The organism is Phocaeicola sp. (assembly GCF_057861905.1).
In genome coordinates this window covers 1-57,671 of the sequence record NZ_DBMACV010000004.1, presented here as the reverse complement: position 1 = coordinate 57,671, position 57,671 = coordinate 1, and the positions used below count along the sequence as shown (strand labels likewise).

The 57,671-nt window shown below is 44.5% G+C and carries 41 protein-coding genes and 1 pseudogene (1 of these 42 running past the window's edge); 22 read left to right on the top strand and 20 right to left on the bottom strand.

The genetic code is table 11. The annotated features are described in order from the left end of the window. A protein-coding gene (gene lpxB / locus ACZM60_RS01595) for a lipid-A-disaccharide synthase (RefSeq protein ID WP_489520625.1) crosses the window boundary here: on the bottom strand, positions 1 to 917 show its 5' portion. The gene continues 226 nt to the left of window position 1, outside the view; only the first 917 of its 1,143 coding nucleotides appear in the window; the start codon lies at positions 915 to 917; its stop codon lies beyond the left edge, outside the window. Beyond that, positions 914 to 1,687, bottom strand: a complete 774-nt coding sequence (gene surE, locus ACZM60_RS01590; protein WP_340319144.1) for a 5'/3'-nucleotidase SurE — start codon at positions 1,685 to 1,687, stop codon at positions 914 to 916. Before surE ends, lpxB begins: the two co-directional genes overlap by 4 nt. A gap of 211 nt (positions 1,688 to 1,898) precedes the next feature. On the opposite strand from surE, the gene ACZM60_RS01585 reads away from it, so the two are divergent. The 5 genes from ACZM60_RS01585 to ACZM60_RS01565 all read left to right on the top strand — a co-directional run bounded on the left by ACZM60_RS01585 (position 1,899) and on the right by ACZM60_RS01565 (position 8,114). Beyond that, positions 1,899 to 2,660 (top strand): ParA family protein, encoded by a 762-nt coding sequence (locus ACZM60_RS01585; protein WP_340319145.1) that lies wholly within the window; start codon positions 1,899 to 1,901, stop codon positions 2,658 to 2,660. A gap of 31 nt (positions 2,661 to 2,691) precedes the next feature. Continuing rightward, positions 2,692 to 3,591 (top strand): ParB/RepB/Spo0J family partition protein, encoded by a 900-nt coding sequence (locus tag ACZM60_RS01580; RefSeq protein WP_340319146.1) that lies wholly within the window; start codon positions 2,692 to 2,694, stop codon positions 3,589 to 3,591. Positions 3,592 to 3,604: 13 nt separating this feature from the next. Then, positions 3,605 to 4,399: a DUF5683 domain-containing protein gene (locus ACZM60_RS01575; RefSeq protein WP_489520624.1), complete on the top strand. Its 795-nt coding sequence runs from the start codon at positions 3,605 to 3,607 to the stop codon at positions 4,397 to 4,399. Positions 4,400 to 4,402: 3 nt separating this feature from the next. Further along, positions 4,403 to 5,662 carry a lytic transglycosylase domain-containing protein gene (locus tag ACZM60_RS01570; RefSeq protein ID WP_489520623.1) on the top strand — a complete coding sequence of 420 codons (1,260 nt, stop codon included), beginning with the start codon at positions 4,403 to 4,405 and terminating at the stop codon, positions 5,660 to 5,662. A 178-nt stretch (positions 5,663 to 5,840) separates the two neighbouring features. Then, a complete protein-coding gene (locus tag ACZM60_RS01565; RefSeq protein ID WP_489520622.1) occupies positions 5,841 to 8,114 on the top strand; it encodes a RelA/SpoT family protein in 2,274 nt (757 codons plus the stop codon). A gap of 259 nt (positions 8,115 to 8,373) precedes the next feature. Here ACZM60_RS01565 and ACZM60_RS01560 read toward each other — a convergent pair whose 3' ends face one another. Then, entirely contained in the window at positions 8,374 to 8,721 is a 348-nt protein-coding gene (locus ACZM60_RS01560) for a MerR family transcriptional regulator (RefSeq protein WP_340319150.1), read from the bottom strand. Positions 8,722 to 8,746: 25 nt separating this feature from the next. Beyond that, on the bottom strand, positions 8,747 to 9,715 hold the full coding sequence (locus ACZM60_RS01555; RefSeq protein WP_340319151.1) for a M23 family metallopeptidase: 969 nt from the start codon (positions 9,713 to 9,715) through the stop codon (positions 8,747 to 8,749). Positions 9,716 to 9,849: 134 nt separating this feature from the next. Between ACZM60_RS01555 and alaS the strand changes: the two genes are divergently transcribed. Next, positions 9,850 to 12,468 (top strand): alanine--tRNA ligase, encoded by a 2,619-nt coding sequence (gene alaS / locus ACZM60_RS01550; RefSeq protein WP_340319152.1) that lies wholly within the window; start codon positions 9,850 to 9,852, stop codon positions 12,466 to 12,468. A gap of 322 nt (positions 12,469 to 12,790) precedes the next feature. Here alaS and ACZM60_RS01545 read toward each other — a convergent pair whose 3' ends face one another. From ACZM60_RS01545 to xseA, 11 genes are all read right to left on the bottom strand, one after another. Continuing rightward, on the bottom strand, positions 12,791 to 13,075 hold the full coding sequence (locus tag ACZM60_RS01545; protein WP_418587220.1) for a winged helix-turn-helix domain-containing protein: 285 nt from the start codon (positions 13,073 to 13,075) through the stop codon (positions 12,791 to 12,793). After that, positions 13,065 to 13,685: a hypothetical protein gene (locus ACZM60_RS01540; protein WP_021971221.1), complete on the bottom strand. Its 621-nt coding sequence runs from the start codon at positions 13,683 to 13,685 to the stop codon at positions 13,065 to 13,067. The genes ACZM60_RS01545 and ACZM60_RS01540 overlap by 11 nt, the downstream gene beginning before the upstream one ends. Before the next feature lie 430 nt (positions 13,686 to 14,115). Beyond that, positions 14,116 to 15,210, bottom strand: coding sequence for a methylmalonyl Co-A mutase-associated GTPase MeaB (meaB, locus tag ACZM60_RS01535; RefSeq protein ID WP_021971222.1), 1,095 nt, complete (start codon positions 15,208 to 15,210; stop codon positions 14,116 to 14,118). A 44-nt stretch (positions 15,211 to 15,254) separates the two neighbouring features. After that, positions 15,255 to 16,334, bottom strand: coding sequence for a DUF1573 domain-containing protein (locus ACZM60_RS01530; RefSeq protein ID WP_340319154.1), 1,080 nt, complete (start codon positions 16,332 to 16,334; stop codon positions 15,255 to 15,257). 173 nt (positions 16,335 to 16,507) lie between these two features. Further along, a complete protein-coding gene (locus tag ACZM60_RS01525) occupies positions 16,508 to 22,189 on the bottom strand; it encodes an alpha-2-macroglobulin family protein (protein WP_489520621.1) in 5,682 nt (1,893 codons plus the stop codon). A gap of 327 nt (positions 22,190 to 22,516) precedes the next feature. Next, positions 22,517 to 23,617: an Mrp/NBP35 family ATP-binding protein gene (locus ACZM60_RS01520; protein ID WP_021971226.1), complete on the bottom strand. Its 1,101-nt coding sequence runs from the start codon at positions 23,615 to 23,617 to the stop codon at positions 22,517 to 22,519. 18 nt (positions 23,618 to 23,635) lie between these two features. Continuing rightward, positions 23,636 to 24,394 carry a tRNA (guanosine(46)-N7)-methyltransferase TrmB gene (gene trmB / locus ACZM60_RS01515; protein ID WP_337420392.1) on the bottom strand — a complete coding sequence of 253 codons (759 nt, stop codon included), beginning with the start codon at positions 24,392 to 24,394 and terminating at the stop codon, positions 23,636 to 23,638. 143 nt (positions 24,395 to 24,537) lie between these two features. Then, positions 24,538 to 25,158: a DUF975 family protein gene (locus ACZM60_RS01510; RefSeq protein WP_021971228.1), complete on the bottom strand. Its 621-nt coding sequence runs from the start codon at positions 25,156 to 25,158 to the stop codon at positions 24,538 to 24,540. Positions 25,159 to 25,203: 45 nt separating this feature from the next. Then, on the bottom strand, positions 25,204 to 26,229 hold the full coding sequence (locus tag ACZM60_RS01505; protein ID WP_489520631.1) for a branched-chain amino acid aminotransferase: 1,026 nt from the start codon (positions 26,227 to 26,229) through the stop codon (positions 25,204 to 25,206). Positions 26,230 to 26,299: 70 nt separating this feature from the next. After that, positions 26,300 to 26,518 (bottom strand): exodeoxyribonuclease VII small subunit, encoded by a 219-nt coding sequence (gene xseB, locus ACZM60_RS01500; protein ID WP_340319159.1) that lies wholly within the window; start codon positions 26,516 to 26,518, stop codon positions 26,300 to 26,302. Between the two features lie 2 nt (positions 26,519 to 26,520). Further along, a complete protein-coding gene (gene xseA, locus ACZM60_RS01495) occupies positions 26,521 to 27,819 on the bottom strand; it encodes an exodeoxyribonuclease VII large subunit (RefSeq protein WP_489520620.1) in 1,299 nt (432 codons plus the stop codon). A gap of 98 nt (positions 27,820 to 27,917) precedes the next feature. Here xseA and ACZM60_RS01490 point away from each other — a divergent pair. After that, positions 27,918 to 29,280: pseudogene (locus ACZM60_RS01490) on the top strand (MATE family efflux transporter). Positions 29,281 to 29,387: 107 nt separating this feature from the next. Continuing rightward, positions 29,388 to 30,020, top strand: a complete 633-nt coding sequence (locus ACZM60_RS01485; RefSeq protein ID WP_021971233.1) for a cytidylate kinase-like family protein — start codon at positions 29,388 to 29,390, stop codon at positions 30,018 to 30,020. A gap of 592 nt (positions 30,021 to 30,612) precedes the next feature. On the opposite strand, the gene ACZM60_RS01480 is transcribed toward ACZM60_RS01485, so the two are convergent. After that, on the bottom strand, positions 30,613 to 32,667 hold the full coding sequence (locus tag ACZM60_RS01480) for an RNA degradosome polyphosphate kinase (RefSeq protein WP_489520619.1): 2,055 nt from the start codon (positions 32,665 to 32,667) through the stop codon (positions 30,613 to 30,615). A 60-nt stretch (positions 32,668 to 32,727) separates the two neighbouring features. On the opposite strand from ACZM60_RS01480, the gene ACZM60_RS01475 reads away from it, so the two are divergent. Further along, positions 32,728 to 33,219: a metallophosphoesterase family protein gene (locus ACZM60_RS01475; protein WP_340319162.1), complete on the top strand. Its 492-nt coding sequence runs from the start codon at positions 32,728 to 32,730 to the stop codon at positions 33,217 to 33,219. A gap of 60 nt (positions 33,220 to 33,279) precedes the next feature. Further along, positions 33,280 to 34,419, top strand: a complete 1,140-nt coding sequence (rfbB, locus tag ACZM60_RS01470; RefSeq protein WP_340319163.1) for a dTDP-glucose 4,6-dehydratase — start codon at positions 33,280 to 33,282, stop codon at positions 34,417 to 34,419. 336 nt (positions 34,420 to 34,755) lie between these two features. Here the strand turns inward: rfbB and thrC are convergent, their stop codons facing one another. From thrC to thrA, 3 genes are read right to left on the bottom strand one after another with little or no spacing between them, the layout of a single operon-like run. Beyond that, positions 34,756 to 36,057: a threonine synthase gene (thrC, locus tag ACZM60_RS01465; RefSeq protein WP_340319164.1), complete on the bottom strand. Its 1,302-nt coding sequence runs from the start codon at positions 36,055 to 36,057 to the stop codon at positions 34,756 to 34,758. Positions 36,058 to 36,063: 6 nt separating this feature from the next. Then, a complete protein-coding gene (locus tag ACZM60_RS01460; protein ID WP_489520618.1) occupies positions 36,064 to 37,278 on the bottom strand; it encodes a cofactor-independent phosphoglycerate mutase in 1,215 nt (404 codons plus the stop codon). A 4-nt stretch (positions 37,279 to 37,282) separates the two neighbouring features. Then, complete coding sequence (thrA, locus tag ACZM60_RS01455; protein WP_489520617.1) at positions 37,283 to 39,715, bottom strand: bifunctional aspartate kinase/homoserine dehydrogenase I; 2,433 nt, start codon at positions 39,713 to 39,715, stop codon at positions 37,283 to 37,285. A 565-nt stretch (positions 39,716 to 40,280) separates the two neighbouring features. Between thrA and frr the strand changes: the two genes are divergently transcribed. The 11 genes from frr (at position 40,281) to ACZM60_RS01400 (ending at position 53,491) form a co-directional block, all read left to right on the top strand. Beyond that, positions 40,281 to 40,841 carry a ribosome recycling factor gene (frr, locus tag ACZM60_RS01450; RefSeq protein WP_021969942.1) on the top strand — a complete coding sequence of 187 codons (561 nt, stop codon included), beginning with the start codon at positions 40,281 to 40,283 and terminating at the stop codon, positions 40,839 to 40,841. A 49-nt stretch (positions 40,842 to 40,890) separates the two neighbouring features. Further along, entirely contained in the window at positions 40,891 to 41,871 is a 981-nt protein-coding gene (gene rsgA, locus ACZM60_RS01445) for a ribosome small subunit-dependent GTPase A (RefSeq protein ID WP_489520630.1), read from the top strand. Between the two features lie 19 nt (positions 41,872 to 41,890). Further along, positions 41,891 to 42,913, top strand: coding sequence for a M20/M25/M40 family metallo-hydrolase (locus ACZM60_RS01440; protein WP_489520616.1), 1,023 nt, complete (start codon positions 41,891 to 41,893; stop codon positions 42,911 to 42,913). A 402-nt stretch (positions 42,914 to 43,315) separates the two neighbouring features. Next, a complete protein-coding gene (locus tag ACZM60_RS01435; RefSeq protein ID WP_489520615.1) occupies positions 43,316 to 44,980 on the top strand; it encodes an amino acid permease in 1,665 nt (554 codons plus the stop codon). A gap of 112 nt (positions 44,981 to 45,092) precedes the next feature. Further along, positions 45,093 to 45,905 carry a 3'(2'),5'-bisphosphate nucleotidase CysQ gene (cysQ, locus tag ACZM60_RS01430; protein ID WP_489520614.1) on the top strand — a complete coding sequence of 271 codons (813 nt, stop codon included), beginning with the start codon at positions 45,093 to 45,095 and terminating at the stop codon, positions 45,903 to 45,905. A gap of 7 nt (positions 45,906 to 45,912) precedes the next feature. Beyond that, the gene (locus ACZM60_RS01425) at positions 45,913 to 47,460 is read left to right on the top strand and encodes an SLC13 family permease (RefSeq protein WP_489520613.1); all 1,548 of its coding nucleotides are present in this window, start codon (positions 45,913 to 45,915) and stop codon (positions 47,458 to 47,460) included. Between the two features lie 16 nt (positions 47,461 to 47,476). Continuing rightward, positions 47,477 to 48,079: an adenylyl-sulfate kinase gene (gene cysC, locus ACZM60_RS01420; RefSeq protein ID WP_021969936.1), complete on the top strand. Its 603-nt coding sequence runs from the start codon at positions 47,477 to 47,479 to the stop codon at positions 48,077 to 48,079. A 185-nt stretch (positions 48,080 to 48,264) separates the two neighbouring features. Beyond that, the gene (cysD, locus tag ACZM60_RS01415) at positions 48,265 to 49,176 is read left to right on the top strand and encodes a sulfate adenylyltransferase subunit CysD (protein ID WP_340319168.1); all 912 of its coding nucleotides are present in this window, start codon (positions 48,265 to 48,267) and stop codon (positions 49,174 to 49,176) included. A gap of 14 nt (positions 49,177 to 49,190) precedes the next feature. Continuing rightward, entirely contained in the window at positions 49,191 to 50,696 is a 1,506-nt protein-coding gene (gene cysN, locus ACZM60_RS01410; protein ID WP_489520612.1) for a sulfate adenylyltransferase subunit CysN, read from the top strand. A gap of 32 nt (positions 50,697 to 50,728) precedes the next feature. Further along, on the top strand, positions 50,729 to 51,835 hold the full coding sequence (locus ACZM60_RS01405) for a cholesterol-responsive sulfotransferase (protein WP_340319169.1): 1,107 nt from the start codon (positions 50,729 to 50,731) through the stop codon (positions 51,833 to 51,835). Between the two features lie 198 nt (positions 51,836 to 52,033). Next, a complete protein-coding gene (locus ACZM60_RS01400; RefSeq protein ID WP_489520611.1) occupies positions 52,034 to 53,491 on the top strand; it encodes a Na+/H+ antiporter NhaC family protein in 1,458 nt (485 codons plus the stop codon). Between the two features lie 105 nt (positions 53,492 to 53,596). Here the strand turns inward: ACZM60_RS01400 and ACZM60_RS01395 are convergent, their stop codons facing one another. Further along, on the bottom strand, positions 53,597 to 54,805 hold the full coding sequence (locus ACZM60_RS01395; RefSeq protein ID WP_021970589.1) for an ROK family transcriptional regulator: 1,209 nt from the start codon (positions 54,803 to 54,805) through the stop codon (positions 53,597 to 53,599). 245 nt (positions 54,806 to 55,050) lie between these two features. On the opposite strand from ACZM60_RS01395, the gene ACZM60_RS01390 reads away from it, so the two are divergent. Continuing rightward, complete coding sequence (locus ACZM60_RS01390) at positions 55,051 to 57,393, top strand: glycoside hydrolase family 20 protein (protein WP_489520610.1); 2,343 nt, start codon at positions 55,051 to 55,053, stop codon at positions 57,391 to 57,393. Positions 57,394 to 57,671: the final 278 nt, after the last annotated feature.

Sequence of the window (57,671 nt, the reverse complement as noted above, 5' to 3'; positions counted from 1 at the left end):
AATGAAATATACTTCACCTTCAGGATATGCCTGCGAAGGAAAGAAACCAGTTTACCAGCCGATATGTAGTAGCACACCACCTGAGGCACACGGAACAAGGCCGTTTCGAGCGTAGCCGTTCCCGAAGTAACCAGTGCAGCCTCAGCCTGCTGCAACAAACGGTACGTCTGTCCGAATACGATTTTCGTACTGCTGTCGATATATCGCTTGTAAAAATCGGGCTCAATGCCGGGAGCTCCCGCCACCACAAACTGATATTGCGGGAAACTACGTGCCGCCTCAATCATGCGCGTCAGATTATCTTTGATTTCCTGCCGGCGACTTCCTGCCAGCAAAGCGATGATCGGCTTATCCTCCAGCCCGTTGGCTGTGATAAATTCACTGAAAGTTTCCTGTCCTTTCCTGCGAAAATCATCCACGGCATCCACACACGGGTTGCCCACATAATGTATCGGATACTGATGTTTCTTGAAGAAATCGACCTCGAAAGGCAGGATAGAAAACAATTCATCGACATCTCGCTTGATATTCTTGATACGATATTCCTTCCACGCCCAGATTTTCGGCGAAATATAATAGTAGACAGGTATCTGCGTGTGCCGCTTGATATATTCGGCTATCTTCAGGTTAAACCCCGGATAATCGACCAGAATCAAGACATCCGGCTGCCACGCTTCGACATCCTTCTTGCAAAAATCCATGTTACGGAAGATGGTACGCAAGTGAAGCAGCACAGGAATGAATCCCATATACGCCAGTTCGCGGTAATGCTTTACGCAAGTACCGCCCACCGCTTTCATCAAATCGCCCCCGAAAAAGCGTAATTCCGCCTGCGGATCTTCGTGCTGCAAGGCACGCATCAGGTTCGATGCATGCAAGTCGCCCGACGCCTCTCCTACTATCAGATAATACTTCATACGTTCCAGTTCCAGTGTTTCAAATCATCCATCAGCGAATACGCCGTAACGTCAATCTGTGTGGGAGTAATTGCCACATAATCATGCTCCAAAGCCCAGTGGTCGGTATCCTCGGCATCGGGCTCGTTGTTTTTGTATTCTCCCGTAAGCCAGTAGTAACAACCGCCACGCGGATGGTCGGCCTTGACAAACTCGTTTGTCCACACCCCGTTGGTCTGCCGACAGATTCGTACACCTTTCAGTTCATTCGTATCAGGGAAATTCACATTCAGACACTTACCCTCGGGAAGTCCCTTGGCAAGCACCTCCTCTACGATGCAGCGCACATAAGGCAGCGTTGCCGAGAAATCTGCATCCGCACTATGATTGCAAAGTGAGAATCCCACCGAAGGAATCCCCTTCAAGCAGCCTTCTATCACCACACCCATCGTACCGGAGTAATGCACATTTACCGACGAATTATCACCATGATTGATACCTCCTATCACCATATCGGGCTTACGGGGAACCAAAGCATGCAAAGCCAGCTTGACGCAATCGACAGGAGTTCCTGAACATTTATAGACAGTCAGCCCGGGTTCCTGACGCACCTTTGCACTACGGAGCGGATGTTCGGAAGTAATGGCTCCCGATGAACCCGAACGCGGCCCGTCGGGGGCAACAACAATCAGGTCGGCAACCGGGCGCAACGCCCCGATAAGTTCTCGTATTCCTTTGGCATTCACGCCATCATCGTTCGATAGTAATAAAAGAGGTCTTTCGTTTGTCATATATTTCACTATTAATAATTGTCCGTAAAGTTACAACAAATATTAATCTTCTCAAACCACGGCACATAATTACACAGAATTACGTATCTTTGCCTCGCCGAAGTTATTAACAAAAGCCGTGAGTTATCAACATTTTCAAGAAATGCAGACATTTGCTGATACATACTTTCGACGATTATTTGTTACTTCGCAATCAGATAAACTGATTAATATGGGAAAAATTATTGCTTTAGCCAACCAAAAAGGTGGCGTGGGTAAGACTACGACAACCATTAACCTGGCTGCATCATTAGCCACTCTCGAGAAGAAAGTGCTGGTAGTCGACGCTGATCCGCAGGCAAATGCTTCATCCGGTCTGGGGGTTGATTTAAAGGACATTGACTGTTCTATTTACGAATGCCTTATCAATCAGACAGATATCAGGGAAGCTATTTATACAACCGATATTGACGGATTAGACATTATTCCTTCTCACATCGACCTGGTGGGAGCAGAAATTGAAATGCTGAACCTGGAAAACCGTGAGAAGATTATGAAAAAGGCCCTGGAGCCGATGAAAAGTGAATACGATTATATCCTGATAGACTGTTCGCCGTCGTTGGGACTGATTACCATCAACGCCCTGACTGCAGCCGATTCAGTCATCATTCCGGTACAATGTGAATACTTTGCACTGGAAGGTATCAGCAAGCTGCTGAACACCATCAAGATAATCAAGACAAAACTGAACCCTTCGCTGGAAATAGAAGGTTTCCTGCTTACAATGTTCGACTCACGTCTGCGTCTGGCCAACCAGATATACGACGAAGTTAAACGTCACTTTCAGGAACTGGTATTCAAAACCATTATCCAGCGAAACGTCAAGCTGAGTGAAGCCCCCAGTCACGGAATACCTGCCATCTTGTACGATGCAGACTCTACGGGCGCCAAGAATCACCTGGCTCTGGCTAATGAAATTATAAACAAGAACTAAGAAGCATTTAAAGCTGAAAGAATAAACGAATATGGCCGTACAGAAAAAATTTGCACTGGGCAGAGGGCTCGACGCACTGATTTCTACGAACGACGAGGTAAAGACTTCAGGATCCTCTTCCATCAACGAAGTGGAACTGAGCAAAATATCCGTCAATCCTAACCAGCCGCGACGAGAGTTTGATCCGATTGCCCTGCAAGAACTTGCCGACTCAATTGCTGAAATCGGTATTATACAACCTATTACCTTACGCAAGCTGAACGAGGACTCATATCAGATTATAGCGGGAGAACGACGTTATCGTGCCTCCATTCTGGCAGGACTGACTACAATCCCTGCTTATATCCGTACTGCCGACGATGAGAATGTCATGGAAATGGCTCTGATAGAGAATATCCAGCGCGAAGACTTGAACTCGCTGGAAATAGCACTTGCCTATCAGCATCTTATCGAACAATACGAACTGACTCAGGAACGTCTGAGCGAACGGGTAGGAAAAAAGCGTACTACCATCGCCAACTACCTGCGACTGCTTAAACTTCCTGCTCAGATACAGGTTGCACTGAAGAATAAAGAAATAGACATGGGGCATGCACGTGCCTTGCTTGCACTGGATGACCCGAAAACACAGATACGTATTTTCAACGAAATAATTGCCCAAGGATATTCCGTACGCAAGGTAGAAGAGATCGTAAAGGCATTGTCTACGGGTGAAAGCGTAGAATCGGGAGGTAAGAAAATAGCTCCCAAAGGTGCCAAACTGTCCGAAGAATATACGATGTTGCAAAATCATCTGTGCTCTTTCTTCGGCACCAAAGTGCAGCTTTCGTGCAGCAACAAAGGAAAAGGTAAAATCAGTATCCCCTTCAATAACGAAGCCGATCTGGAAAGAATCATGGAGATACTGGACTCATTGAAACCCAAAGAATAAAAAAGAACAAGTCTTGAGACAACGACCGTTTACATACTTATTATATATCGTACTGCTTTTCTGCCTGATATGGGGAGGAAGCACGGAAGGATATGCACAACGTGCACTCAAGCACCGGAAAGGCATACTGACTGCCGACTCGATACGTGCACAAAACGTAGCCGACAGCCTTGCCTTACTCGATACGCTGAATATACGCCAGCAGCGCATCGAAGAACTGGAAGCTCCGGTGGATACTGCCATGCTCATGCGGCAGAGTGACTCTTTACAAAGCCAGAAACCTCAAGTCGTCAAGGAAAAGAAGAAGTGGCTTCCTGTACCGAACAACTCTATCTGGCTGTCGCTTGCCATACCCGGTGCAGGTCAGATATACAACCGGAAATATTGGAAACTGCCTATCGTCTACGGAGGATTCGTGGGATGTACCTATGCACTGACGTGGAACAGCAAGATGTACAAGGATTACACACAGGCATATCAGGATATCATGAGCGACAATCCGAATAACGATAGTTATATGGACTTCCTGCCAGCCGGATATACCAAGGAAGATGTACAAAACAGGCTGGATTATTACCAGGAACTGTTCCGCAAACGAAAGGATGTCTTCCGTCGCCAGCGAGATTTAAGTATAATCTCTTTTATCGCAGTATATCTGTTGTCGGTCATCGACGCGTATGTAGATGCCGAACTGTCGAACTTCGATATATCGAACGATTTGGGGATGACACTGGAACCTACAATATTTAACGATGCATACCGCAAGCTGCCGCAAGGAGTAGGCTTGCAATGCAGTATTAGATTTTAAAATATGAAGAAACTATGTATTGGCATACTTGCCTTCCTTAGCTTTTCAAGCCTCTTTGCCCAGAAAACGGAACAGAGCATTGTTGTTCGCTCAAGCTCCGGAGTAGAAGAGGCTATCGACTTGCCCGAAGGTATGCTTTCCGAAACAGACAGTCTGTATCTGGACTGGATTTCGAAAAACTATATCAATTTGGGAGAAAACTGTACCGCAACTTCCGCTAATCCGGAAGTCAGTGATTCTATTTATATCGACCGGTTGCAACGTATTCCGGCTATTATCGAAATGCCGTACAACGAAGTGGTACGAAAATTTATCGACATGTATGCTACCCGCTTACGCCAGAAGGTTGCATTCATGCTGAGTGCCAACAATTTTTATATGCCTATATTCGAAGAAGCACTCGATTTGTACGACCTTCCGCTGGAGCTGAAGTATCTTCCTGTCATCGAATCGGCACTGAATCCGATGGCAACTTCCCGTCAGGGAGCTGTGGGTTTATGGCAGTTTATGCTGGCAACGGGTAAAATCTACGGTCTGCAAGTTACCAGCCTGATAGACGAACGCCGCGACCCGATCAAGTCGACTCGCGCTGCCGCACGCTATCTGAAGGACTTATACGACATTTATCACGACTGGAATCTGGTGCTCGCTGCCTACAATTGCGGTCCGGGTACAATAAACAAAGCCATCCGTCGTGCTGGTGGAGAAAAAGATTTCTGGAAACTGTACAATTATCTTCCAAAAGAAACCAGAGGCTACGTACCGGCATTTATTGCTGCAAACTATATCATGACTTATTACTGTGAGCACAATATCAGCCCATTGGAGATGAAAATGCCGGAAGGAACTGATACCATTCACGTATCGCGTCCGCTGAATCTTCAGCAAATTGCCGCAGTATGCAACTCGAATATCGATGAACTCCGTGCGCTGAATCCGGAATTCAAAAAGGATATCATTCCGGGAAACGAAAAGCCTTACGCCTTACGACTCTCCAACAAAATGATGAGTTGCTTCATCGATAATGAAGATAGTATCTACAATTACAAACCGGAAGTCTACCAAACCCGACGCAGTAAGGTAGAAGTTGCGGAAGTCAAATCTTCATCCAAATCGGGAAAAGCAGTATATCACAGAATCAGAAACGGTGAAACACTGGGTGGTATCGCAGCCAAATACGGAGTAAGCGTAGCACAGTTACGCCGGTTGAACGGAATCAAAGGCAGTAACATCCGCGCCGGAAAATCATTGCGCATCCGATAAACCTCATTTTTACACCTATATCTTATAAAAGACTCTCGGCAGACTTTACCTGTTTGCCGAGAGTCTTTTTGGTTTTCCACCTCTTCTTTCCTTACAATCCGACAAGAAAAAACTTGAATCTACTTGTAAAATTCTTTATTTTCTTTATTTTTGCAATATAGATTAAGGGAGTAACACAATGACGGATGAAAAACTTACACAAGAGCAAGCTGATGAAAAGCAGATAAACGATGCCTTTCAAGAACTGTTAGATCGATACCTGGAAAGCAAGCACCGCAAAAAAGTAGAAATAATTACCAAAGCGTTCAATTTTGCCAAGCAAGCACATAAAGGGGTACGACGTCGCTCGGGCGAACCTTATATACTGCATCCTATTGCCGTAGCACGCATTGCGTGCGTAGAAATCGGTCTGGGATCGACATCTATCTGCTCGGCTTTACTGCACGACGTGGTAGAAGATACGGACTATACGGTAGAAGATATAGAAAATCTGTTCGGCCCGAAAATTGCACAAATCGTTGACGGACTGACTAAAATCTCAGGAGGTATCTTTGGCGACCGCGCTTCTGCACAGGCAGAAAACTTCAAGAAGCTCTTGCTTACGATGAACGATGATATCCGGGTCATCCTGATAAAAATAGCCGACCGCCTGCATAATATGCGTACTCTCGGCTCCATGCTACCCAGCAAGCAGTACAAGATTGCGGGAGAAACTCTTTACATCTATGCCCCTCTGGCCAATCGTTTGGGCTTGAACCGTATCAAGACCGAACTGGAAGATCTGAGCTTCAAATACGAGCATCCGGAAACTTACAAGGAAATACAAGATAAGTTGCAGGCTACTCAGGCTGAACGTGAAAGCGTTTTCACCGAGTTTACAGCTCCCATCCGTGCACAATTGGATAAAATGGGGATTCCTTATCGCATCCTGGCACGTGTAAAATCGCCTTATTCCATCTGGAACAAGATGCAGACCAAGCATATCACGTTCGAAGAGATTTATGATATTCTTGCCGTACGTATCATCTTTACTCCACGAAATGAGGAAGAAGAACTGAATGATTGCTTCGATATCTATGTGGCTATCTCGAAAATATACAAACCGCACCCCGACCGTCTGCGCGACTGGGTAAGTCATCCGAAAGCCAACGGCTATCAGGCACTGCACGTCACACTGATGAGCAACAAGGGACAATGGATTGAAGTGCAGATAAGAAGCGAACGTATGAACGATGTCGCCGAACAAGGATTTGCTGCTCACTGGAAATATAAGGAAGGCGGTGGCAGCGAAGATGAAGGTGAGCTGAGCAAATGGCTGAAAACCATCAAGGAAATTCTGGATGATCCACAGCCGGATGCACTCGACTTTCTCGATACCATCAAACTGAACCTGTTTGCATCCGAGATATTTGTCTTCACACCGAAAGGAGAAATCAAGACCATGCCGCAAAACTGTACAGCACTCGATTTCGCCTTTTCTATCCATACATTCCTGGGAAGCCATTGTATCGGAGCAAAAGTCAACCATAAACTGGTTCCGCTGAGCCACAAGCTGCAAAGCGGAGATCAGGTGGAAATTCTTACATCCAAGTCGCAAAAGGTACAGCCTTCGTGGATTAATTTTGCTACTACCGCCAAGGCTAAAGCTAAAATCCAAGCCATTCTGAAGCGTGAGAAGAGAGAAATGCAGCAGAAAGGTGAAGATATGCTTACCGACTTCTTCCATCAGGAGAACCTGCCGACGAACGATGAAAATATCAAAAAGCTCTGCACGCTGCATCACGTAAAGAATTATGAAGAACTGACTCTCAACATAGGTCAGGGAGTTTTCACGCTGGGCGAAGCCGACAAAAACGAACTGAAGGAAAAGCCATCGCCAACCAACTGGAAGAAATATATCAGCTTTGCATTTGGAGGGAACAATAAGAACAAACAGGAAGAGAAGCAGACAGAGCAACCTGCCCTGAACATCGACAAGAAGAAGATCATCAAGCTCACTCCCGATGCTATTCAAAAGAACTATATTCTTGCCGATTGCTGTAAACCAATCCCGGGCGATGATGTTCTTGGCTACATTGACGACAATAACCGTATCGTCATTCACAAACGCCAGTGTCCGATAGCTGCACAACTAAAGACCAGCTTCGGCAACCGGTTGCTCGCTGTGGAATGGGAAACGGGCAAGGCATTGAACTTCCCTGTCAACGTGTATATTAAAGGTATCGACGGTATCGGAGTGCTGAACCATGTGACTCAAATCATTTCACAACAACTCAATGTGAACATCCATAAGTTGTATATAGAATCGAACGACGGTATTTTCGAGGGACGTATACAGCTTTATGTACACGATGTAGACGATGTAAACACCATCTGTACCAATCTGAAAAAAATAGAACAGATAAAGAAAGTCACTCGTATCGAAAATTTTGAAGATACCATAGCCGACTAAAGAATATACAACATCGACAATTGGGTATAATCGACTGAAACAGCTAAAACCAGCATACAAAAAAATGGCATATAAAAGAGATATCTGACTTTCCTTTTATATGCCATTTTTAGCAATACACATTCGTTTGTATCAATCGGGAATAAGATTTCATTCAGATTCAGCCGGATAAGGTTTAAGCCAACAATAGCGAAAGGATTATTTGCGACTTACAAATAATATCCATCTTACAAACAAAAGCAACTCATACCGGCAGTTGTCAGGTAAGATAATCCAGCTCTTTCCGCATACTGAGCAAGTCCTCTCTGATACGACGCAAACGGTCAATAATCTCAGCCGTATCGCGAATACTTTCCTTATTCTGCTTCAAGCGCTGCTTGGCTCCGGCAAGCGTCATTTTCTTTTCTTTTACAAGGTGATATACCAGCCGAATATTTTCAATATCCTCTTTCGTATACTGACGGATATTTCCTCCTGCTTTCTTGGGAGCAATCATAGGAAACTCTTTCTCCCAATAGCGCAAAAGCGATTCGTTGACATCAAACATTTCCGCCACCTCGCGAATGGAATAATATAATTTCAGTTCCTTATCAGTCTTCAAAGCCATAATTCCGTTTTTTTCATCTGCAACATTAATCAAATACCTTACCGTGGTTGGCAGCAATCTGAATCATCTTATCATAATCATCCGCATCCAAATCCATGAAATAATAGTTCACCGGATTCATAATCTGCCCTTTCAGATGTACCTCGTAGTGCAAATGCGGTCCGGTACTCTTTCCCGTACTTCCCACTTTCCCAATCGTTTCGCCACGCACCACCTTCTGTCCCACCTTCACATCTATCTTGCTCAGGTGAGCATAACGGGTTACATAGCCAAAACCATGATTTATCACGATACAGTTGCCATACAGTCCTTCCCAGCCAGCCTTCTGCACCGTACCGTTTCCCGTGGCATACACCGGCGTACCTACGTTTGCCGAAAAGTCCATGCCCGCATGAAACTTCACCGTTTTATAAATAGGGTCGATACGATTTCCATATCCCGATGCCGTCTGCTTCAAATCTTTATTGGCAACCGGCTGAATGGCAGGAATACACGCCAGCATATCATCCTGTTTCTTGCACAAGTCTACCACCTCATCAAATGATTTCGACTGCATATATATCTGGCGTGAAAGCAAGTCCATCTTCTGAGTAGTATTCACAACCAACTTTGCATTCGCCATATCCATCAGGTCTTCGTAACGGTTCGTCTTGCCGTAACTGGCAGAGCGCAAGGCATCCGCTACGGGATCTGCCTGCATAATCACCCGATAAAGGTTATCATCGCGCTGCTGAAGCTGCTGCATTACGCCCAATGCCTCGTCCAGACGAGTTGACAAAATATGATATTGTGAAAGCAAACGCGAATTTTCCACACGAAGATCCTTTTCCGAAGGAGAACCAAAAATAAGCAACAAGATGATAAAGCACCCTGCCCCCAGTCCCATGCCCACAAACAAACGCCGCAGATAACTCATCGCCCGCTGGCGCATAGTGGGATAAATACGGTCGTATGTACGCGTTTTCGGATTATAAATATAATAGACTTTACGCATTCAAATCTTGTTTTGAAAAAATTTAAGACGCAACACATCAAGTTTTTGCATCAAACATACGGACAAAAATAATAAAACCGATTATCTTTGCAAATCAATTTTGAGAATATTAACTACAAGACATTATAAGCATTATGTTGACAGCAAACGAAATCCGCGACTCATTTGTAAAATTCTTTGAGTCGAAAGGACATCAGATCGTGCCTTCAGCACCGATGGTCATCAAAGACGACCCGACATTGATGTTCACCAATGCAGGTATGAACCAGTTTAAAGATATTATCCTGGGCAATCATCCTGCGAAATACAAACGTGTAACCGACTCACAGAAGTGCTTGCGTGTGAGTGGAAAACATAACGACCTGGAAGAAGTAGGTCACGATACATACCATCATACCATGTTCGAAATGCTAGGTAACTGGTCTTTCGGCGACTACTTCAAGAAAGAAGTTATCGGATGGGCATACGAATATCTGGTAAAGGTATTGAAACTCGATCCGAAAGATTTGTATGTAACCGTATTCGAAGGAAGCCCTGAGGAAGGACTTGCCCGCGACGATGAAGCTGCCGGATACTGGGCTCAGTATTTCCCCGAAGATCATATCATCAACGGCAACAAGCATGATAACTTCTGGGAAATGGGTGATACAGGTCCTTGCGGCCCGTGTTCTGAAATCCACATCGACTCGCGTTCGGCAGAAGAAAAGGCTGCTGTTCCGGGACGTGAACTGGTTAACAAAGATCATCCGCAGGTTATCGAAATCTGGAACCTGGTGTTCATGCAGTACAACCGCAAGGCTGACGGAACACTGGAACCACTTCCTGCAAAAGTAATCGATACCGGTATGGGATTCGAACGTCTGGTACGTACCTTGCAGGGCAAGACATCCAACTACGATACCGATGTTTTCCAGCCTATCATCAAGGCTATCGGCGATTTGTCGGGCAAGAAGTACGGTGAAGACGAAAAAGTAGACGTAGCTATGCGTGTAGTAGCCGACCACATCCGTACCATCGCCTTCTCTATCACCGACGGACAGCTGCCGTCGAATGCAAAGGCTGGTTACGTAATCCGCCGAATCCTGCGTCGTGCCGTCCGCTATGCTTATACCTTCCTGGGACAGAAGCAGGCCTTCATGTACAAGCTGGTTCCGGTACTGATCGAGAATATGGGCGGTGCTTATCCTGAACTGAAAGCTCAGCAGGCCTTGATTGAGAAAGTAATGAAGGAAGAAGAAGAATCATTCCTCCGCACACTGGAAACTGGTATCCGCCTGCTCGACAAGACAATGGCTGAAGCCAAAGCTGCCGGCAAGACTGAAATCAGCGGTGTAGACGCATTTACACTGTACGATACATTCGGATTCCCGTTCGACCTGACCGAACTGATTTTGCGTGAAAACGGTCTGACAGCCGATGTGAAAGGCTTCGAAGCTGAAATGCAGAAGCAGAAACAGCGTGCACGTAACGCTGCTGCCGTAGAAACAGGCGACTGGGTTACACTGAAGGAAGGCGAAACAAACTTCGTAGGTTACGACTATACCGAATACGAAACCAGCATTCTGCGTTACCGTCAGATTAAGCAAAAGAACCAGACTCTCTACCAGATTGTGCTGAGCGACACTCCGTTCTATGCAGAAAGTGGTGGTCAGGTAGGTGATACCGGCGTACTGGTAAGCGAATTCGAAACCATCGACATCATCGATACCAAGAAAGAAAACAATCTTCCTATCCACATTGCTAAGAAACTTCCGGAACACCTGGATGCTCCGATGATGGCATGTGTAGATACCGACAAGCGTGCAGCTTGTGCAGCCAACCACTCTTGTACACACTTGCTGGACGAAGCATTGCGTCAGGTACTGGGAACTCACGTAGAACAGAAGGGTTCTTTGGTTACTCCTGATTCATTGCGTTTCGACTTCTCTCACTTCCAGAAAGTAACTCCGGAACAGCTTCGCGAGGTAGAACATCTGGTAAATGCCAAGATCCGCGAAGATATTCCTTTGACAGAATACCGTAACCTGCCTATCGAAAAGGCAAAAGAACTGGGTGCAATTGCCTTGTTCGGCGAAAAGTACGGCGATGAAGTACGTGTCGTACAGTTCGGTTCGTCTATCGAATTCTGTGGTGGTACTCACGTATCGGCAACCGGAAAGATTGGTATGGTGAAGATTCTTTCTGAAAGCTCTGTAGCTGCCGGTGTACGCCGTATAGAAGCTGTTACAGGTGCCAAGGTAGAAGAAATGTTCGATACCGTACAAGATACATTCAACGACCTGAAAGCGTTGTTCAACAACGCTCCCGATCTGAAAGCTGCTATCTCGAAATACATCGAAGAAAATGCCGGCTTGAAGAAACAGGTAGAAGAATTCATGAAAGAAAAAGAAGCTACTGTAAAGAACAAGCTGATTGAAAGTGCAAAAGAAATCAACGGTGTGAAAGTCATCAAGAGCGTACTCCCGATGCCTGCCGATGCCGTGAAGAACATTGCCTTCCAGTTGAAGGGACAGTTCCCCGAAAACCTGTTCGTTGTAATCGGTAGCGTATTCGAAAACAAGCCGTTGCTTACCGTAACCATGAGCGACGATCAGGTTAAGGCCGGACTGAATGCCGGACAACTGGTTCGCGAAGCTGCCAAACTGATTCAGGGTGGCGGTGGCGGTCAGCCTCACTTTGCAACTGCCGGTGGTAAGAATCCGGACGGACTGAGCGCAGCTGTCGACAAGATTGTCAGCCTGGCTGGTTTCTAATAGCAGGTTACCGAAATAAATAGAAAAAGGTTCTATCATTTCCCACAATGGAGTGATAGAACCTTTTTTATTACAGATCAGGACGAGTTGGCTTATCAATCAATTATCGTAGTTTGGCAAGAATTTTTAATCTCCCCATAGAATAATGCTACACAACCAATTATCCATAAGTTTCAACGATATAGTTCCTCCATAAGAACAATCCCGACAAGCAAGTATTTATATAGGCTTATCGGACACTGATATAAACCAACAGTTTCTCTTTCTTGAATTTGAATTCCGACCTCTTCTTTACCTTTTTCCGTCACGTACTTCTCTTATCCTATAATTCCAGATAAGTCTTCAGTGCCTTCACATACGCTTCCATCGCCTTTCTTCCCGTTTCTGTCATCCGGCACGATGTACGAGTCTTCTTCCCTACAAACTCTTTCTCTACCTGAATATATCCCGCCTTGCTCAACTTGTCAAGTTGTACGCTGAGATTGCCGGCAGTAGATTCAGTCTTCTCTTTCAAGTACACAAAGTCAGCCTCATCTACCGAGAGCAGGATAGACATAATTGCCAGACGTAATTGCGAGTGTATCAACGGATCCAATTCAGCAAGCATAAGCAGCGGCTTTTTTATTCAACAAATGTCCCGGTATCACCATCATCAGCAAGAAAGAAAAACCGAAATAAAGATTCCATTCCGGAGCCACACTTCCACCGTTGGTCAGTATCATCAACATATAGACAGCAACCACAAAGGCGACAAGAGGTGAATATACCAAGGCCGGAACACGAACAATAAGACCGGTAATGGAAGTGCCTATACCCGCATACAACAAGCACAGCGGGAGCATCAGGCCAAAATGGCACGAACCAATCACCAGCCCTATCAGTATCATGACCCCAACAGTCAGTCCGAACAACGATCCTACGATGCACCAGGTATGAGTTATCATCTTATCCATGTGTGTTACTACAGAAGGTTTCTTACGGACCTGAAGTATTTTCATGACGATGCCGGGAACAAACATCAAAAACCACAAGACATTCCACAGCGGCTTGCCTGTGAGATGTACGGCTGCATATATCCCTACCGAAAGTACCACCGCGGCATATCCGTATACCAGAAAAACATTACCACTACCCCGTTCCAGATTTTCCTTCGTCACCTGAATCATCTGGGAAATCAATTCCAGACTTTCTTTTTCTGTAAACTTCTTTTCTTCCATACTCCTTACAATTTTAAAAAAGATAAAACAGTTTATTTTATAAACCACAATTACAAAAAAATAGAAATCCGCGCGTTTATTTCCATTCTTTTTGTTTCGCAAATATAAAGTAGTTTATTTTATAAACCAAATAATTCTTTGTTTTTTCTAAGAAAAGCGATTTTCCCTGCGAAAGGCGGTCCGATAACAGCCCATGTATCGGGTGCTTTCAACCAAAAGCATACGTAAAAAAAGAACTCTCTTCGGAGGCTTTTTCCATAGCCTCTGAAAAGAGTTCCGTATCTTGTCTGATTATCCTCAGTCAACTGACTGCATCTTCTACGAAAAACGTCTCGATGTTTTTTTATTTTTTGTACAAAAACTTTAGAAATTTGTACAAAAAATAACCGCAACCTGCCGACAAATCTTTCAGCCTGTCTGCAGGACGAAACTAAATATTCCGGAAATAAGTATCGAGTAACTTCTTTGCAGCCGAAAACGAAGTCGCCTTTCCCTGCAACACATCCTGCTCCTGAGCAGCAAGCATCGAAGCAATAGCCGGATTGTTGTAGAAACTGTCGCGCAGATGCTCGTTGATAGTTTCATACATCCAGTATTTTGCCTGTTCGTTGCGGCGGTAATCGAAGTATCCGTTCTTCTTCACAAAATCGATGTAACTGTACACCATGTCCCATATTTCTTTGATACCGATGCCATAGAAACCGGAATACGTGAGCACTTGCGGCGTCCATCCCGATTCCGGAGCCGGAAACAGATGCAACGCATTGCGGAAATGAGCCGCTGCCAGCTTTGCCTTTTCAATGTTGTTGCCGTCGGCTTTGTTGATAACAATACCGTCCGCCATTTCCATAATTCCACGCTTGATACCCTGCAGTTCATCGCCTGTTCCGGCAAGCTGTATCAGCAGGAAAAAGTCCACCATCGAATGGACAGCCGTTTCACTCTGCCCTACTCCCACTGTTTCGACAAAGATCTTATCGAAACCTGCCGCTTCACACAAGATAATCGTTTCACGGGTCTTGCGTGCTACGCCGCCCAGCGAACCCGCCGACGGGCTGGGACGAATAAAGGAATCGGGATGAACGGAGAGCTTTTCCATACGGGTCTTATCACCCAGAATACTGCCTTTCGAACGTTCACTGCTGGGGTCGATAGCCAGCACAGCAAGTTTGCCGCCACGTTCCAGCACATGCAGACCGAACACATCAATCGACGTACTTTTTCCGGCACCCGGAACACCACTGATACCTATGCGGATAGAATTGCCCGAATAAGGCAAACACTTTTCAATCACCTCCTGCGCCACCGCCTGATGCTCGGGCTTCACGCTTTCTACCAGCGTAACCGCCTGACTCAGTACAGTCACGTCACCTTTCACGATACCTTCCACGTATTCGCCTACGGTAAACTGACGGCGTTTGGGCTTCTTCCTTAATTTCAAATAAGGATTAATACTGGCGGGTTGTTCGATACCCTTGTTAACAGTCAATCCCTTATATTCTTCGCTGTTCTCAGGGTGTTCCATAGTTTTAGTATTTTAAGTTGATAATAAAGCCTCGACAGAAACTATCAGGGCTGCTTGATTTTCGCCTTGACCCGGATAGTTACAGAAGGCTTTTTCGGGTCGTTGGTAATCATCAGTACACGCGGAGTACCTTTCACACGTGGAAGATTCTCTGCCAGTACGGTAATCTTCAGTTTGGTAGACTCACCCGGCTTCAGTACCGTCTTCTTCAAGTTGACGGCAAGAGCGATGTTGAATACCTGCATATCCTGAATCACCAGATCGGTCTTTCCCGTATTGGTGATGATGACATTCTGCGATTTCTTCTGCTTCGGCTTCAGCGGAGGGAACTCCAGCAATGTAGTAGAAAGTGAAATCTGCGGAGGATTGTTCTTCTGCTGTTCGGTCAGCCCGGAAAAATCGGGCAACAAAATAGCCGAAACAGGAATTTCATTGTCACTGCCAACCTTATCGCCCGGATAGCGCGACAAGTACACCGATGTACGGGTAATACCAAATTTCGGCAACTTTTCGGTATCGAGGGTTACAACAATCTTACCGTTCTTGCCTCTTCCCAGCACTTCGGGAACAGCTTTTGCGCTCAGATAAGGAGGCAAATGCATCAGCACAGGAGAATAAGCCTTATTAGACGTATTGGCAACCAAAATATCAAATTCCGGATGTTCACCCTTATTTACATCATTAAATTCGATTTCATCCTTGTCCAGACGTATCGCCCCGAAAGCCACAGGATGCGTAAATGAGTAGTTCTTTGCATCGGCAGTCACCTCACCATTGAACTCCAGATAAATGGGACGATAGGAAGCATTGCAGTAAATACCTACTTCCTTGTAAAAATGTCCGATAGCTTCGGCGTCGAACACAGCCGTTACCGTACCCTTTTCGCCGGCAGGAATCGGAGATTTAGTCCAGTCCACTTCCGTACAACCGCACGAAGAAGTAACCTTCGAAATAACAAGAGGTTTGTCGCCCGTATTGGTAAAATGATAAGTAATGGTCACCGGATTGCGCCAAAGCACATATCCCAACTCCTGCACATCCTTGTCGAATGTTATTTTCGGCTGTGCCTGAGCAGCCAAGACAGCGGCAAACAATATATTGAGAATAAATAAAATACGTTTCATCTTTCAAAGTGTTACTTGTTTAGAGTGAACAAAGATAAAGAGAAATTCAAAGACGAACAAAGGTTGGTTGTGAATTAATATAAATTTGCCGATACAGCCGGAAAAAGAAAAGCAGGCTGGAACAGCGTCTTTCACAGAGAGAACTGCCCCAGCCTGCCTCTTTTTATCGATTTTTATTCTACTGTCAATGTCTGCCCCTCGGTGTGTCCGCTGAACTCGGGAGCGTAAACCGACTGGATGGTTGCGGCACCAGCCTGATAAGTTCCCGTACGGTCTAAGTAAACAGTGTATTCCAACATGTAAGAACCTTTCGGCAGACAATCGATAAAAAACTCGGTAGAAGCGTCACGGTTCACCTGATAATATCCCAGTCCGTTGCTCCACCGATAGCCGGACAACTGCGTATCAGGTTCCATGCAGGCAGCACGTTCATCCTTCACCCGAACAAAATCCATGTCGCGGTCGGCCTTTATCGTCAGTCGTACCGTCACCTTATCTCCGGCGTGCAGCACCGTCTTTCGGGAAACCTGCTTTCTGTCCATCCACCATTCACGTTCTATAGAAACACCATTTCCTTTTGCCGGAAGCACTTTATCCATATCTTCCAGATATTGTGCATATACAGCTCCCCAGCCGATACCGGTTCCCGATTTCGAAACGACCACACGTTCTACATGCGTATCTGTTCCGGTCAGTGTCTTGCGAGTATATCCCAATACATCGTCGGGCGTCCGTACTTCCACGTTACCGGCTACAGCTTTCATCGCTCCATTTACTTGCAACCGGTTACCCGAACCATTCAAGAAAGCATATACCGCATCGGCTGTAGCAATGCTACTTTCCCACACCTGAACCTGCTTCTGCTTGAGCAGCCAAAGCTTCATGCCTGCCAGCATATCCGCATCGGGGGCAATCTGCTGAATGGCTTCCATGGCAGCTACCTGTGCAGGGATTCTGTAATTACTCCATGAATATGGTGCTTTCGGCGTATCGAAATATACACCCATCTGCGGCGTACTTACCGTATATTCCTTGATAGACTGAACCAGTTCCTGTGCCTGACGCTGTCTGCCACCGGCTTGCATAATGAGTCCAATCATCGCCTTTTCACCGATAGAGTACTCAGCCGAACGGTTTTCCAGCCTGTCCGTCATGTAGGCATTCACCTGCTTGTCTGCCAGCGAAGCAGCCTGCTTGTCGAGCGCGCAAACATACAGATAGTGTACCACCTGTCCGTTGGGAACAAGAGTTGTCGTACCTTCCTTTTCCAACTTCTTCATTGTTTCATAATCTTCCTTCACCGCTTTCTGCAAATAGCCCAAGGCCCGCGTATACATCGGAGCAACCTTTCCGCCCAGTGTCACGTTCATGTGCTGCAAGCGTGCCAGCATCTCCACAATCTGCGTCGTAATATAACGACTGCCTGTCATGCCTTTATACCAGCTCCATGAGCCGTCTGCCAGTTGCAACTCCTGCAAACGTTCTACCGAAGTGCGCAGACGGTTGTTCATCGAATTCAGGTCGAACAGCAACGCAATGCGCCGCTTTTGTTCGGATTCTTCCGTAGCTTCAGAAATCCACGGAGTTTCTTCGAGCAACAGATTCTTCAAATCCTGATTGCGTTCGAGGTTGCTCAACAGGGTTTCCTTGTTACCTCCCTGAGCCATCCAGGTATCGAATACTTGCTTGATGCGGGGATTTGCCTTTACAATAGCCGTAGCCAGTGAATTGGCATAATAGGCAGTCGCCCATGAAAGTGCGTCTTCTTCAGTCGGATTGCCGACAACAGGCAGTGCCTGCACCGCATACCAGTCGGGATTGGCTGTCAGTTCTACCGTCAGCCGTCGTTCGGTAGCTGTCTTGCTCTGCTTGTTGAACAGGTCTTCCGTTCCGACTTCCGTCATGCTTTCTCCATCCAACTGCACAGGAACGGTTTCCGTCATCCACTGTTTATCGGTCAGTACCGGCAGATAATGCTGCTCACCGTCGCTATATTCCCCCGCCTCAGCCGTAATCCGGCAAACCAGCATATCGTACGTATCAGGAATCTGGCAGTCGAACCGTACGACTCCCGTTGTTCCTTCTGACACACTGAACGGCTGCTGATAGTCGTACACCACTTCTTCCGTCACCGGATCGTATAGTTTAATACCGGCATTTCCTTCAATCTTGTCCATCGACAGATTGACCAATGAGGCAGCAATAACGGTGCGGTCGCCTTTACGGACAAAGCGCGGCATATTAGGCTGCACCATAAACGGCTTGCTCGTCTTCACGGTCTGCGTTAGCATGCCGTAATCGACAGCCTGCGTATGTGCCAGTCCTGTGAACTTCCATTCGGTCAACGCATCCGGTACGGTAAAGACCACACTTACACCACCCAGCGAATCGGTCCGCAGATTCGGATAGAAAAAGGCCGTTTCGGCAAAGTTTTCACGTACCGGAATCTTCGTATCTTCACCCTCCGCAACTTCTACGGCAGCATCATTTTCTACAATCTGCAAGACGTCCTCCACTCCGGCACTGCCACTATCTTTCTTAAAGTTGGACGATATTACATTCGGAGCAGCGACTACTGCCGATTCCTCTACAGTCATGGCTGGCTGATATTTCACTTCTACGACATTTCCTGCGCTCTGTTTGGCAAGCATACGGTTCGAAGTGCCCAGCAAACTGACCCCCCGCGTATAAACGGTTCCAGAGAATACCAGCAAGGAGCTATATGCCCCATTCAGCAAATCCAATCCCGTATAAGTTCTTACGTATGGGAAACCGCCATACATGCCGACGCGCTGGTTGGCCGACAGCATACCTGCCTGAATCCACGGGACGGGACGAGAGAACCAAAGGTTAAAACGCCAGTCGTGCTGGTACAACTTATCGAGCGAAGCATCGTAAAGCGATGCCATCAGATTGGCTCTTACCGGCTTTCCGGCAGCATCCGTCACACGCATCCGCCATTCTTCCTGACTGCCCGGCTGCAACTTATCTCTGAAAGTTTCCCATTTCAACATCAGTTTCTTTTCCGGTTCCGGCCGGATGATTGTCGCCTGCTTACTATACAGACTACCGTTTCGCATAAAAGCAAAGTTTACGGTAATGCCATCACCATACATTTTCTGATAAGGATAGCTGAACGTTTTGATTTCATCACTCAGCGTCAGTCGTTGAGAAGCAATTCGTTTGTTTCCACTATACACGTCGACCAGCAGATAAACATCCTTTTCGCTGGTTCCGACGTACAAGGTCGCCGGAGCCGAATCGCTGAATTCGTTTCCATCCTGATAGAACCAGTCGACAGCCGGATAAGGAAGTCGAGTATCCAAGCGTGAGAACAAGATAAAATCCTGTTCCGCCGTACAAGTCCGTCCCTGTGCATCCGTTGCCGAAATCTCGATACGATATTTACCGGAAGGCAATGCCAGCAGGTCGGAAGGCACGAACGACTGCTGTGCCACAGCCTTACCCTCCAGTTGCAGCTTACCCTTGTTACCCTCCTTATCCAATGCAAACACACGGTAACCAATCTCTGTCTTTACAGGAGTACCGTTCAGATTCAAAGCCATGAACTGCACCTTCTCCTGTTTTTCACGCATAACGATATCCGACAGACCTCGTATCTGCAAGCCCAACGATTGCTTGCCTACCGGAAGAGATAGAGTCCCCGTCTGTGTTTCACCGGCACCGTCGGTTACCTCCGCCTGCACTTCGTATACATAGTAACGGTAACCCAGTCCGCCCCAATCAGTTGTTTCGGGAGCAGTAAGTACCATGTTCACCCGAAACTGTCCATCGGCATCGGTCTGAACTTCTCCAGTTTCCAGCTCTACCTTATTGATATCTCCCATGCGGAACCAAGTTCTTTCGGTACGGGAAACCGTATATCTCACCCTCGCCATGCGGACAGGTGCGCCGGCAAACGTCTTTGCCTCCCCTTTTACGGTAAGGGAATCACCCATGTTGTACGAATCTTCGTAAGGAGTAAAGACCACATCGAAAGTGGGGCGCTTGTATTCTTCGACCTTGATGATAGCAGAAGCCCCGTCAGTCGACACATAATACGTGCCGGGAAGCAGGTTCTGTGGCAAGACAAATTCGCCCGACAGTACACCAAAATCGTCGGTCGATACCGCACTCTCCGCCACACTTTGTTCGGAAGAATACAATTTCAGGGAAGTCTTTTCTCCCTTGACCACCCGAAGAGAATCACCATTCTGTTCGTAAACCATACCGGAAACATAGACTTTCTGTCCCGGACGATACAGTGAACGGTCGGTAAACAAGTTCACTTTTTTCTTCCATCCTTGTACCGTTTCTCTGACAAATGATGCATTTCCTCCTATGCCCGAAATAGCAGCAAAGTCATTTCCTGCCGTACGGACATTGTAATAAATCCTGCCCGAACGGGGAATGTCGACCATCGTACTGCCCTTTCCATCGGTCTTGTATACCTGAAGAACGCTGTATTCGTTGCCGTTCAACCGATACGTAACGACTTCCGCTCCCGGAACAGGCTTACCCGTCAGCTTATCCACCACAACAAACTCTTTGCGTTCCTCGGACACAGGAATGCTGATGCACTGATAAGGAGAAACAAACAGCAGTGAATAATCGATGCCTTTCTCCGCCTCTTGAGGAATCTGTTTCAGCATGTAAATCCCTGCTTCGGGCAAGGTATAGTGCAATACCGTGTCACGCTTTTCGTAATCGGGAGTCGGCGATAAAGCATAATGACGCGAAGCTATCTTAGTTCCGTAATTCTTTATCAAGGTTTCCTCCTTCAGATTGCCGCGAAGCAACGAAGAAGCAGGTGAAATCTTCAGACGATACAGTTCGAAAGATACACCTTTCAGGTTGGCATACGTCACATTGATATCTGCTTCCTGCTTAGGATATACCAGCGGAATATTGACCGAAAGATACGGACTGGAAGCAAAATCGATGTATGAACGCAACTGAGATACCCATTCGTGCGCCGGGTATTTCTTTATTCCTTCGCGTGCAGCCTCAACCGATTTGAGTGGCTGGTTGTTCATGCGGTAAACATACGCCAATTTTACATATACATCGGCGCAGACAGGCAGATCCTTGTACTCCTCTGCCAGCTTACGCAATTCCTCTGCCGCTTTCTCCGGTGTCAGTGCCTCACGCACGATACTACTTCCTGCACCTTCCCAGCAGTACAACACCCGCGCTTCTTTGGTTAGCAAAGCCGCCTGACGATTATTATTGTCGCCATAAAACGTTATTAAGTCATCGTACAGTGTCAATGCTTCCGACACACATTTCCGACGGTCGGCATTAAAACGATAAGCCGACAACCGGTCAATTGCCTGCCGCGAAAGCAGATCGAACATATTATCATTCAGGTATTCCTTACTCAGTTCGCCGGAAGTGGTCATGGGACGGAAGTCCTTGGCAGAAGCCTTGCCCAATGCCTCCTTATCTTTCAGCGAAAGACGGAAATACCGTATGGCATCATCTTCCGTACCCAACTGCTGATTATCCAGTATCAGACTGCCCATTATATGATTCAGCGCAGCACGTCCCACCAAATCCGTTTCACTTTCTGCCCATCGCCGGATGCCATCGTACTCCGCCTGTGCGCTGTCCGGAGTAAGCCGGATGCGTGATTCAGCGCGTACAATGTAAGCCTTCATCATTTGAGGGATGTTCTTTTCACCTTTTGCCTTAGTGTATATTTTATCAACTACACTAATCACCGTTTTCGGCAAGTCCTTCTTCTGGCTTACTTCTACCTCTTTCCAAAGTTCATCGTAACTTTGTGCCTGCAAGATAGAAGGGAATAAACTGATAAACAGCACCAGCCAGCTCAACAGATGTACTTTCTTCATATTCTGTATAGTTTGGTTTCACATAACATTGTTCTATAAAGAAAAGAATTATTTCCTTAAAGGCTGCACTGATTTTAATTAAATTATCTGAAACTCAGACAAGCTTTCTCTGAAAACAGCAAAATGTCACATTTATCAGCCGAAACTTCTTTCGAAACCCCGCCGAGGTTTGAAAAGAAACATGCCCACGTTTGCTCCAACTTCCGCCCACGTTTTTCCTAAAACCTGCCCATGTTTTTTTAAGATATTCCACTAAAAAAGGAGAATACCCTCCTTCACTTTTGCAGAAAGAGAGTATTCTCCTTTATATATGTTTCGCGTATTTACTTATTTATGCGTCTTCACAACCTGAGTCGGTGCCAGTTCAGCATTCCGTTTTTCGGTTTGTGCTACGACATTGCGAGCCAGTTCCAGGAAAGCCTGTCCGATAACAGAGTTCTCATCCAGCGCAACCGGTGTTCCTTTATCTCCGTTTTCGCAGATGCTCTGTACAATAGGAATCTGTCCCAGCAACGGCACATGCAATTCTTCTGCCAGTCGCTTGGTTCCTTCCTTACCAAAAAGATAATATTTGTTTTCCGGAAGTTCTGCCGGAGTAAACCATGACATATTTTCTACCAGTCCGAGGATAGGAACATTCACCTTATCATTCATGTACATATTGATACCCTTACGTGCATCGGCAAGGGCAACTTCCTGCGGAGTACTTACAATAACAGCTCCCGTGATGGCAAGTGTCTGAAGCAAGGTCAAGTGAATATCACTTGTTCCCGGAGGAGTATCGAGAACAAAATAGTCCAATGCTCCCCATTTTGCATCGCCAACCAATTGTTTCAAAGCGTTGCTTGCCATACCTCCACGCCACAAAGTAGCCTGATCCGGATCGACAAAGAAACCGATAGAGAGCAGTTCGATGCCATATTTCTCAATCGGCACGATCAAATCACGACCGTCTACCATTTCAGCATACGGACGAGCATCCTCTACCTGAAACATCTTAGGCACAGAAGGACCGAAGATATCAGCATCGAGCAAACCAACTTTATAACCTAACTTGGAAAGTGCTACAGCCAGATTGGCTGCTACGGTAGATTTACCTACTCCACCTTTACCGGAAGAAACGGCTATCACATTCTTCACCTGCGGAAGCATTTTTCCCGGTTCCGGACGAGCCGCCTGACGGCTTTCGGTAGCTATTGTTACTTCTACGTCTTTTGATATATAGGTATGAATAGCAGTTTCGGCAGATTTAACTACCGATTTCATAAACGGATCAGTCGGTTTCTCGAATATCAATGAGAAGCTCACCTTCATCCCGTCGATACGAATATTGTCGGCTACCATTTCGGCTTCAACGATATTCTTTCCGTTTCCCGGATAACGCACCGTTGCCAGTGCATCAAGAATTAGTTTTGGATAAAGTGTCATAATATCTCCTATTATTGTTTATTTACTTGTTTTCAGTCCGCTGCGCTTACTGCGGTTGTAGCTGCGGTAATCATCCAGTTCGATTTCTACATCCGGTTCCTGCAGTTCTCCCTCTTGCGGTAGACGGAATTTAATATACTTTATATTCAATCCCCGGTCCAGCCATTGCTGTTCGTAATAGGTACGGATACTCAAAATATCGTCATCCATCCCTGAATGATACAAATCGTCGGTGATAAATTCTACCGGCAGCTTATTGGCTTCTATCATGTACTTGGTATAAGTAAACATGAAATTGCTGTCCGTTTTCAAATGTACCAGTCCATCCGGTACAAGAAACTTACGGTAACGGTTCATGAAATACGTAGAAGTCAGTCGCTTGGTAGCTTTCTTCATCTGAGGATCGGAGAACGTCAGCCAGATTTCACTCACTTCTCCCGGAGCAAAAAAACGGTCGATGATTTCTATGTTGGTTCTCAGGAAAGCCGCGTTTTTCAGTCCCTCATTCAGGGCTTCGGTAGCTCCCGTCCACATACGTGCACCCTTTATATCCACCCCAATGAAATTCTTGTCGGCATAGCGTCGTGCCAGTCCGACAGTGTATTCACCACGACCGCACCCTAACTCCAGCACAATCGGATTTTCATTTTTAAAGAAATCGCGGTTCCATTTTCCTTTCATTTCGAACGGAACATCATCTACTACCGAATACGGATATTCGAACACATGCGGATATTCCGCCATATCTGCAAACTTTGCCAGCTTTCCTTTTCCCATTTTTACTGAGTTCTTCTTGTTTTGGGCACAAAGTTACGTTTTTTCACCGGAACGGACAAAAAAAGAATCACCATAGAAAACAGCGGACAGACAGAGATTTGTCTTCCTCTGCCTGTCCGCAATATACTATAGTGATTTATAAATCAATTATTATTCTCTTCTTCGCTTACACATCTATCGCTTAATTCAGCCTTCAAATCTTCATAGAAAGCAGCACGAGCCGTATTCATGTAAGGTTGCAAGAACAGCAATCCGATACCCAAAGTCAATATAGATAAAATCATCCAGCCGATAAAGCTCAAATCGAGCAAGAATAATTTCATCTTATAGCCGTTCATCATACGCATGCTTTTTTCGATAGCCGCATTGTATCTCAATTCCGGCTCATCCTTTAATATAAAAGGAGTCAAAGCGTATGAATACGATTTGACAATACCCGGAATAATCAACAGGCAGGTCCACAGAATCGTATAGACAGCAACTAAAATCAACGTTCCCCAGACTCTTCCAAAATCCTTGAAACCATCGAACAGTTTTCCTATATCAATAGGTTTCCCTTCACGGAACAAGTCGAGAAACAATATTGCAAATCCATACGCAAGCGGATACGCTACGATAATGGCAAGTACACTTCCTGCAACAGGAATGGAACTAACACCTCCTGCTATCAGCAGATAAACCAATGTAGCAAGCGCAGCCATCATCCAGTTACCCGACAATGTCGTACGCGAAGCAGCTCTTAACTCTGAGTTTAGTTTTAACATAGTATTAAAATTTAAGGTTGATTATTTATTGTTTATCAGTAATAATTATTCTACAATCATTACCCATCCGTACGGATCAGCCTCGTCACCATACTGGATTGCACGCAGTTTGTTGTACAGTTTCTCGCTGACAGGTCCTGGCTTGCCGTCTTTTGCAATGACATACGACTTGTGGTTTTCCAGATCGTCGATGCGTTCTATCGGACTGATAACGGCTGCCGTTCCACATGCACCAGCTTCTTCGAATGTAGAAAGCTCTTCTTCCGGAATAGGACGACGTTCTACCTTCATACCCATATCCTCAGCAAGCTGCATCAAGCTGCGGTTTGTAATAGACGGAAGGATAGAAGTTGACAATGGTGTAACGTAAGTATTATCTTTGATACCAAAGAAATTGGCAGCACCACACTCGTCAATATATTTCTTTTCCTTAGCATCCAGATAAAATTCGCTGGCATACCCTGCATCGTGTGCCATCTTGTTGGCACGAAGACTGGCGGCATAGTTACCACCCACCTTGAAAGTACCGGTTCCCAGCGGAGCAGCACGGTCAAATTCACGGATAATAACATACGGATTAGTAGCAAATCCACCTTTAAAATAAGGACCTACCGGAGTAACGAAAATCACAAACAGATATTCGCTTGCCGGATGAACACCCACTTGTGCACCTGTACCAATCAGCAACGGACGAATATAGAGAGAGGCTCCGCTTTCGTAAGGAGGAATGAAACGTTCGTTTGCCTTTACAACCATACGTACTGCCTCACAGAATTTCTCGGTCGACAGTTCAGGCATCAGGATACCTCTACAAGTACTTTGCAGACGTTCTGCATTGGCCTGCGGACGGAATACACGAATCTTGCCGTCTTTTCCACGATAAGCCTTCAATCCTTCGAAAGCTTCCTGTCCGTAGTGCAGACAAGTTGCAGCCATGTGAATATTCAAAGTTTCTTCTGAACAAAGTTCCAGTTCACCCCATTTTCCGTCACGATAGTAGCAACGTACATTGTAATCTGTCTTCATGTAACCAAAAGACAGCTTAGACCAATCAATTTCTTTCATTTTAATATAATGTTTATGTTTTACATTCCTTATAAGTGTTCAAGCAAAAGTAAGGCTTATATTTGCAAAATCCAACTTAATCACTGCTTTTTTCCATAGTATTGCCTTCATCAAGCATCTTTTTGATTTCGACATCAGCCTTATACAACTTCTCGCGACAATATTTTATCAGCTTTTGAGCTTCTTTCAAATTGTCGCCCAGTTCATCAATATCGAGTTCATTGCTTTCAATTCGTGCTACGATAGCCTCCAGACGCTTCATAGCCTCGGTATAAGTTTCCTTTTTCGCTGCCATAATTATATCACTTTACTCTTGAATTCTCCTTTTGATACCCGGGTAGTTACTTCATCTCCCGGACGAAGCTGAGCCACATCCGTCACAGCTTTTCCATTCTTTAAGGTAATACTATATCCCTTTTTCAGTAATAATTCGGGGGAAGAAGCCTTTACCTGCTGCTCCAGCATTGCCAGACGGTGCTTCTCCCGTTGCATAACCGACTCCAACGCCACAGCTATCCGGCGGTCTACCTGCAAACGGTACTCTTCCTTCAACAAACGGGTCTGCCATCCCATCTGCAATTGCTTCGTCAATCGCTCCTGACGGAAACGTTCATGTTGCAGACGCATCTGCACCCGTACCGGAATACGTGAAACCCATTGTTCAAACTGTTCCTTCCGGCGAAGGAACAAGGCCGGAAGTTCCTGGTAAAAAAACTGAGTATATTCTTCCAGACGCTCTGCTGTCTGCCTCATATGGTCTATCAAAAACTCGGCAGCTGCCGTCGGGGTTTTAACTCGCGTATGAGCTATCATATCGAGCACCGTATCATCACGCTCATGTCCGATACCCGTTATTATGGGTAAAGGAAACTGGGCACAATTGGTTGCAAGCTCGTAAGTATCGAAGCCCGACAAATCGGACGTAGCACCACCACCTCGGATTATTACAACCACATCCCAACGTTCACGTTCTGCATTGATTTTTTCCAGCGCACGGATAATGGAACTTTCCACACGGTCGCCTTGCATAACAGCCGGAAATAAACGAGGATAAAAAACAAAGCCATAAGAATTATTTTCCAACTGATTGCAGAAATCACCATAACCGGCTGCCGTAGCCGAAGAAATGACTGCTATGCGTTGCGTCAATTCCGGCAACTCCAGCTCCTTATTCAGCGTCAAAACGCCTTCTTCATCAAGCCGCTTCAAGATTTCTTTCCGGCGAAGTGCCATATCGCCCAGCGTATAAGTAGGATCTATATCAGTAACAGTCAACGAATAGCCATACAATTCATGGAAATCGACACTCACCTTTACCAATACTTTGATACCCGAAACAAATGCCTGTCCCGTTTCCCGTTCAAAATACGCCTTCAGCGAATAATATACATTACTCCAGATAATTCCCCTTGCCTTGGCAACCAGCATATTGCTTTTTGCATCCTTCTGTACAAACTCCAGATAACAATGTCCCGAATAATTGGCACGTACATCACTAAGCTCAGCTTGTACCCAATACGTATCGGGCAGGCACGTACGAATACTTTTGCGCACCAGAGAATTCAGCTCCAGCAAAGATAAAGAAGAATGTTCCATAAATCTGAAAATTTCATTGATGCAAAGATAAAGAAAGTTTTTCCCTTATAGGGAATTTTAAGTACCTTTGCCTCGATTTTAATCGTAAAAAGAGTTTTATGACACAAAAAGGAACTGCAACCGAACTGGGAAACCAGCCCATCGGCAAACTATTGATGCAATATGCCATTCCGGCTATTATCGCAATGACCGCATCGTCACTTTATAACATGGTAGACAGTATCTTTATCGGACACGGAGTGGGTGCAATGGCCATTTCAGGTCTTGCCATAACCTTTCCTCTGATGAATCTGGCTGCCGCCTTCGGCTCACTGGTAGGTGTAGGAGCTTCCACACTGGTTTCTGTTAAACTGGGACAGAAAGACTACAATACCGCCCAACAAATCTTAGGCAACGTTGTATCTCTGAACCTGATTATCGGTATCATATTCACCATTATCACACTGGCCTTCCTCGATCCTATTTTATATTTCTTCGGAGCCAGCGAAGCTACCCTGCCATATGCACGCGACTATATGGTCACAATTCTTTTAGGCAACGTCATTACCCACATGTATCTGGGGCTGAACTCCGTACTTCGTTCGGCAGGACATCCGCCAAAAGGCTATGGTAGCGACAATACTTACGGTGGTCATCAATACCATACTCGACCCGATATTTATCTATGGATTCGGGATGGGAATACGTGGAGCTGCCGTAGCAACCATTCTGGCGCAGATCATTTCACTCTGCTGGCTGATTAAATTATTCTGCAACAAAGGTGAACTGCTTCATTTCCGCCGAGGTATTTACCGGCTGAAGAGAGTACTGGTAGAAAATATCATTGGAATAGGTCTGGCTCCTTTCTTTATGAACGTAGCATCGTGCATGATTGTCATCCTCATCAACAAGGGATTGAAACTGTACGACGGCGACCTTGCCATCGGTGCTTTCGGAATAGTCAACCGAATCACTTTCCTGTTTGTTATGATCGTCATGGGACTGAACCAAGGTATGCAGCCCATTGCCGGATATAATTTCGGCGCCCAGCAGTATCATCGTGTAAACCACGTCATGAAACTCACGGTCATTGCAGCCACAATCGTTACCTCTACCGGATTTCTGGTAGGTGAACTTATGCCGGAACTTGCCGTATCTGCCTTCACAACCGACCAGACACTGATAGACCTGTCGGCACGAGGACTGCGCATTACCGTGATGTTCTTCCCGATTATCGGCTTTCAGATGGTAACCTCCAACTTCTTCCAAAGTATCGGAATGGCTAAAAAAGCCATTATCCTTTCACTCAGCCGGCAAGTTCTGATATTGATTCCATGCCTGCTGATCCTTCCTTTGTTCTGGGGAGCAGCAGGAATATGGTTCAGCATGCCAATTTCCGATATCACAGCCAGCCTGATAGCGGGTTTCATGCTGTACAATCAATTCAAACAATTCAAGCATAAAGCAGCAGAACTAAATTAAAAAATAACATTTTTTTCTGCAGGACTTGATATGTTTCTTGCCACGAGATGGTAGAATATTTAAAATTTTAATTATATTTGCCTCACTTAATCCTAATTCACTTGATTATGAATGATCACTATATAATCAATCTTGGGCGTCAGCTGGGCAGCGGCGGAAAAGAAATCGGCGAGAAACTGGCCAAAGACTTAGGTATAGCTTTTTACGATAAAGAGCTGATAAATCTGGCTTCCAAAGAAAGTGGACTTTGCAAAGAGTTTTTTGAAAAAGCAGACGAAAAGGCTTCCCAAAGCATATTAGGAGGATTATTTGGAACACGCTTTCCTTTTGTGACCGAAGGTGCCTATCCTTATAATTCATATTTGAGCAATGATTCATTGTTCAAGATTCAAAGTGATGTGATACGTCACCTGGCAGAACAGAAGTCATGCCTGTTTGTCGGTCGCTGTGCCGACTACATTTTACGCGATTTTCCACGCTGTGCCAATATCTTTGTATCGGCTTCGCCTGAAGCACGTATAGAAAGACTGATGAAACTGCATAACATCAGTGCAGAAAAAGCAGAAGAACTGATGGAGAAAGCTGACAAGAAACGTTCTTCATATTACAACTACTACAGCTATAAGACATGGGGAGCAGCTGCAACCTATCACCTCTGCATCGATTCTTCGGTTTTAGGCATTGACGGAACTGTTGAATTCATCAAACAATTCGTAAAGCTGAAATTACAGCTTCCTTAATTTTTTCACAAACATTGATTCATTAATCTATTTATACTATTCTCTATTCATATGGATATAATAAATCCTCAATATTAACACTTATAACTACATATAAATTGCCGCATGTGAAAATTGCTGCTTCAACTGTAGTACACAATATCCTATATTAATGTTATCTCAGAAATAAAAGAATATATATCCACCTGTAAAGCCACTTCCCCTAGTATAAAAGTTGTAGTCTTTACAGGTGGAGAATGCACCTTATTAAAAGACGACTTGATATCTGCAATTAGTTTTTGTGCTAATCTTGATCTTAAGACAAGAATTGTATCCAATGGTCATTGGGGTAAAAGTTTAGAAACAGCTCAAAACTATATCAAACACAAGTTGCCGAAAAGAATGTAAAATACTACTAGAGTACTTGGAAACGGAGGTTTTTTAGGATATGTTGGAACTTTCCACTCTCCTAAATTAGGTAGGTTTTTATGGCAGCTATAAATAAAAATGAATTGGTTAAAATTGTAACTTATAGTGGCAAAATTTATGTCATCAACTACCCACACTCTTTATTAGAAGACAGAATAAACGAATAACCTCTCCCTACAAATCCTCACTCAATATTTTTCTTATACAAATACTGATAAAAATCATATTGAGCACGTACTTTCGGTTCGTCGGGAGTACGCTTGAAAATATTCCTTAACTCACTGTCTACCCAGCAAGCTTTCCAGTTGGCACGAAGCTGCATATCGAGCATATCTATTAATTCCTGCTTCAAGTCTTTATCCAAGACCGGAGTTACAGCCTCTATCCGACGATACAAATTGCGCCTCATCCAGTCGGGAGAACCAATGAACAGACGAGGGTCTCCATTATTTCCGAAATACCACACCCGCGCATGTTCCAGAAAACTATCTACAATACGGGTAACCCGTATGTTACGACTAAACGACTCTCCGGGAACCAGACAGCAGATTCCGCGCACGATGAGGTCGATTTTTACGCCCGCCTCGCTTGCCCGATACAGCTCGTCTATCATAGCAAGGTCTTGCAAGGCATTCATTTTAAGAATAATCCGGCCTTGCTTGCCACTCTTTACCAAAGCAATCTCATGGTGAATCATCCGTTTTAACTCCGGAAGCAGATTGAAACGAGCTATCAACAGGCGCTTAAACTTAGGTTCTTCTACTTCTTTCCGCAAGAAACGGAACAGTGTATGCATATCTTCCACTATCACCTTGTTGCAGGTATATAGCGCAATATCCGAGTATATTTTGGCCGTTTTCTCATTGAAATTGCCCGTACTGACATAGGCATAACTCCTTATCTGCTCACCATTTTTATTGTAGCGCAAGACGAGAGCCACCTTAGCATGTACTTTCAGTCCCGGTATACTAAACAGAATTCGGATGCCGGCATTCCTCATCAGTTCGGCAGTTGCCATGTTGTTCTCCTCATCGAAACGAGCTTTCAACTCCACAAAGACCGTCACCTGCTTACCGTTTCGCGCAGCTGCTATCAAGGCATTGATGACTTCCGAATGTTCCGCCACACGGTATTGAGTAATCATTATTTCCTTACAGAACGGATCGTGTACCGCTTCGTACAGAAAATGAATAAAATGATCGAAACTATGATACGGATAATACAGCATCAAATCTTTTGTTGCTATACGACGATACATAAAGTGTTTACCTTCCAGTCCGGCAAGACGCATCGGAGCAGGCTTTATCAACGGCTTTAAATCGGGGTTCGGATTGGGCAATGAAGCCAAGTCTTCCAGATTCAAATGCTTGTCACCCGGAACCAGTTCCTCACGGTCGATAGAGAAAGCATCCGTCAGAAAAGCCAGAAAATCGGCAGGCATTTTACGGTCGTATACAAAGCGGGCTATTGCACCAATCTTGCGTTTCTTGACCTTTTCCTTTAACTTCTCTACCATATTTTCAGAAGGAACATCATCGACAAAAACATCGGCATCGCGCGAAATCTTGCAACAATAACTGCAATCGACTTCATATCCAACAAATACCTCCGCCAGATTTGCCTTGATAACATCTTCCAGAAACATCAGATAATAGTTTTCTCCCTGCCGCGGGAGCTCCACGAAACGAGGAACTTTACTATACGGCATCTTGATAATGAAGTATTCCATCTGTCCTGTTTCGCGACAACGTACCCGCACAGCCAGGTATTGCCGCTTGTCGCGAAGGAACATCCGCACCCGTTCTTTCTCAATCTTTACCGGCTGAAGATAGGGAAAGACCTCTTCCATAAAGAAGCGATGTACAAAATCGCGGTGAAAAGGCTCTATCTCCCGTTTCGACTGATAGAAAATGATATGATTATCCCGCAGACCGGGCAATATTTTCTGTTCATAAATGCGTATTCTGTCTTCCAACTGCGTGTTGACAATTTCTGCTATCTTCCGAATCAATTCGTGTGCCTCGTCTACCGTCATGTCCTCGCTTTTCCCGCCCGAAGCTACAGCTTTATGCTCGGCCACACGGACTTTGTAAAATTCTTCCAGATTAGATGAATAGATAGCTATGAAATTTATCCGTTCATATAATGGCAAATCGTCATCGTCGGCCTCCAGCAGGACCCGATGATTGAACGACAGCCAACTGATATCGCGGTTGAAATATCTGTATTGTTTTTCCATAATGTCACGAATCAAGGTTGACTCAAAAATACTATCTTTGCCTGACAAAACCAAAGAAATATGACAAGAATCGGATTATTATCGGACACGCACGGTTATTGGGACGAACGTTACCTGAAATACTTTGAACCGTGCGACCAGATATGGCATGCAGGTGACATCGGTTCGATGGAAATCGTAGAACGGCTGGAAGCGTTCCGCCCCCTGAAAGCTGTATACGGAAATATCGACGGACAAGACATGCGACGGCTGTTTCCGGAAACAGCCCGCTTCACGGTGGACGGTGCAGATGTGCTGATGAAACACATCGGAGGCTATCCGGGTAAATACGATGCCTCGATACGCTCTACCTTGTTTGCCAATCCTCCACAGCTTTTTATCAGCGGGCATTCGCATATTCTGAAGGTAAAGTACGACAAGTCGCTGAACCTGTTGCATATAAATCCGGGAGCTGCCGGAATATACGGTTTCCATACTGTACGCACACTGGTACGTTTCAGTATCGACAAAGGTCGTTTTTCCGACCTGGAAGTAATAGAATTAAACAAGTAATTGTTTGTCTGATTAAAAAAACTTTCCGAAATTTGTAACCGATTTTAAGCAAGACCTTATATGAAAACTTATCTAGTCACAGGAGCAGCCGGATTTATCGGCGCAAATTATATAAAATATATCTTGGCAAAACACGAAGACATCAAGGTGGTAATACTTGATGCACTGACTTATGCCGGAAATTTGGGAACCATCTCGAAGGACGTCGACAATGAACGCTGTTTTTTTATAAGAGGTAATATATGCGACCGCGAACTTGCCGACCGCCTGTTTGCCGAATATAAATTCGACTATATTGTCAACTTCGCAGCCGAAAGTCACGTAGACCGCAGCATCGAAAACCCACAATTATTCCTTCAGACCAATATTCTGGGTACACAAAACCTGCTGGATGCTGCCCGCCGTGCATGGGTTACCGGAAAAGATGAAAACGGTTATCCTACATGGAGAAAAGATGTACGCTACCATCAGGTTTCAACCGACGAGGTATATGGTTCACTGGGAGAAGAAGGTTTCTTTACCGAAGAAACACCTTTATGTCCGCACAGCCCGTACAGCGCTTCGAAAGCCAGCGCCGACCTGATCGTCATGGCTTATCGCGATACGTATAAGATGCCGGTTACCATTACACGCTGCTCGAACAACTACGGTCCTTATCATTTTCCAGAAAAGCTGATTCCGCTAATCATCAAGAATATTCTCGAGGGGAAACGCCTGCCGGTATACGGAAACGGTACAAACGTACGCGACTGGCTGTATGTAGAAGACCATTGCAAGGCGATCGACCTGGTGGTACGCGAAGGCAAAAACGGTGAGATTTACAATGTAGGAGGTCACAATGAAAAGCAGAACATCGAAATTGTAAAACTTACCATTGCTACAATCCACCGCCTGATGGAACAGGAACCTGCTTATCGCAAGATATTGAAGAAAAAAGAGCTGGACGAAAATGGCGAAATCCGTATTGACTGGATAAATGATTCACTGATTACATTTGTAAAAGACCGCTTGGGACACGACCAGCGTTATGCCATCGACCCGACCAAGATCACTCGTGAACTGGGATGGACTCCGGAAACAAAATTCGAAGATGGTATCGTGAAAACCATTATCTGGTACCTGAACAATCAGGAATGGGTTAAGAGTGTTACCAGTGGTGACTACCAGAATTATTACGAAAATATGTATAAGAATAGATAAGTAATTCGTTATACGACTTGTACAACAAGTAAAAATCCCGCAGGACTGCTTCATCTGTCCTGCGGGATTTTCCGTTTTTATTGTTCAACAGTCTGTTTCCGGCAAATCGGTTATAACCGGCAATTCCTGCTCTTCGACTCACGAAATCAGTCCTTTTTCAGGAAAGATTCATCAGTTCACCGTGAGAGGTAGAAAACGTTCTGCGAAAAGCTCCCGTGTTTTTGTACAAACAAAAAAATCTTTTGTACAAAAAATAAAAAAACATGCCGACGTTTTTTCAGCCTTTCCAGCAGAAGCGAAAAAGCATTCCGCCATCAAGAGCAACAAACGTTCCGATTACTGTTTCAGCAGATAAGCCTTAAACGAAGCAAAGTCTTTCTGCATCGGTACACTCTGCTTGGTTCCCCGCATAAAAGCCTGCAACTTTTCGGGAATCTTTACTTCTGTGCCGATAATATCTTCTACTGTCTGCAGGAACTTGGCAGGATGAGCTGTTTCCAGAAAGACACCGTTTTCTCCCGGCTTCAAGTCTTCTGCCAAAGCGCGATAGCCGCAAGCTCCATGCGGATCGAGCAGATACCCGGTTTCCTCGTAGGTCTTCTGTACCGTTTCACGTATCTGTTCGTCGGTATACGTTTCACCACTTACTTCAGAGGCGATGGCATCGTGACTACCTTCGTATAAGTCGAGTATACGGGCAAAGTTACTCGGATCGCCAACATCCATCGCATTGGCTATCGTTGCAACCGAAGGACGAGGATTATATTCTCCGGTTTTCAGGTACTGATAGAAAATATCATTCCGATTATTTGCTGCGATAAAGCGCTTCACGGGAAGTCCCATCCGCTTGCCAAACAGTCCGGCTGTAATATTTCCGAAGTTTCCGCTCGGCACACAAATAACCAGATTGTCTGCCTTGCCCTGCTTCTTCATTTGCGCATAGGCGTAGAAATAATAAAAAGCCTGTGGCAGGAAACGAGCCACATTGATGGAATTAGCCGAAGTGAGCTGCATGTGTTCATTCAGTTCCTTGTCCATGAAAGCGTTCTTCACCAAAGCCTGACAATCGTCGAACGTACCGTCTACCTCGATAGCCGTAATATTCTGTCCAAGCGTAGTAAACTGTTTTTCCTGAATCTCACTCACCTTTCCTTTGGGATAAAGCACGTACACATGAATACCTTCCACACCCAGAAAACCATTTGCCACAGCACTACCCGTATCGCCGGAAGTCGCTACCAGCACATTAACCTGCTTCTTGCCTTCCTTACGGATAAAGTATCCCAGCAAGCGTGCCATAAAGCGTCCGCCCACATCCTTGAAAGCCAAGGTAGGACCGTGAAACAGTTCCAGCGAATAGATATTATCCTTTACCTTTACTACCGGTGCATCGAAGCTCAGTGTATCGTATACGATATGCTTCAGTGTATCGGCAGGAATGTCTTCTCCAAAGAAAGCATCTGCCACACGGTATGCAATCTCCTGAAACGACAGGTTTTCTATCTCATCGTAAAAAGACTGAGGCAGGGATTTGATGGAACGGGGCATGTACAAACCCTTGTCGCCAGCCAGTCCGCGAACTACGGCTTCTTCCAGTGTCGCATCGGAAGCCTTTTTATTGGTGCTGTAATATTTCATAACGCTCTATTGTATTTTCATAAACTCATTCATAAACTCGTCTTTCTCCATCGTGCCGTATGCTCCTTCGCGACAGGCTATTTCGTCATAACACTGCACGCTGTCGGGTTCTATGCCCGGATAATAGATCAGGAAGGGTACCGGTTCGGCTGTATGGGTGCGCAGCTCGCACGGCGTAGGATGGTCGGGCAGTACGGCAATGGCCACCGGTTCATCCCAGTTTTTCACTTCTTCGTAAATCGGTCCCAGTGCACGACTGTCCAGATATTCGATGGTCTTCAGTTTCAGGTCTACATCGCCTTCGTGCCCCGCTTCATCGCTTGCCTCTATGTGAAGGTAAACAAAGTCGTCGGTTTTCAAGGCCTCGATGGCTGCCTGCGCCTTACCTTCGTAATTCGTCGTATAGAGTCCGGTAGCTCCTTCCATGTCGATGCAGCGCAATCCGGCATAACGTCCGATACCCCGAATCAGGTCGACTGCCGTAATGACCGAGCCTTTGCGGATTGAAGGATACTTTTGCGACAGCGGTTCCATCTGCGGGCGATAACCGGGACTCCAAGGCCAGATGCTGTTAGCCGGGTCTTTTCCCTCTGCCACCCGCTTCAAGTTTACCGGATGAGTAGCAAGCAGTTCCTGCGACTTCAGAATCAATGTGTTCAGCAAATCGGCAGTTTCCTGTGCTTCGGGACGCAGTGCTTTTATCAGATTCGGACGGAAAGGTTTCAGCGGAACATCATGGGGTGGTACACATGCCAGATGTTTATCCCCACCTTTTACCACCAACAGGTGACGATACTGCACGCCAGTATAGAAACGAATGCGGTCTGTACCTAATTTCTCATCCAGATACTTAATCAGCTGATCGGCCTCTTCGGTAGTAATATGCCCTGCCGAATGATTTTTCAAGATATCTCCTTCCACACAAATCAGGTTGCATCGCATAGCCATATCTCCCGGTTCCAGATCCACACCTATACTTGCAGCTTCAAGAACACCTCTTCCTTCGTATACCAAAGGGAGGTTGTAACCCATAACCGACATGTTTGCCACCTCACTACCGGGATGAAATCCGTCGGCAACCGTTTTCAGCATCCCCGTACGTCCCATTCGGGCCAGCTTGTCCATATACGGAGTATTTGCATATTGTAGCAATGTCTTGTTTCCGAGCGATGGTACGGGCCAGTCTGCCATACCGTCTCCTAAAATAATAATGTGCTTCATAAGCCTAAATGTTTGCGATACTCATAATATCGGCAAAGACACCGGCAGCAGTTACGCTTGCTCCGGCACCGTATCCCTGAATGAGCATCGGGTACTCGTTATATCGTTCAGTTGTGAGCAAAATAATGTTGTTGCTGCCTTCCAGCGTATAGAACGGATGATTTCTGCCTACTTCCTGCAAGGCAACTACTCCATGTCCGTTTTCAAGGCTGGCAACAAAACGCCAGTGTTTTCCTTCTTTCTCAAGAATCTTACGGCGAGCTTCAAATTCATCGTCGAGGGAAGGTATCTTCTTCCAGAAGTCTTCCAGCGAACCTTCGAACAGTTCATTGGGGATAAACAGGTGTTTCTCCACATCTTCCTGATCCAACCGGTAGCCGGCTTCGCGCGCCAGAATGACAAGCTTGCGGATAACATCCTTACCACTCAGGTCAATACGCGGATCGGGTTCGGAATATCCTTCTTCCTTGGCCTTGCGAATGGTTTCGCTCAACGGTACATCGGCACTGATCGTATTGAAAATATAATTCAATGTACCGCTCAATACAGCCTCAATCTTTACTATTTTATCGCCACTATTTATCAAATCGTTAATGGTATTGATAACCGGAAGTCCGGCACCAACGTTGGTTTCGAACAGGAACTTCACGCCGCGCTGACGAGCAATATGTTTCAGTTCTGCATAATTTTCGTATTCCGACGATGCAGCTATCTTATTGGCTGCTACAACCGAAATGTTATGGCTCAGGAATTCTTTATATAATCCGGCTATTTCCGGGCTGGCTGTACAGTCCACAAATACAGAATTGAAAATGTTCATTCCTACAATCTCATCCTGAAGCACTTGAGGCGACGAAGGAATACCTTTTTCTTCCAACTCCTGACGATAGTTAGACAGGTCGATTCCTCTGCGGGTAAACAAAGCCTTATGCCCGTTGGCAATACCTACGACATTCAACATCAGTCCCCGTTCACGTTTCAGTCGCTCCTGCTGACTGCTGATTTGTTCGATAAGGCTGTGGCCTACTGTTCCAATACCGCAGATGAAAAGATTCAACACCTGATATTCCGACAGGAAGAAAGAATCGTGAATTACGTTCAACGTCTTGCGCAAAGAAGCTCCGTCTACAACAAACGAGATGTTGGTTTCAGAAGCACCTTGGGCACAAGCTATCACATTGATACCGTTGCGTCCCAGTGTACCGAACAATTTTCCGGCAATACCCGGTGTATGCTTCATGTTCTCTCCCACGATAGCCACGGTAGCCAGTCCGCTTTCGGCTTTCATCGGACTGATTTCTCCCATTTCTATTTCTTTGGCAAACTCTTCGTTCAGTACTTCGCAAGCCAGCGGAGCGTCTACCGTCCGCACACCGATAGAAGTAGAGTTCTCCGAAGATGCCTGAGAAACCAGGAACACACTGATGCCATTCTCTGCCAGAGTCTTGAAGATTCGGTAATTCACACCGATTACTCCCACCATACCCAGTCCGGTCATGGTTATCAGGCACGTATCATTGATGGAAGAAATACCCTTGATAGCCTTGGAAGAATGATCGGCCTCCTGTTTCACGATTGTTCCCGGAGCTTCAGGATTGAACGTATTCTTTATCAGAATAGGAATATTCTTATGGCAAACCGGATAGATAGTCGGCGGATAAACCACTTTCGCACCAAAGTTGCACAACTCCATTGCCTCCACGTAACTCAGTTCCGTAATCGGATAAGCAGTACTGATAACACGAGGATCAGCAGTCATAAAGCCGTCTACATCTGTCCATATCTCCAGAACACTTGCATCGAGTGCCGCTGCCAGAATGGAAGCCGTATAGTCCGATCCTCCACGACCGAGGTTTGTTACCTCACCTGTATTCTTGTCGGTGGAAATAAATCCCGGAACCAGCGAAATTTGAGGTATATCGTGAAAGGTTTCACGCACCAGACGAGTTGTCAGTTCCGAATCGAGTATATGTTTATTATGTTTTTTCTCTGTCTTGATAAACAGACGTGAGTCGAACCATTGTGCCCCTTCTATAAGCGTAGCTACGATAATAGATGAGAGCCGTTCACCATAACTTACGATGGTTGCCGATGTCTTCGGCGACAAATCACGTATAAGATATATTCCTTGAAAAATGTCTTTCAACTCACTCAGCAGTTCGTTTACGCAATCCAACAATAATTCACGCTTCTGTCCTGCAGGAATGACGGTATAAACCATCTCTATATGACGATTTACAATCTCCTTCATTGCCTTTTCATAGCCTGAATCTCCATTGGCCGCCATCGTAGAAGTCTTAATCAACTTGTCGGTAATGCCGCCCAATGCCGAAACGACTACTATCACTTTATCATCTACTGCCTCAACAATTTTCTTTACATTCAACATACTGTTGACAGAACCTACCGATGTTCCACCGAATTTTAATACTTTCATGTACTTATACTTTTATACAAGAGCTATTCTATTTTACAAGAATGCCTTGTCTGATAAAACAAAATAAATAACTGATTAAAATAAAAACGAAGTGCCTGAGTCCACAGGCGTGTAACACGTAGAAACACCTATAATACAATCTCTTACCCCCGAGGGGTCATCCCGGTAACAGATGTGAATGTAGCTGTGTGCCCCATTCCGGTCATCATAGTGATATGAAGATAGTATTCGTTCATGTATTATTGTTTTGTTGTTGGCAAATATAGTAACATTTTTCTATAATCAAACATCTTTCAACTATTTTTTATACGTAAAATCAGATAAAACGGAACAAAACGTTTATTCTACTACCCAAAACACTCCTTATTATTATAATAAACATCCTATTTGCCGTCTTTTTTTCCCAGTTCTCCTTCCATCAAACAAACAATAGCAAAATCAGACAACCGGAAAACAAGCAATCATATAATTATCAGTAAACTATTGCAGAAAAATAAAAAATCATGTATTTTTGTTCACATTAATTTAGCATAAGTCTAACCCGATAAACTTTTAAAATTTTAATATGGCAGACTCAAAAACAATTCTCAGCGGAGCTGAAGAGAAAATGGATATGGCAATTATGTATCTGGAAGATGCACTGGCACACATCCGTGCCGGAAAAGCTGATGTACGTTTGCTGGACGGTATCCGTGTAGATTCTTACGGAAGTATGGTTCCTATTAATAATGTAGCAGCCGTAACTACTCCCGATGCTCGCAGCATCGCAATCAAGCCGTGGGATAAAAGCATGTTCCGCGTAATTGAAAAGGCTATTATTGACTCCGATCTGGGTATCATGCCCGAAAACAACGGAGAAATTATCCGTATAGGTATTCCTCCTTTGACAGAGGAGCGCCGTAAACAACTGGCAAAACAGTGTAAAGGTGAAGGTGAAACAGCCAAGGTGAGTGTCCGCAATGCACGCCGTGATGCAATTGACGCACTGAAAAAAGCAGTAAAAGACGGTATGCCTGAAGATGAACAGAAAAATTCTGAAGCAAAATTACAGAAGGCTCACGACAAGTATATCAAACAAATAGATGAAATGCTTGCTGCCAAAGACAAAGAAATCATGACTGTTTAATATTCATAAAGGATGAAGAATGAAGTATGTACGACGCGCAAGCAAAAGCATGCGCCGGCTTCTCTTCATCCTTTATTTTTCACCTTATAAAAATTTGGAAAAAGGCTTAGTCATAAAAAATACAGGAAGCTGGTATCTGGTCAAGACAGATGATAACCGGCAAGTAGAATGTAAAATAAAAGGGAACTTCCGTTTAAAAGGAATCCGCAGTACAAACCCTATCGCTGTAGGCGACCGGGTACAAATTTCAATCAATTCCGAAGGTACGGCTTTCATTACAGAGATAGAGGACCGAAAGAATTATATCATCCGCCGTGCATCCAATTTGTCTAAACAATCACATATTATTGCAGCCAATCTGGACCAGTGTATGCTGGTAGTAACCGTCAATTATCCGGAAACATCGACGACTTTCATCGACCGTTTTTTGGCATCGGCGGAAGCTTATCGCGTTCCGGTTTGTCTTGTATTCAACAAAACCGACCGTTATTCAGAGGAAGAACTTCATTATTTGGAGGGATTGATCCATCTGTATACCCATATCGGCTATCCATGTTTCAGAATTTCTGCCTTGAATGAAACCGGACTTGATGAAATAAAACAGGCTCTGGAGGGCAAAGTCACTTTGTTTTCTGGCCATTCGGGAGTAGGAAAGTCAACTCTGATCAACGCCATTTTACCCGAACAACATCTAAAGACCGGTGAAATATCGACCGTTCATAACAAAGGTATGCACACAACTACTTTTTCTGAAATGTTTCCTGTTGGCAAAAATGGATATATCATTGATACGCCGGGAATTAAAGGTTTCGGAACTTTCGACATGGAAGACGAAGAAGTAGGACACTATTTCAAAGAAATTTTTGAATTTTCTGCCCAATGCAAATACGGAAACTGTACACATCGTCATGAACCGGGATGTGCCGTACGCGAAGCGGTAGAAAAGCATTATATCAGTGAATCACGTTATGCCTCCTACTTGAACATGCTGGAAGATAAGGAAGAAGGCAAATATCGTTCGGCTTATTAATCATTTAACTTTAACAGACATGAGAAAATACGCTTTTTGTATACTGTTTGCTGCATTGGCATGTGTCTCGGCAACAAACGCCAACGCAAAGAAGAATTCAACTCCTACCCCCGAAGAAAAAGGTCTTTCCTTTATCAATCGGGAAAGCGCTGAAGCTTTTGTCAGTTTTCTGGCATCCGACGAACTGAAAGGACGAGAAGCTGGCACCGAAGGAGGACGAATCGCAGGCAACTATATCGCATCATTGTTACAGCAATGGGGAGTATCTCCCTTGTTCGACAGTTACTTCCAACCTTTTGAAGCCTACCGCGTAGAACGTCAGAAAAAAGGAAGACTACAAGTACATCCGGATTCTATTCAGTTAATCAAGCAGGGAGTTCACCAAAAATACAATATGCGTAATGTTCTTGCCAAAATAGAAGGTAAGAATAAAAATGAATTCGTAATTATCGGTGCCCACTATGACCACATCGGTTACGATCCGATGCTGGATGGCGACCAAATTTATAACGGTGCTGACGACAATGCTTCCGGAGTTTCGGCCGTTCTGCAAATAGTTCGTTCATTCCTTGCATCAGGCCAACAGCCGGAACGTACCGTTATCTTCGCTTTCTGGGACGGCGAAGAAAAAGGATTGCTTGGTTCAAAATACTTTGCACAGACTTTTCCTCAAATCAATCAGGTGAAGGGATATCTGAATTTCGACATGATAGGAAGAAACAATGACGAGTCGCGTCCGTGGCATGTCGTGTACTTTTTTACTAAAAGTAAACCTGCCTTTGGCGAATGGCTGAAGAAAGATATCGAACACTATCAACTGAACCTACAACCCGATTACCGCGCTTGGGATAATCCTGTAGGAGGAAGTGACAATGGAACATTTGCCAAACTGGGTATTCCTATCATGTGGTATCATACCGACTGGCATCCCGATTACCATCTTCCGGGCGACGAAGCTCCCAAAATCAACTGGGACAAACTGGTAGAAATAACCAAAACCTCTTTCTTAGGGCTATGGAAAATGGCAAATACCTCTTTCTAATAATGCAAAAAGAGAGTAACGTCCTGACAAAAACCTGAAAGGACTTATTGTAGTGTGACTTATCCCAGAAAATACATCATATAGATTGTATCGGATTGAGTCCTTCAAAGCCTGCTTAAACAACTTCCTTTTGAGAAATGTTTAAGCAGGCTTTGTGCATTAATCCTATTTTCCCAGAAACGACATGCGCCCTTTTGTAAAATTCAGCAAAAAAGCATTGGTTCTTTAAACATTATATTAAGTTCACCATCAAAAACAAACAAATAGTATCCCTAACCTTAATTTTAGACAATACATCAGGACGTTTTTCTGTATATATCAACATGGTACATAAAAAAGAGCCGCACATCCGGAATAAATACTATCTTTGCACTCTATAACATCTAAGCAAATACATCACAAATGGGATTGTTCATAAGAAAAAGTATCGAAATGCTGCAAGCAGAGGCACAGCAGTCGGGCAACAAGACACTGAAACGGGTGCTTGGTCCGGTCAGCCTGGTAGCCTTGGGGGTAGGAGTCATCATCGGTGCGGGACTATTCTCCATCACGGGAACCGTCGCATCGGAATACACAGGTCCTGCCATCACGCTGTCATTCATCATTGCAGCCATAGGATGCTGTTTCGCCGGACTATGTTATGCTGAGTTCGCGTCCATGATTCCTGTTGCCGGAAGTGCGTATACTTATTCGTATGCAACTATGGGCGAACTGATTGCATGGATTATCGGCTGGGACCTGGTCTTGGAATATACAGTAGCGGCAACCACCGTAAGCATCAGCTGGAGCCGTTATCTGGTGGTCTTTCTGCAAGGCATAGGTATTGAACTCCCCCATGCCCTCACCGCATGCCCGTGGGATGGAGGGATTGTCAATATACCAGCCATGCTGATCGTAATCCTCATGAGCCTTATCCTTATGCGAGGCATAGCAGGCAGTTCCCTTTTCAACGGGTTGATTGTCTTTCTGAAAATCGGTGTAATTCTGATATTTGTCTTCCTTGGATGGAAATTCATACAAGCCGAAAATTACGTACCCTACATACCCGAGAACACAGGAAAGCTTGGCGAATTCGGTTTTTCCGGCATTCTGCGCGGAGCAGCTATCGTATTCTTTGCCTTTTTAGGATTCGATGCAGTCAGCACTGCCGCTCAGGAAACCAAAAATCCCCAGCGGAACATGCCGATCGGTATCCTTGTTTCACTGCTGGTGTGTACTATTCTGTACATTCTGTTCGCCCACGTCATGACAGGAGTGGCACACTATACCGAATTTCAGGGACAGGAAGGTATTGCCCCCGTAGCCGTAGCTATCGAACACATGGGCAGCACCAATTCCGCAGGTGTCTTCGAACTGGCTTATCCGTGGCTGAACAAAGCCATCATCCTTGCCATTCTTTTCGGGTACTGCTCGGTCATCATGGTTACTTTACTCGGACAAAGTCGTGTATTCCTCAGCATGAGCCACGACGGACTACTGCCGCCGTTCTTTTCACGTATCAATGAACGTTTCCGCACGCCGGTACACAGCAACTGCCTGTTCATGATTGTAGTAAGCCTGCTGGCTGGATTTGTCCCCGCACAAGTAGCCGGCGAAATGACAAGCATCGGCACCCTGCTTGCTTTTACACTGGTATGTGCCGCCGTGCTCATCGTACGCAAGACCATGCCTAACGTTCACCGTACCTTCAAGACACCGTTTGTACCTTTTGTCCCCATTATGGGCATCCTGACTTGCCTGTGCATGATGTGCTTCCTGCCTGCTGATACCTGGATACGACTGGTACTATGGATGCTGATAGGTCTGGACGTATATGCTTCGTACGGTAGAAAATATAGCAGACTGGAACCGGGACAGGCACATCGCAAAGGCGACATCGTACTGAACATATTAGGACTTGCCCTCTCCGTTTTGTGCATCATCACCGGATTGTGGCACCAGCAAACCGTAGGCTGGGATGCGGACAAGACTTTACTGACCATTTCTTTCGCATTCGCATTTACTCACTGTGCATACTATATGCTACGCATCTGGAAGCAGTCGAAAGAGATAAAACCACTCGTTTAGAGCATGCTTCTGTTAAAAAGAAGCTATAAACAATGCTGAGGAACAGAAAAAACGAAGATTGAACTACTGACTATAAGAGAAAATGTTGTTATTTTACAGCAATTTAGAGAGTATGGACAAAAATATATTACTGACAGCCATCCGTGCATCGTTAGAAGCCGGGGCAGAAATTATGAACGTGTATACCGATCCTAATGCGGATTTTGAGATAGAGAAGAAAGCAGACAACTCCCCTTTGACCATTGCCGACCGCAAGTCGCACAAGGTTATCGCAGCACATCTGGCTTCCACTCCTTATCCCGTTCTCAGCGAAGAAGGGAAGAAAATTCCAGTCGAAGAGCGACAAAGCTGGAACGAACTATGGATAGTCGACCCGCTGGATGGTACCAAAGAGTTTATTAAACGTAACGGAGAATTTACCGTAAACATTGCTTATGTAAAGAACGGCAGACCGGAAGCAGGAGTAATCTATATTCCTGTAAAGGAAGAATTGTACTTTGCCGACTGCCAGTATGGAGCTTACAAGGTAGAACATATTACCCGTCTGACTGCAAATGAAACGGTAAACAGCCTTATCGGCAAGGCACATCGCCTGCCCTATCAGGAAGAGACGCCGCGCAACAACTTTGTTGTCGTAGCATCCCGCTCCCACCTGACACCGGAAACAGAGGCCTATATCGAGAAAATGAAACAAGAACATCAGACAGTGGAAACCGTATCGAAAGGCAGTTCACTGAAACTGTGCCTGATAGCTGAAGGAAAAGCTGACGTTTATCCGCGGTTCGCACCAACGATGGAATGGGATACAGCTGCCGGTCATGCTATTATTCGCGCCATGGGTAAAGAAGTTTATCAGGCCGGAACCCAGGAACCTCTGCAATATAATAAGGAAGACTTGTTGAACCCATGGTTCATAGCCGAATAACCTATTTATGACAGTAGAAGTTATTATTGTACTTGTTGCGCTTGTCGCTATGCTGACAGCGCTGATTATGGATAAGATGCGTCCGGGAATGATTCTGTTCTCGGTCGTTGTCCTATTTCTCTGTACCGGAATACTTACCCCGAAAGAAATGCTGGAAGGATTCAGCAACAAAGGAATGATAACCGTTGCCATGTTGTTTCTGGTAAGTGAAGGCATCCGGCAAAGCGGAGCCTTGACACAAGTCATCAAGAAACTGCTGCCACAGAGCCAGACCACAGTATTCAAGGCTCAGGTACGCATGCTTCCTACCATTGCCTTCATATCAGCCTTTCTGAACAATACTCCGGTGGTAGTTATATTTGCTCCTATCATCAAGAGATGGGCAAGCTACGTAAAACTTCCTGCCACTTACTTTCTTATTCCATTGTCGTACGTTACGATTCTGGGAGGTATCTGTACACTGATAGGAACATCAACCAATCTGGTAGTACACAGCATGATACAAGATGCAGGGATGAAAGGATTCAGCATGTTCGAGCTGGGAAAAGTAGGTATTTTCATTGCCATTGCAGGCATCATTTACCTGTTTCTGTTTTCCAGCAAGCTGTTGCCTGCCGACCGTCCTGAAACACTTTCAGGTGAAGACGAGGAAAACAACTCATCAATTCATCCGGTAGAAGCCGTCATTGGCGCACGTTTTCCGGGTATCAACAAACGGGTAAGCGAATTCAACTTCAAACGTCACTACGGTGCAGAAGTAAAAGAAATCCGCCGCGGCGGTAATACTTACAAAGACCTGAATGACATCAGCTTTCGCGAAGGAGATACACTGGTATTGCTTGCCGACGACAGCTTTATCAAGACCTGGGGAGAATCGTCAGTCTTCATCATGCTTGCCAACGGTAAAGACTATGAACCTGCCGGAAAGAAAAAGCGCTGGTTCGCATTGTTCCTGTTGCTGTTTATGATTATCGGAGCTACAATCGGTGAATTGCCGGACATACAGAAACTGCTGCCTGAAGGCATCAAGCTGGATATGTTCTTCTTTGTATCTATTACAACGGTTATCATGGCATGGACCAAGATATTTCCACCTCGGAAGTATACCAAATATATTTCATGGGACATCCTGATTACCATCGCCTGTGCTTTCGCCATCAGCAAAGCAATGGAAAATTCCGGAGTAGCCGACCTGCTGGCTGGTTATATCATCGACTTGAGCCGGAGTCATGGCCCGTACGTTCTGCTGGCAGTGCTGTTTATCATTACCAATATCTTTACCGAACTGATAACCAACAACGCAGCAGCGGCCCTCTCCTTCCCGCTTGCTCTGTCACTATCGCAGCAACTGGGAGTAAATCCTATGCCTTTCTTTGTAGTAATCTGCATGGCAGCTTCTGCCAGCTTCTCTACTCCGATAGGCTATCAGACCAACCTGATTGTACAAGGTATCGGGAACTACAAGTTCACCGACTTCGTGCGAATCGGATTGCCGCTGAACATTATTACTTTTTTGATTTCGATATTCGTCATACCTCAAATATGGCCTTTTTAACTAATAACCAAACGATATGGAAGAAACCAAACATATTTACCCGATATTTGACCGCATGCTGACCCGTTCCGATAAAGAGGAACTGCTGAAACAGCACAGTGTCATGATCTGGTTTACCGGACTAAGTGGTTCGGGCAAAAGTACCATTGCCATTGCGCTGGAGCGGGAATTGCAAAAACGTGGACTGCTCTGCCGTATATTGGATGGCGACAACATCCGCAGCGGCATCAACAATAATCTGGGATTCTCGGCCGAAGACCGTGTAGAAAATATCCGCCGCATTGCGGAAATAGGCAAATTATTCGTCGACACGGGCATTATTACGCTCGCAGCATTCATCAGTCCGAACAACGATATCCGTGAAATGGCCGCAAACATCATCGGCAAGGAGGATTTCATGGAAATCTATGTCAGCACTCCCATAGAAGAATGCGAACGCCGCGACGTAAAAGGTCTGTACGCCAAGGCACGTAAAGGAGAAATAAAAAACTTTACCGGCATATCTGCCCCCTTTGAGGCACCGGAACATCCAGCCTTGTCACTGGATACCTCGAAGCTTTCGGTAGAAGAATCGGTCAACAAACTGCTTGACTTAATCCTACCCAGAGTAACCCGATAAGCGGAACTAACAAAGTCCACTTTAACACAAGAAACCACTGGTTTATGAAATAATATGAGTACTTTTGCGCGATTATTTGGGATTCATACTATTTTATATCCATTTGCCATTCATACTGGCAGCTTATAAAACAAGTAAGCGGAAACCAGTCTGTGTAACCCTGATAAAACATTCATAATTCAGATATGAAAGAAGAATATAAATTAAGCCACCTGAAAGAACTCGAAGCCGAGTCTATCCATATAATCCGTGAGGTGGCTGCCGAATTTGAGAATCCGGTCATGCTGTATAGTATCGGAAAAGACTCTTCAGTTATGGTACGCCTTGCCGAAAAGGCCTTTGCTCCGGGCAAAGTTCCATTCCCGTTGATGCACATCGACTCTAAATGGAAATTTAAGGAAATGATTCAGTTCCGTGACGAATATGCAAAGAAATATGGCTGGAACCTGATTGTAGAAAGCAATATGGAAGCTTTCCGCGCCGGTGTAGGTCCGTTTACTCACGGAAGTAAAGTACATACCGACTTGATGAAAACGCAGGCCTTGCTGCATGCACTCGACAAATATAAGTTTGATGCCGCTTTCGGAGGTGCCCGTCGTGATGAAGAAAAATCACGTGCGAAAGAACGTATCTTCTCATTCCGTAATGAGTTCCACCAGTGGGACCCGAAAAACCAGCGTCCGGAACTTTGGGATATATACAATACCCGTATACGTAAAGGAGAAAGTATCCGTGTATTCCCCTTGAGCAACTGGACAGAACTGGACATCTGGCAGTATATTCGCCTGGAAAATATTCCTATCGTTCCTTTGTATTTTGCCAAAGTACGACCGGTTGTCAATATCGACGGACAGCTGATTATGCCGGATGATGACCGTCTGCCGGAAAAATACCGCGATAAGATAGAAATGAAAAAAATCCGTTTCCGTACATTAGGCTGCTGGCCGCTCACCGGAGCTATCGAAAGTGAAGCCGATACGATAGAAAAAATCGTAGAAGAGATGATGACTACCACCAAGAGTGAACGTACAACCCGTGTCATCGACTTCGATCAGGAAGCAAGTATGGAACAGAAAAAACGTGAAGGATACTTCTAACAAAACAAACGATCATGGAAGAACTAAATAAAAATAAATCAGGAAACCCCATGGAAGGCGAAGCCAGAGGGGCTATGTCTATCGAAGAATTTCTGAAAAAAGATGAGCAGAAAGACTTGCTCCGTTTCCTTACGGCTGGTTCGGTAGACGATGGAAAGTCTACACTTATCGGACGCCTTCTTTTTGATAGTAAAAAATTATACGAGGATCAGCTCGATGCTTTGGAACGTGACAGCAAACGAATGGGTAATGCGGGAGAACATATCGACTATGCCTTGCTGCTGGACGGACTGAAAGCAGAACGCGAGCAGGGTATCACCATCGATGTGGCTTACCGTTATTTCTCTACCAATAACCGTAAATTTATCATTGCTGACACTCCGGGACACGAACAGTATACGCGCAACATGATTACAGGTGGGTCGACGGCTAACCTTGCCATTATTCTTGTCGACGCCCGTACAGGAGTCATCACGCAGACTCGTCGTCACACTTACCTGGTTTCTCTGTTGGGAATCAAGCATGTAGTTCTTGCAGTCAACAAGATGGACCTGGTAGATTTCTCGAAAGAAGTATTCGACAAGATTGTTGCCGACTACAAGGCATTCATCGATCCACTGGGAGTACCCGATGTAAACTGTATTCCATTGTCGGCACTCGACGGTGACAATGTAGTAGAAAAATCCGATCGTACTCCGTGGTACAGCGGTCCTTCATTGCTGGAATTCCTCGAAACCGTACACATCGGAAACGACCATAACCTGACGGACTTCCGTTATCCTGTACAATATGTTCTTCGTCCGAACCTCGACTTCCGCGGATTCTGTGCCAAGGTTGCTTCGGGAGTCGTACACAAAGGAGATGAAGTAATGGCTCTTCCTTCAGGAAAGAAGTCGCACGTTAAGAGTATCGTTACTTACGACGGTGAATTGGATTATGCTTTCCCTCCCATGTCAGTTACCCTGACTCTGGAAGATGAAATTGATGTTTCACGCGGCGAAATGCTGGTTCACCCAGACAACGTACCAATGATTGGACGCAACTTCGAAGCCATGCTGGTATGGATGGACGAAGAAAAGATGGACATGGAAAAGTCATTTTTCCTGAAACAAACTACCAACACCAGCCGTACCCGTGTAGACAGCATTAAATATAAGGTAGATATCAATACAATGGAACACCTGAGCGTAGAAAACGGACGTCTGAAAAAAGAAGATGTACCGATGCAACTGAACCAGATAGCCCGCGTAGTATTGACATCTTCCAAGGAATTGTTCTTCGACCCGTATACCAAGAACAAGGCGACCGGCTCGTTCATCCTGATAGACCCGATTACCAACAACACCAGTGCCGTAGGTATGATTCTGAACCGCGTGGAAGATAAGGATATGCACAACACGATGGAACTGCCGGTACTTAACTTGCCTAAACTGGGGATTGCTCCGGAACATTATGAAGCAATAGACAAGGCTGTGAAAGAACTGTCCAGACAGGGCATCGCCATCGAAGTAAAAAAGTAAGTTTAAAATAAGTATCAACTTAAATTCATAAAATGGGATTACTCGAATTCAGTAAATTGCCGATCAATACTCTGGTAGGTGCAGACTGGAAAACATTCAACCAGATTACGGAAGGCAGAACGATTGACCAGACATATAAAGGAAAATACCGGCTTACCAAGGCGGTATGTCGCCTGTTATCGACCTTGAAGCCACTGCAAGACAAGCGCTACGAAAAATTGCTTGCCAACCAACCGCTGGAACATGACCCGGTATTTATTTTGGGACACTGGAGAAGCGGAACTACTTTTATGCATAATGTCTTTTCATGCGATAAGCACTTCGGTTATAACACTACATACCAGACTGTATTTCCACACCTGATGATGTGGGGACAGCCGTTCTTTAAAAAGAACATGAGCTGGCTGATGCCCGACAAACGTCCGACAGACAATATGGAACTGGCCGTCGATTTACCGCAGGAAGAAGAATTTGCACTGGCAAACATGATGCCGTACACTTACTATAATTTCTGGTTCCTGCCGAAGCACATGCAGGAGTATGCCGACAAATACTTGCTATTCGACGATATCAGTGATGAAGAGCTGAAAGTGTTCGAAGAAACATTTACCAAACTGATCAAGATTTCATTGTGGAATACCCACGGAACTCAGTTCCTGAGCAAGAACCCTCCACATACCGGACGTGTGAAAGAACTGGTAAAGATGTTCCCGAATGCTAAGTTCATTTACCTGATGCGTAACCCGTATACAGTGTTCGAATCAACACGAAGCTTCTTTACCAATACCATACAGCCGTTAAAGTTACAGGATATCAGCAATGAGCAATTGCAGGAAAACATACTTTCAATATATGCTAAACTGTATCATAAGTATGAAGCCGACAAGAAGTTCATCCCTGAAGGTAATTTGGTAGAAGTAAAATTCGAAGACTACGAAAAGAATGCCTTCGACCTGACACAAGAAATTTATCAGAAGCTTTCTATTCCGGGATTTGACGAAGCTCGTTCTGCGATAGAAGCTTATGTAAACAAAAAGAAAGGTTATAAGAAAAACCAATATCAGTACAAGCCTGAAACCGTTGAACTGGTAGAAAAGAACTGGTCGTTCGCACTCGATCAGTGGGGATACAAACTTTAACCTGACAACACAGACTTTACGTATGTGCCATTTCTCTCTACTTTATGTAGGCAGAAACAGACCGTTATTTACGTAAAGTCTGTGTTTTTTATATACATATTCATGCATTTCCTACTCAATTTTGCATGTTTTTTCGATTAGAAATGCATATTTAAACAGAAATATTATATCTTTGCGCCCGCAAATAAATATGATATAATGAATTCAACAAGAAGATTTCCCTCTCCATTGGTATCTTTCCTTCCGATTATCATTCTGATATGTATGTTGGTTGCGACCATCAGTACTTTCGGAAGCGACTCACTGAACGGCGGAAGCCAAATTTCTCTGCTGGTAACTACAGCGGTTTGTATATTTATAGGAATGGCTTTTTATCGTATTCCATGGAAAGATTATGAACTGGCCATTACAAATAACATCAGCGGTGTAGCCACGGCCGTCATCATCCTGCTCATCATTGGCGCACTGAGCGGCACATGGATGATTAGCGGTATCGTACCTACACTTATCTATTACGGCATGCAAATTATTCATCCGACATTTTTTCTGACTTCTACTTGCATCATCTGCGTGCTGATATCGGTCATGACCGGCAGTTCGTGGACAACAATTGCCACCATTGGTATTGCTCTTTTAGGCATAGGTAAAGCACAAGGGTTTCACGAAGGCTGGATAGCCGGAGCTATCATCTCAGGGGCTTACTTCGGCGACAAGATTTCTCCGCTGTCGGAAACAACGGTTCTGGCCTCTTCTATCACAGAAACTCCGTTATTCCGTCACATCCGCTACATGCTCATCACTACAATTCCCTCGCTGGTTATCACACTGATTCTGTTTACCATCATGGGATTCACACACAGTACTCACAACATGGAGCACATGACTGAAGTAGCAACAAGTCTGGCAGACAAGTTTAATATTACCCCCTGGCTTCTGATTGTTCCTATAGTAACCGGTATTCTGATAGCGCGCAAAGTTCCTTCTATTATAACTCTTGCTATTTCTACCTTTCTTGCATGTGTAGCAGCCATTATCTTCCAGCCTCATCTGCTGAATGAAATAGCTGGAGAACAGAATCTGTTTAAGGGAGTCATGATAACCTGTTACGGAAGCACGAACCTCCAGACAGACAATGCTGCTCTGACAGAGCTTGTCGCTACACGAGGTATGGCAGGCATGACCAATACTATCTGGTTGATATTGTGTGCAATGTGCTTCGGAGGAGCCATGACGGCAAGTGGTATGCTGGGAAGTATTACCTCCGTATTTGTACGCTTCATGAAAAATCGTTTCAGTCTGGTTTCGTCGACAGTATGTTCCGGACTGTTCATGAACCTGACCACTGCAGACCAGTATATAAGTATTATCCTGACAGGTAGCATGTTTGGTAGTATTTATAAATCACAAGGATATGAAAGCCGGCTATTAAGCCGTACGACTGAAGATTCGGTAACGGTGACTTCTGTATTGATTCCGTGGAATTCGTGTGGTATGACGCAGGCAACTATCCTGAATGTTCCCACTCTGACCTATCTGCCATATTGCTTTTTCAATATCATCAGTCCCATTATGAGCATTATCGTTGCAGCTATCGGATATAAGATTTTCAGACATCCGACAGAAGAACATCCAGAAAGTTTTTCGGAAATAAAATAAACAAGAAAGACATAGAGATATACAAAATTGCCTATTCTTCTATACAAGAAGCAGGAATACGCCCAATCGCAAAAAGAGTAAACGTATTCCTGCTTTTTTTTGAATTTACGATTCAAACATGCTTCTGCGAGACAACATGCAAGCTCCTATAACTCCCGCCTTATCCAACAGCTTAGACAAGGCTATAACTGAATCCTTATTAACCAGATTCAACGAATATTTACGGACTGCGCTCTTTATTGGTTGCAGAATATAATCACCTGTCTGTGCCAAAGCACCTCCAATGATAACCAATTCTGGATTCAGTAGATTAATTAATCCTGCCAGGTAACGTCCCAGCTTCTGCCCTATTTCTTCAACCAGTTCAATGCAAAGCAAATCTTCCCGATTGGTTGCGGAAATTATTTCATCTAAAGTAAGAGGAGTATCTCCCTGCAAGATACGCTTGGAAAGAATAGACTGCTTACCATCCTGAACACATTGTATCAGTTTACGATGCAGAGCAGCACCAGACACCTCAGTTTCCAAACAGCCTCGCTTCCCACAATGGCAGAGTATTTCATTATCGAAAACACTAAAATGTCCGAACTCTCCAGAAAAACCAGACTTTCCCGTAAAGATATCTCCGTTTATTATTAATCCTGCTCCAAGCCCCCAACTCAGATTAATAAAAATAATATTCTTCTCTCCCTTTACTAATCCTTTGACCATTTCTCCATACGTCATGGCACGGGTATCGTTATCAATCGTTACCTTATAGCCAATCTTTTCGGTCATTACCTCAGCAAGCGGCCGTTCCTCAAAATTAAACAGACTGAAACTATATCCTAATTCAGGATTTACTCTACCAGATATATTAACGCATATATTTAAAATCTTCTCCTTATCAATATTAGCTTGGGATATGAATTCAGTAATATACCCACACAGTCTGTTCAATCCTTCTGGACTATTTTCTGCTTCATAAGGTATTCCCATCTTCAGGTCAACAAAATCTCCTATAAAATTCATTAGTCCGATATTCAGACTAAACTTTTTAATATCTACCCCAATAAAATAACCCGAATCTAAGGTTAAACCATATAAGGTTGGAGGACGTCCTTCACTCGTTTCTTGTTTACCGTAACTCATGATATACCCTTCATCACACATCTCCATTATAAATTTTGTAACGGTAGGTACACTTAAATCAAGTTCTTTCGACAAATCCGGTATTGTAGACGAACGGTTATACATATAATAGGTAATAATCCGTTTTTTGGTCAAGGCGTTCTTCGATCCCCTTTCTATTTCTTCCAACAACTTTCGAGTCATATATTCTTCTTAATTTTTTCTCTCTCCAAATATAATAATATTTTTAATAAAGGCCTCTCCAACCCTAATAAATCTGTCTACTTTTCAATAAAACCATAGTCTACTAAATCCATAAGAAACCTGTATGTATAAATTAACGTATAAAAAAGATTAAACTATAATTCCTTTGATACATTAAGAAAAATAAATTATATATTTGCACAACTTAATAATTAATTTTATTAACTAATCTAACTTATTATATTATGAAAAGGCTCATGCTTTCCGCTCTTTACCTGATACCACTCTTGTTTATGCTTTTATCCTGTCAAAAAGAAAGTATACAAGCCGATTATCAAATCATTCCGCTTCTTCAGCAAATCCAATTGTCAGCCGACAAGACTCCTTTCACCCTTAATAGTCAGACACAAATTTTATATCCAGCCGAAGATAAAAGGCTTCAAGATTACGCACAACTCTTGGCTCAGTATATAAAGACCAAAACCCACAAGGAAATAGCAATAAATACCAGTACTGACACCACTAATGCAATTATCCTTCAAATACATCCGAAAGGAATCAATCCAGAAGGATACCAGTTAGATGTAAATTCACGCCACGTCATCATCAACGGAAATAGCGAAGCTGGTGTCTTTTATGGCATACAAACCTTAAGAAAATCATTACCCATAGCACAAGGAGGCGAAAACATTATACTCCCAGCAGTGCATATCAGCGACTTCCCCTATTTTCCATACCGCGGTGCACACCTCGATGTCAGCCGACATTTCTTCAATGTAAACGAAGTCAAGACATATATAGATATGATGGCCCTGCACAACATGAATACTATGCATTGGCACCTTACCGACGATCAAGGATGGCGTATCGAAATCAAGAAATATCCTCGCTTGACACAAATCGGTTCAAAAAGAAAAGAAACTTTGACCGGACATCTTAACGACCGTCCGGAAAAATACGACGGAAAGCCTTATAAAGGCTTTTACACCCAAGAACAAATAAAAGACATAGTCAACTATGCGGCTAAAAATCACATCACCATTATTCCGGAAATTGATCTTCCGGGACACATGCAAGCAGCTTTAGCATCATATCCGGAATTAGGCTGCACGGGAGGTCCTTATGAAATATGGACCAAATGGGGAATTTCGGAAAATGTTCTCTGCGCAGGAAGCTCGAAAACATTTCAGTTTTTAGATGATGTATTTGACGAAATTACCCAACTATTTCCTTCACAATATATACATATAGGAGGAGACGAATGCCCCAAAACACAATGGGAACATTGCCCCAAATGTCAGGCCTTCATAAAAAAGCAAGACATCAAGTCGGATTCAAAATATACAAAAGAGCAATATCTGCAAAGTTTCATTATGAAACATGTAACCGAATATCTTAAGAAAAAAGGCAGAAAGACTATCGGATGGGATGAAATACTGGAAGGAGATGCGGATTCTCAAGTAACTGTCATGTCTTGGCGTGGAGAAGCTGCTGGGGTAAATGCAGCCCAGCAAGGACATGATGTTATTATGACACCTAATACCGTTATGTATTTTGATTTCTATCAGGCACTGGACACAGAAAAAGAGCCCCTGGCAATAGGAGGATACATCCCTGTCGAGAAAGTATACAACTACGATCCTTTGCCAGATCAACTGACAAAAACTCAAAAAAAGCATATATTAGGAGTACAATCCAACCTTTGGACCGAATATATTCCCGATTTTTCACATGTTCAATATATGGTACTCCCCCGATGGGCAGCATTGGCCGAAGTTCAATGGAGTAATCCGGAACAAAAAGATTATAATGAATTTCTCAATCGCCTGGGAGGTATGTTAAAACAATATCAACTGGAAAAATATAATTATGCCAAACACGTATTAAACGTAGATGCTACATACATTTCTAATTTTAAGACCGGATGTACGGAAGTTGCCTTATCCACTTTAGGAAATGCCCCGATACACTACACTCTTGACGGAAGTATGCCAACGAGCCAATCACCTGTATATCAACAAGCCATACAAATAAACAAGACTTCCACTTTACAAGCCATTGCCATCCGGCCAGAAGGGAACAGTGAAATTTACAAACAGCCTCTTTACTTCAATAAAGCAACCAACAAACCCATTACATTACGCTATCCAGCCGATGACAAATACAATGGACAAGGTTGCGGTACACTGGTAGACGGAATCAGCGGAAATGCAACTTTCGGAAGCGGGAAATGGCTGGGATTCAGTAACGGAAAAGATATGATTGCTACTATAGACTTAAAGGAGAAAACACCAATCACAACAATATCACTTCACACATGCATAGCTACAGGCGATGGAGTATTCGATGCTCGAGAAATCAGTGTCGAGGTGTCAACCGACGGAAAGAACTATCGAAAAATAGCATCCGAAACCTGCCCCATCCCAACAGAACATCAAAAAGTAGTAAAACAACATACATTAACCTTTCCGTCCCAACCAGCTCGATATGTCAGAATTTCTGCCATATCAGAAAAACAAATGCCGGCATGGAGCGGATTTCCGGCCATACCAGCCTTCATCTTTGTAGATGAACTATCAGTAAACTAAACTCGACTCCATATATTTATCAAAGCCTGTCAGAAGAAAAATCTACTTTATTTTCTTCTGCACAGGCAACTATTATCGCTTTTTCCCTACTTAAAGTTTATAAAACAATATAAAAAGTTACATTTTAAAACAAAACACACAAATACAATTTCATAATAACACAAAAAGTTATCACATACCAATGTTGTCCTAAACGATTTATAGGTACGATGAATATGAGGTTGTTGTAGATAACAACCCCTTCAAAGCTTTTTTTGGCCCCATTTATACTACTCCAG

Bases quoted from the DNA above. Each gene is read 5' to 3' on its own strand.
- xseB (WP_340319159.1), bottom strand. From the start codon at position 26,518: ATGGCAGCGAAAAAGGAAACTTATACCGAGGCTATGAAGCGTCTGGAG.
- cysN (WP_489520612.1), top strand. From the start codon at position 49,191: ATGGAAGAACTAAATAAAAATAAATCAGGAAACCCCATGGAAGGCGAA.
- frr (WP_021969942.1), top strand. From the start codon at position 40,281: ATGGCAGACTCAAAAACAATTCTCAGCGGAGCTGAAGAGAAAATGGAT.
- ACZM60_RS01525 (WP_489520621.1), bottom strand. From the start codon at position 22,189: ATGAAGAAAGTACATCTGTTGAGCTGGCTGGTGCTGTTTATCAGTTTA.
- thrC (WP_340319164.1), bottom strand. From the start codon at position 36,057: ATGAAATATTACAGCACCAATAAAAAGGCTTCCGATGCGACACTGGAA.
- rfbB (WP_340319163.1), top strand. From the start codon at position 33,280: ATGAAAACTTATCTAGTCACAGGAGCAGCCGGATTTATCGGCGCAAAT.
- ACZM60_RS01460 (WP_489520618.1), bottom strand. From the start codon at position 37,278: ATGAAGCACATTATTATTTTAGGAGACGGTATGGCAGACTGGCCCGTA.
- ACZM60_RS01425 (WP_489520613.1), top strand. From the start codon at position 45,913: ATGACAGTAGAAGTTATTATTGTACTTGTTGCGCTTGTCGCTATGCTG.
- ACZM60_RS01530 (WP_340319154.1), bottom strand. From the start codon at position 16,334: ATGAAACGTATTTTATTTATTCTCAATATATTGTTTGCCGCTGTCTTG.
- ACZM60_RS01510 (WP_021971228.1), bottom strand. From the start codon at position 25,158: ATGTTAAAACTAAACTCAGAGTTAAGAGCTGCTTCGCGTACGACATTG.
- ACZM60_RS01480 (WP_489520619.1), bottom strand. From the start codon at position 32,667: ATGGAAAAACAATACAGATATTTCAACCGCGATATCAGTTGGCTGTCG.
- cysD (WP_340319168.1), top strand. From the start codon at position 48,265: ATGAAAGAAGAATATAAATTAAGCCACCTGAAAGAACTCGAAGCCGAG.
- ACZM60_RS01555 (WP_340319151.1), bottom strand. From the start codon at position 9,715: ATGCGTAAAGTCTATTATATTTATAATCCGAAAACGCGTACATACGAC.
- ACZM60_RS01585 (WP_340319145.1), top strand. From the start codon at position 1,899: ATGGGAAAAATTATTGCTTTAGCCAACCAAAAAGGTGGCGTGGGTAAG.
- ACZM60_RS01405 (WP_340319169.1), top strand. From the start codon at position 50,729: ATGGGATTACTCGAATTCAGTAAATTGCCGATCAATACTCTGGTAGGT.
- xseA (WP_489520620.1), bottom strand. From the start codon at position 27,819: ATGGAACATTCTTCTTTATCTTTGCTGGAGCTGAATTCTCTGGTGCGC.
- thrA (WP_489520617.1), bottom strand. From the start codon at position 39,715: ATGAAAGTATTAAAATTCGGTGGAACATCGGTAGGTTCTGTCAACAGT.
- surE (WP_340319144.1), bottom strand. From the start codon at position 1,687: ATGACAAACGAAAGACCTCTTTTATTACTATCGAACGATGATGGCGTG.
- ACZM60_RS01475 (WP_340319162.1), top strand. From the start codon at position 32,728: ATGACAAGAATCGGATTATTATCGGACACGCACGGTTATTGGGACGAA.
- trmB (WP_337420392.1), bottom strand. From the start codon at position 24,394: ATGGGAAAAGGAAAGCTGGCAAAGTTTGCAGATATGGCGGAATATCCG.
- cysC (WP_021969936.1), top strand. From the start codon at position 47,477: ATGGAAGAAACCAAACATATTTACCCGATATTTGACCGCATGCTGACC.
- ACZM60_RS01390 (WP_489520610.1), top strand. From the start codon at position 55,051: ATGAAAAGGCTCATGCTTTCCGCTCTTTACCTGATACCACTCTTGTTT.
- rsgA (WP_489520630.1), top strand. From the start codon at position 40,891: ATGCGCCGGCTTCTCTTCATCCTTTATTTTTCACCTTATAAAAATTTG.
- ACZM60_RS01580 (WP_340319146.1), top strand. From the start codon at position 2,692: ATGGCCGTACAGAAAAAATTTGCACTGGGCAGAGGGCTCGACGCACTG.
- meaB (WP_021971222.1), bottom strand. From the start codon at position 15,210: ATGGAACACCCTGAGAACAGCGAAGAATATAAGGGATTGACTGTTAAC.
- alaS (WP_340319152.1), top strand. From the start codon at position 9,850: ATGTTGACAGCAAACGAAATCCGCGACTCATTTGTAAAATTCTTTGAG.
- ACZM60_RS01540 (WP_021971221.1), bottom strand. From the start codon at position 13,685: ATGGAAGAAAAGAAGTTTACAGAAAAAGAAAGTCTGGAATTGATTTCC.
- ACZM60_RS01565 (WP_489520622.1), top strand. From the start codon at position 5,841: ATGACGGATGAAAAACTTACACAAGAGCAAGCTGATGAAAAGCAGATA.
- ACZM60_RS01485 (WP_021971233.1), top strand. From the start codon at position 29,388: ATGAATGATCACTATATAATCAATCTTGGGCGTCAGCTGGGCAGCGGC.
- ACZM60_RS01440 (WP_489520616.1), top strand. From the start codon at position 41,891: ATGAGAAAATACGCTTTTTGTATACTGTTTGCTGCATTGGCATGTGTC.
- ACZM60_RS01520 (WP_021971226.1), bottom strand. From the start codon at position 23,617: ATGACACTTTATCCAAAACTAATTCTTGATGCACTGGCAACGGTGCGT.
- ACZM60_RS01560 (WP_340319150.1), bottom strand. From the start codon at position 8,721: ATGGCTTTGAAGACTGATAAGGAACTGAAATTATATTATTCCATTCGC.
- ACZM60_RS01395 (WP_021970589.1), bottom strand. From the start codon at position 54,805: ATGACTCGAAAGTTGTTGGAAGAAATAGAAAGGGGATCGAAGAACGCC.
- ACZM60_RS01400 (WP_489520611.1), top strand. From the start codon at position 52,034: ATGAATTCAACAAGAAGATTTCCCTCTCCATTGGTATCTTTCCTTCCG.
- ACZM60_RS01435 (WP_489520615.1), top strand. From the start codon at position 43,316: ATGGGATTGTTCATAAGAAAAAGTATCGAAATGCTGCAAGCAGAGGCA.
- cysQ (WP_489520614.1), top strand. From the start codon at position 45,093: ATGGACAAAAATATATTACTGACAGCCATCCGTGCATCGTTAGAAGCC.
- ACZM60_RS01545 (WP_418587220.1), bottom strand. From the start codon at position 13,075: ATGCTTGCTGAATTGGATCCGTTGATACACTCGCAATTACGTCTGGCA.
- ACZM60_RS01570 (WP_489520623.1), top strand. From the start codon at position 4,403: ATGAAGAAACTATGTATTGGCATACTTGCCTTCCTTAGCTTTTCAAGC.